This window comes from Pseudomonas sp. LBUM1646 (genome assembly GCF_059716165.1).
The window spans coordinates 6,812,115-6,867,332 of the sequence record NZ_CP166810.1; the positions used below are offsets into that span (position 1 = coordinate 6,812,115).

General features: G+C 59.3%; 61 protein-coding genes and 1 pseudogene (2 of these 62 running past the window's edge). 18 read left to right on the plus strand and 44 right to left on the minus strand.

Going from position 1 to position 55,218, the window contains the following annotated elements:
* The 25 genes and pseudogenes from tssG to ACA071_RS31250 all read right to left on the minus strand — a co-directional run.
* Positions 1-502, minus strand: the 5' end (the start) of a protein-coding gene (tssG, locus tag ACA071_RS31130; protein WP_497642494.1) for a type VI secretion system baseplate subunit TssG. 506 nt of this gene lie to the left of the window's left edge; only the first 502 of its 1,008 coding nucleotides appear in the window; it begins with the start codon at positions 500-502; the stop codon falls past the left edge of the window.
* On the minus strand, positions 466-2,253 hold the full coding sequence (gene tssF, locus ACA071_RS31135; RefSeq protein WP_169372455.1) for a type VI secretion system baseplate subunit TssF: 1,788 nt from the start codon (positions 2,251-2,253) through the stop codon (positions 466-468). Before tssF ends, tssG begins: the two co-directional genes overlap by 37 nt.
* A 24-nt stretch (positions 2,254-2,277) precedes the next feature.
* Positions 2,278-2,703, minus strand: coding sequence for a hypothetical protein (locus ACA071_RS31140; RefSeq protein WP_497642495.1), 426 nt, complete (start codon positions 2,701-2,703; stop codon positions 2,278-2,280).
* Positions 2,703-3,125: a hypothetical protein gene (locus tag ACA071_RS31145; protein WP_497642496.1), complete on the minus strand. Its 423-nt coding sequence runs from the start codon at positions 3,123-3,125 to the stop codon at positions 2,703-2,705. The genes ACA071_RS31140 and ACA071_RS31145 overlap by 1 nt, the downstream gene beginning before the upstream one ends.
* Entirely contained in the window at positions 3,122-3,343 is a 222-nt protein-coding gene (locus tag ACA071_RS31150) for a hypothetical protein (protein WP_497642497.1), read from the minus strand. Before ACA071_RS31150 ends, ACA071_RS31145 begins: the two co-directional genes overlap by 4 nt.
* Positions 3,340-3,744, minus strand: a complete 405-nt coding sequence (locus ACA071_RS31155; protein WP_497642498.1) for a hypothetical protein — start codon at positions 3,742-3,744, stop codon at positions 3,340-3,342. Before ACA071_RS31155 ends, ACA071_RS31150 begins: the two co-directional genes overlap by 4 nt.
* Positions 3,741-4,127 (minus strand): hypothetical protein, encoded by a 387-nt coding sequence (locus tag ACA071_RS31160; RefSeq protein ID WP_497642499.1) that lies wholly within the window; start codon positions 4,125-4,127, stop codon positions 3,741-3,743. The genes ACA071_RS31155 and ACA071_RS31160 overlap by 4 nt, the downstream gene beginning before the upstream one ends.
* A complete protein-coding gene (locus ACA071_RS31165; protein ID WP_497642500.1) occupies positions 4,124-4,414 on the minus strand; it encodes a hypothetical protein in 291 nt (96 codons plus the stop codon). Before ACA071_RS31165 ends, ACA071_RS31160 begins: the two co-directional genes overlap by 4 nt.
* Positions 4,415-4,476: 62 nt before the next feature.
* Positions 4,477-4,869, minus strand: a complete 393-nt coding sequence (locus tag ACA071_RS31170; protein ID WP_497642501.1) for a hypothetical protein — start codon at positions 4,867-4,869, stop codon at positions 4,477-4,479.
* Entirely contained in the window at positions 4,866-5,261 is a 396-nt protein-coding gene (locus ACA071_RS31175; RefSeq protein WP_497642502.1) for a hypothetical protein, read from the minus strand. Before ACA071_RS31175 ends, ACA071_RS31170 begins: the two co-directional genes overlap by 4 nt.
* A gap of 79 nt (positions 5,262-5,340) precedes the next feature.
* Positions 5,341-5,718, minus strand: coding sequence for a hypothetical protein (locus tag ACA071_RS31180; protein ID WP_497642503.1), 378 nt, complete (start codon positions 5,716-5,718; stop codon positions 5,341-5,343).
* Positions 5,715-6,605: a hypothetical protein gene (locus tag ACA071_RS31185; protein ID WP_497642504.1), complete on the minus strand. Its 891-nt coding sequence runs from the start codon at positions 6,603-6,605 to the stop codon at positions 5,715-5,717. The genes ACA071_RS31180 and ACA071_RS31185 overlap by 4 nt, the downstream gene beginning before the upstream one ends.
* Positions 6,605-6,805, minus strand: a complete 201-nt coding sequence (locus ACA071_RS31190) for a hypothetical protein (RefSeq protein ID WP_497642505.1) — start codon at positions 6,803-6,805, stop codon at positions 6,605-6,607. The genes ACA071_RS31185 and ACA071_RS31190 overlap by 1 nt, the downstream gene beginning before the upstream one ends.
* A 2-nt stretch (positions 6,806-6,807) precedes the next feature.
* Positions 6,808-7,350, minus strand: a complete 543-nt coding sequence (locus ACA071_RS31195; RefSeq protein ID WP_497642506.1) for a hypothetical protein — start codon at positions 7,348-7,350, stop codon at positions 6,808-6,810.
* Positions 7,350-7,859: a hypothetical protein gene (locus ACA071_RS31200; protein WP_497642507.1), complete on the minus strand. Its 510-nt coding sequence runs from the start codon at positions 7,857-7,859 to the stop codon at positions 7,350-7,352. Before ACA071_RS31200 ends, ACA071_RS31195 begins: the two co-directional genes overlap by 1 nt.
* Positions 7,850-8,233, minus strand: coding sequence for a hypothetical protein (locus ACA071_RS31205; RefSeq protein ID WP_497642508.1), 384 nt, complete (start codon positions 8,231-8,233; stop codon positions 7,850-7,852). Before ACA071_RS31205 ends, ACA071_RS31200 begins: the two co-directional genes overlap by 10 nt.
* A gap of 79 nt (positions 8,234-8,312) precedes the next feature.
* On the minus strand, positions 8,313-8,696 hold the full coding sequence (locus ACA071_RS31210) for a hypothetical protein (RefSeq protein WP_497642509.1): 384 nt from the start codon (positions 8,694-8,696) through the stop codon (positions 8,313-8,315).
* Between the two features lie 1,144 nt (positions 8,697-9,840).
* Positions 9,841-10,134 (minus strand): annotated as a pseudogene (locus tag ACA071_RS31215) (PAAR domain-containing protein); the annotation flags it as partial.
* 10 nt (positions 10,135-10,144) lie between these two features.
* Positions 10,145-10,552, minus strand: coding sequence for a type VI secretion system baseplate subunit TssE (gene tssE, locus ACA071_RS31220; RefSeq protein WP_133835348.1), 408 nt, complete (start codon positions 10,550-10,552; stop codon positions 10,145-10,147).
* Between the two features lie 13 nt (positions 10,553-10,565).
* Complete coding sequence (tssC, locus tag ACA071_RS31225; RefSeq protein WP_497642510.1) at positions 10,566-12,041, minus strand: type VI secretion system contractile sheath large subunit; 1,476 nt, start codon at positions 12,039-12,041, stop codon at positions 10,566-10,568.
* 28 nt (positions 12,042-12,069) lie between these two features.
* Positions 12,070-12,573 (minus strand): type VI secretion system contractile sheath small subunit, encoded by a 504-nt coding sequence (gene tssB / locus ACA071_RS31230; protein WP_169372441.1) that lies wholly within the window; start codon positions 12,571-12,573, stop codon positions 12,070-12,072.
* 32 nt (positions 12,574-12,605) lie between these two features.
* A complete protein-coding gene (tssA, locus tag ACA071_RS31235; protein WP_497642511.1) occupies positions 12,606-14,162 on the minus strand; it encodes a type VI secretion system protein TssA in 1,557 nt (518 codons plus the stop codon).
* A gap of 651 nt (positions 14,163-14,813) precedes the next feature.
* Complete coding sequence (locus tag ACA071_RS31240; protein ID WP_003213368.1) at positions 14,814-15,089, minus strand: HU family DNA-binding protein; 276 nt, start codon at positions 15,087-15,089, stop codon at positions 14,814-14,816.
* A 192-nt stretch (positions 15,090-15,281) separates the two neighbouring features.
* Complete coding sequence (locus tag ACA071_RS31245; RefSeq protein ID WP_497642512.1) at positions 15,282-16,430, minus strand: NAD(P)/FAD-dependent oxidoreductase; 1,149 nt, start codon at positions 16,428-16,430, stop codon at positions 15,282-15,284.
* Between the two features lie 20 nt (positions 16,431-16,450).
* The gene (locus ACA071_RS31250; RefSeq protein WP_007954349.1) at positions 16,451-16,618 is read right to left on the minus strand and encodes a rubredoxin; all 168 of its coding nucleotides are present in this window, start codon (positions 16,616-16,618) and stop codon (positions 16,451-16,453) included.
* A gap of 200 nt (positions 16,619-16,818) precedes the next feature.
* Here ACA071_RS31250 and ACA071_RS31255 point away from each other — a divergent pair, with 200 nt between their 5' ends.
* Positions 16,819-17,382, plus strand: coding sequence for a chorismate--pyruvate lyase family protein (locus ACA071_RS31255; RefSeq protein WP_497642513.1), 564 nt, complete (start codon positions 16,819-16,821; stop codon positions 17,380-17,382).
* Positions 17,382-18,272, plus strand: coding sequence for a 4-hydroxybenzoate octaprenyltransferase (gene ubiA, locus ACA071_RS31260; protein ID WP_497642514.1), 891 nt, complete (start codon positions 17,382-17,384; stop codon positions 18,270-18,272). Before ACA071_RS31255 ends, ubiA begins: the two co-directional genes overlap by 1 nt.
* A gap of 160 nt (positions 18,273-18,432) precedes the next feature.
* On the opposite strand, the gene ACA071_RS31265 is transcribed toward ubiA, so the two are convergent.
* A complete protein-coding gene (locus tag ACA071_RS31265; RefSeq protein WP_497642515.1) occupies positions 18,433-18,819 on the minus strand; it encodes a COG4315 family predicted lipoprotein in 387 nt (128 codons plus the stop codon).
* A 152-nt stretch (positions 18,820-18,971) separates the two neighbouring features.
* On the opposite strand from ACA071_RS31265, the gene phoB reads away from it, so the two are divergent.
* The 3 genes from phoB to ACA071_RS31280 all read left to right on the plus strand — a co-directional run bounded on the left by phoB (position 18,972) and on the right by ACA071_RS31280 (position 22,549).
* Positions 18,972-19,661, plus strand: coding sequence for a phosphate regulon transcriptional regulator PhoB (gene phoB, locus ACA071_RS31270; protein ID WP_008150066.1), 690 nt, complete (start codon positions 18,972-18,974; stop codon positions 19,659-19,661).
* Positions 19,662-19,797: 136 nt separating this feature from the next.
* Positions 19,798-21,084, plus strand: a complete 1,287-nt coding sequence (gene phoR, locus ACA071_RS31275; protein WP_497645412.1) for a phosphate regulon sensor histidine kinase PhoR — start codon at positions 19,798-19,800, stop codon at positions 21,082-21,084.
* A 124-nt stretch (positions 21,085-21,208) separates the two neighbouring features.
* Positions 21,209-22,549, plus strand: coding sequence for a hemolysin family protein (locus ACA071_RS31280; RefSeq protein WP_497642516.1), 1,341 nt, complete (start codon positions 21,209-21,211; stop codon positions 22,547-22,549).
* 118 nt (positions 22,550-22,667) lie between these two features.
* Here ACA071_RS31280 and ACA071_RS31285 read toward each other — a convergent pair whose 3' ends face one another.
* The 8 genes from ACA071_RS31285 to ACA071_RS31320 form a co-directional block, all read right to left on the minus strand.
* Positions 22,668-23,564 (minus strand): peptidoglycan DD-metalloendopeptidase family protein, encoded by an 897-nt coding sequence (locus tag ACA071_RS31285; protein ID WP_497642517.1) that lies wholly within the window; start codon positions 23,562-23,564, stop codon positions 22,668-22,670.
* Between the two features lie 327 nt (positions 23,565-23,891).
* Positions 23,892-24,848 (minus strand): response regulator, encoded by a 957-nt coding sequence (locus ACA071_RS31290; RefSeq protein ID WP_497642518.1) that lies wholly within the window; start codon positions 24,846-24,848, stop codon positions 23,892-23,894.
* A 167-nt stretch (positions 24,849-25,015) separates the two neighbouring features.
* A complete protein-coding gene (phoU, locus tag ACA071_RS31295; protein WP_008150055.1) occupies positions 25,016-25,777 on the minus strand; it encodes a phosphate signaling complex protein PhoU in 762 nt (253 codons plus the stop codon).
* A 112-nt stretch (positions 25,778-25,889) separates the two neighbouring features.
* Positions 25,890-26,723 carry a phosphate ABC transporter ATP-binding protein PstB gene (gene pstB / locus ACA071_RS31300; protein WP_497642519.1) on the minus strand — a complete coding sequence of 278 codons (834 nt, stop codon included), beginning with the start codon at positions 26,721-26,723 and terminating at the stop codon, positions 25,890-25,892.
* Positions 26,724-26,815: 92 nt separating this feature from the next.
* Positions 26,816-28,486: a phosphate ABC transporter permease PstA gene (gene pstA / locus ACA071_RS31305; protein ID WP_497642520.1), complete on the minus strand. Its 1,671-nt coding sequence runs from the start codon at positions 28,484-28,486 to the stop codon at positions 26,816-26,818.
* Between the two features lie 15 nt (positions 28,487-28,501).
* Positions 28,502-30,535, minus strand: coding sequence for an ABC transporter permease subunit (locus ACA071_RS31310; RefSeq protein WP_497645413.1), 2,034 nt, complete (start codon positions 30,533-30,535; stop codon positions 28,502-28,504).
* Positions 30,536-31,040: 505 nt separating this feature from the next.
* Entirely contained in the window at positions 31,041-32,042 is a 1,002-nt protein-coding gene (locus ACA071_RS31315) for a phosphate ABC transporter substrate-binding protein PstS (RefSeq protein ID WP_497642521.1), read from the minus strand.
* 234 nt (positions 32,043-32,276) lie between these two features.
* The gene (locus ACA071_RS31320; RefSeq protein WP_497642522.1) at positions 32,277-33,575 is read right to left on the minus strand and encodes an MFS transporter; all 1,299 of its coding nucleotides are present in this window, start codon (positions 33,573-33,575) and stop codon (positions 32,277-32,279) included.
* Between the two features lie 363 nt (positions 33,576-33,938).
* On the opposite strand from ACA071_RS31320, the gene ACA071_RS31325 reads away from it, so the two are divergent.
* Positions 33,939-34,343: an acyl-CoA thioesterase gene (locus tag ACA071_RS31325; RefSeq protein ID WP_007896491.1), complete on the plus strand. Its 405-nt coding sequence runs from the start codon at positions 33,939-33,941 to the stop codon at positions 34,341-34,343.
* A 58-nt stretch (positions 34,344-34,401) separates the two neighbouring features.
* Positions 34,402-35,301: a D-hexose-6-phosphate mutarotase gene (locus ACA071_RS31330; protein ID WP_497642523.1), complete on the plus strand. Its 900-nt coding sequence runs from the start codon at positions 34,402-34,404 to the stop codon at positions 35,299-35,301.
* 87 nt (positions 35,302-35,388) lie between these two features.
* Here the strand turns inward: ACA071_RS31330 and ACA071_RS31335 are convergent, their stop codons facing one another.
* From ACA071_RS31335 to ACA071_RS31355, 5 genes are all read right to left on the minus strand, one after another.
* A complete protein-coding gene (locus ACA071_RS31335; RefSeq protein ID WP_123597676.1) occupies positions 35,389-35,925 on the minus strand; it encodes a DUF3299 domain-containing protein in 537 nt (178 codons plus the stop codon).
* Positions 35,926-36,014: 89 nt separating this feature from the next.
* Complete coding sequence (locus ACA071_RS31340) at positions 36,015-36,260, minus strand: GlsB/YeaQ/YmgE family stress response membrane protein (protein WP_497642524.1); 246 nt, start codon at positions 36,258-36,260, stop codon at positions 36,015-36,017.
* A gap of 107 nt (positions 36,261-36,367) precedes the next feature.
* Complete coding sequence (locus ACA071_RS31345) at positions 36,368-37,450, minus strand: 5-(carboxyamino)imidazole ribonucleotide synthase (protein ID WP_497642525.1); 1,083 nt, start codon at positions 37,448-37,450, stop codon at positions 36,368-36,370.
* An 11-nt stretch (positions 37,451-37,461) separates the two neighbouring features.
* Positions 37,462-37,953 (minus strand): 5-(carboxyamino)imidazole ribonucleotide mutase, encoded by a 492-nt coding sequence (gene purE, locus ACA071_RS31350; RefSeq protein WP_019694319.1) that lies wholly within the window; start codon positions 37,951-37,953, stop codon positions 37,462-37,464.
* Between the two features lie 344 nt (positions 37,954-38,297).
* Positions 38,298-39,206 carry a LysR substrate-binding domain-containing protein gene (locus tag ACA071_RS31355; protein WP_007942710.1) on the minus strand — a complete coding sequence of 303 codons (909 nt, stop codon included), beginning with the start codon at positions 39,204-39,206 and terminating at the stop codon, positions 38,298-38,300.
* Between the two features lie 180 nt (positions 39,207-39,386).
* Between ACA071_RS31355 and aspA the strand changes: the two genes are divergently transcribed.
* From aspA to ACA071_RS31370, 3 genes are all read left to right on the plus strand, one after another.
* Positions 39,387-40,811 (plus strand): aspartate ammonia-lyase, encoded by a 1,425-nt coding sequence (gene aspA, locus ACA071_RS31360; RefSeq protein ID WP_133835321.1) that lies wholly within the window; start codon positions 39,387-39,389, stop codon positions 40,809-40,811.
* A 554-nt stretch (positions 40,812-41,365) separates the two neighbouring features.
* The gene (locus tag ACA071_RS31365; RefSeq protein WP_497642526.1) at positions 41,366-42,817 is read left to right on the plus strand and encodes an alanine/glycine:cation symporter family protein; all 1,452 of its coding nucleotides are present in this window, start codon (positions 41,366-41,368) and stop codon (positions 42,815-42,817) included.
* A gap of 99 nt (positions 42,818-42,916) precedes the next feature.
* Entirely contained in the window at positions 42,917-43,921 is a 1,005-nt protein-coding gene (locus ACA071_RS31370) for an asparaginase (protein WP_497642527.1), read from the plus strand.
* Positions 43,922-43,976: 55 nt separating this feature from the next.
* On the opposite strand, the gene ACA071_RS31375 is transcribed toward ACA071_RS31370, so the two are convergent.
* Complete coding sequence (locus tag ACA071_RS31375; RefSeq protein ID WP_497642528.1) at positions 43,977-44,522, minus strand: hypothetical protein; 546 nt, start codon at positions 44,520-44,522, stop codon at positions 43,977-43,979.
* Positions 44,523-44,668: 146 nt separating this feature from the next.
* Here ACA071_RS31375 and ACA071_RS31380 point away from each other — a divergent pair, with 146 nt between their 5' ends.
* The 3 genes from ACA071_RS31380 (at position 44,669) to ACA071_RS31390 (ending at position 48,087) form a co-directional block, all read left to right on the plus strand.
* Positions 44,669-45,661 carry an AraC family transcriptional regulator gene (locus ACA071_RS31380; RefSeq protein WP_497642529.1) on the plus strand — a complete coding sequence of 331 codons (993 nt, stop codon included), beginning with the start codon at positions 44,669-44,671 and terminating at the stop codon, positions 45,659-45,661.
* Between the two features lie 281 nt (positions 45,662-45,942).
* Positions 45,943-46,974: a histone deacetylase family protein gene (locus ACA071_RS31385; protein ID WP_497642530.1), complete on the plus strand. Its 1,032-nt coding sequence runs from the start codon at positions 45,943-45,945 to the stop codon at positions 46,972-46,974.
* Between the two features lie 12 nt (positions 46,975-46,986).
* Positions 46,987-48,087, plus strand: a complete 1,101-nt coding sequence (locus tag ACA071_RS31390) for a polyamine ABC transporter substrate-binding protein (RefSeq protein WP_497642531.1) — start codon at positions 46,987-46,989, stop codon at positions 48,085-48,087.
* 51 nt (positions 48,088-48,138) lie between these two features.
* Here the strand turns inward: ACA071_RS31390 and pdxR are convergent, their stop codons facing one another.
* Positions 48,139-49,689: a MocR-like pyridoxine biosynthesis transcription factor PdxR gene (gene pdxR, locus ACA071_RS31395; RefSeq protein WP_497642532.1), complete on the minus strand. Its 1,551-nt coding sequence runs from the start codon at positions 49,687-49,689 to the stop codon at positions 48,139-48,141.
* Between the two features lie 104 nt (positions 49,690-49,793).
* Here pdxR and ACA071_RS31400 point away from each other — a divergent pair, with 104 nt between their 5' ends.
* Genes ACA071_RS31400 through ACA071_RS31410 form a run of 3 tightly spaced genes read left to right on the plus strand, consistent with a single transcriptional unit; the run spans position 49,794 to position 51,563 of the window.
* Positions 49,794-50,417 (plus strand): FMN-binding negative transcriptional regulator, encoded by a 624-nt coding sequence (locus ACA071_RS31400; protein WP_497642533.1) that lies wholly within the window; start codon positions 49,794-49,796, stop codon positions 50,415-50,417.
* Between the two features lie 9 nt (positions 50,418-50,426).
* Complete coding sequence (locus ACA071_RS31405; protein ID WP_497642534.1) at positions 50,427-50,873, plus strand: GNAT family N-acetyltransferase; 447 nt, start codon at positions 50,427-50,429, stop codon at positions 50,871-50,873.
* Between the two features lie 18 nt (positions 50,874-50,891).
* A complete protein-coding gene (locus ACA071_RS31410) occupies positions 50,892-51,563 on the plus strand; it encodes a GNAT family N-acetyltransferase (RefSeq protein WP_497642535.1) in 672 nt (223 codons plus the stop codon).
* Between the two features lie 108 nt (positions 51,564-51,671).
* On the opposite strand, the gene ACA071_RS31415 is transcribed toward ACA071_RS31410, so the two are convergent.
* Positions 51,672-52,571 carry a homocysteine S-methyltransferase family protein gene (locus tag ACA071_RS31415; protein WP_497642536.1) on the minus strand — a complete coding sequence of 300 codons (900 nt, stop codon included), beginning with the start codon at positions 52,569-52,571 and terminating at the stop codon, positions 51,672-51,674.
* Positions 52,572-52,683: 112 nt separating this feature from the next.
* On the opposite strand from ACA071_RS31415, the gene ACA071_RS31420 reads away from it, so the two are divergent.
* Both ACA071_RS31420 and ACA071_RS31425 read left to right on the plus strand, forming a co-directional pair.
* A complete protein-coding gene (locus tag ACA071_RS31420; RefSeq protein WP_497642537.1) occupies positions 52,684-53,505 on the plus strand; it encodes an ABC transporter substrate-binding protein in 822 nt (273 codons plus the stop codon).
* Positions 53,502-54,338, plus strand: a complete 837-nt coding sequence (locus ACA071_RS31425; RefSeq protein WP_497642538.1) for an amino acid ABC transporter permease — start codon at positions 53,502-53,504, stop codon at positions 54,336-54,338. Before ACA071_RS31420 ends, ACA071_RS31425 begins: the two co-directional genes overlap by 4 nt.
* A gap of 90 nt (positions 54,339-54,428) precedes the next feature.
* On the opposite strand, the gene ACA071_RS31430 is transcribed toward ACA071_RS31425, so the two are convergent.
* Both ACA071_RS31430 and ACA071_RS31435 read right to left on the minus strand, forming a co-directional pair.
* Entirely contained in the window at positions 54,429-54,707 is a 279-nt protein-coding gene (locus tag ACA071_RS31430) for a helix-turn-helix domain-containing protein (protein ID WP_497642539.1), read from the minus strand.
* A protein-coding gene (locus ACA071_RS31435) for a HipA domain-containing protein (RefSeq protein WP_497642540.1) crosses the window boundary here: on the minus strand, positions 54,704-55,218 show its 3' portion. 838 nt of this gene lie beyond the right edge of the window; the window shows 515 of its 1,353 coding nt (coding positions 839-1,353); its start codon lies off the right edge, out of view; it ends in the stop codon at positions 54,704-54,706. Before ACA071_RS31435 ends, ACA071_RS31430 begins: the two co-directional genes overlap by 4 nt.

Here is a 55,218-nt window from a genome sequence, read left to right on the forward strand (position 1 = left end):
CCTTGCGGATCTCTTCGCCGCCCAGGCCAATCAGCGCAAACAGCTGCGCGGAGAACGGGTCGAGGGCGCCGCTCTCGAAGCTGGCGCGGTAGCGGTATTTGCGCCAGATCGGCAGCATCAGCCGTTGCAGGCGATGGTGGAACAGGTCGAGGAAGTTGCGCGTCGGATTGCCGTCTTCGCTGTCGCCCAGGGCTTGTTCGCCGTAAAACGCCGGCAGCGGCGAACCAGAGCCGACCAGGCCGATCAGGTTGAAACGCATACGCGCGCGCAGGTGCCCGTGCTCGGTGAAAAACTCCACGCGATCAACGTCACTGCCAGGGAAACCCAGGCTCGGATTGGCCTGGAATTCCAGCTGGTCGTACAAGTCGTCCTGGCTCAGGTGCGGGTGGGCCTCGCGCAGCCGGTCAACCACCAGCAGCACGGCCTGAAACAGCGAGTACTCGCGTATTCCTCGGGTCAGCCCGTTTAAAGCAACGGCTGAAGGCCCATACGTGGTGTCCATTGGTACACCTCTCCCTGTGTGCTTTTTACGCGCAGCTCGTGGTACGAATTGAGACTGGCGTAAAGCGCGAAAAACTCGTTAAGAACCGAAGCGAAAACGAACAGGTCGCCCTCGCCGATATACCCTTCCGGGTCGATGGTCAGCTCGGTGCGCAACCCGCGTACCGGCAACCCTCGGTGCAATCTGTCAACGTGCTGGTGCTTGATCGACTTGAGCCCGCCCAGCAAGCGTTTGCTGACTTTTTCTGCGTGTTGGTCGTAGTAGCGCGGCAGGTCGTAGGTTTCGAGAATCACCTTCAACGCGTTGACGTCGGCCAGCGACAGGTAGTTAAGCGACATGTTGCTGATCAGCTTCCAGAGGAAGTCACGGTTCAGCGGCGGCGCGTAACTCGGCGTGGCCGGGGTGATGTTGCGGAAACTGAGGAACTCCGGCGTCTCTTCGCAGGCCTGGCTGATGTCGCCGAGCTTGAGCTTGCGCGGCAAGTTCTGGTTGGTGCACATCAGCTCGATCGACAGGGTTTCGTGGGCTTCGGTGTGGCGGATGCCGAAGCTCAGGTAGGTGTCGAGGCCGTCGTGCAACGAGGACGAACGCTGGCGGATGCTGTAGTGCGGACGGCTGTTGGGCACGTCGAAACTCGGGTCGTGCTCGAAGGATTCGAACGGCACGTATTCCTGATAACCGAGGCCGCCCGGCTTCCAGCCCGTTACCGTTTCGACGGAGAACACGCCGCAGCTTTCCAGATCGAATTCGGCCGGCAGCAGCAGGTATTCGTCCTGTTTGCCGTCGAGGCGGATCGGCAACGCATCGTGCTTGAACAGGTTGACGATGGGCGTGCAGTACAGCTTCACGTTGTCCAGGGTCGGACGCAGGCGCTGGATGCCGCTCTTGCGAATGTCGAAGCGCAATTCGAGGCCGCGCACTTGCTTGAGGGTGTCTTCCGGCAGCGCCTTGAGCAGGTCCAGCCCGTTGATATCAACGAACAGGAATTTGTCCTGGAAGGCGAAGTATTCCTGCAAGTAGCGGTAACCGCGGAAGGTGTTCAGCGGATACGGGATCAGCGCTTCCTCTTCGGCAAAACCCACCGGTTGCACACGGTCGCCGGGCATCTTGAACGCCATCGGCGTGCCGTTGACGCCATTGATGGGTTTGCCGGCGCCGTCGAGCGGGATCAGCTCGATGCCTTCGAGGTTGCGCAGCAGGCTCAGGTACAACATCTGGCTGATGTAGCGCTCGCCGGCAAAGTGCAGGCGCAAGCGACTCAGCTCCAGCTCACCGAGGTGACCGTCGGCGCTCATCTCCAGACGCAGGCTCAACAGCGAGCCATCGCCTTTCACCGAGTAATTCAGCGCGGCGAGGTCCAGCGGCAGGACTTCAGTCGGGTAGCAGGTGCGGAAGCGGCAACGCACGTCGTCGATCGGTACGCTTTCCACCGGTGTGTCGCGCTCGACCATCAACGCCGGCCCCGAACGCTTCAGCGGGTCGAACTGCAAAATGCTGAACGCCGGCAGCGGCCGCATGTAGTTGGGCCACAGCAAGTGCATCAGCGAATGGCTGAGTTCCGGCAACTCGTCATCGAGTTTCTGGCGCAGGCGCCCGGTCAGGAAAGCGAAGCCCTCGAGCAACCGCTCCACGTCCGGATCCCGCCCGGCCTGGCCCAGGAAAGGTGCCAACGCCGGGCTACGCTCGGCGAATCGACGACCCAACTGGCGAAGTGCGGTGAGTTCGCTTTGGTAGTAGTGGTTAAAGGACACGGGTTACCTGCCTGGTATGAAATCTCATGAATAAAACGTCCTGTAGAGCGCAACCGTCAGCCCGGAAATGACGTAGCCGACGACCAGCAGGTAGGGCAAAAACCCCACCCACATCACCATCATTCCGAGCCCGGCGAGGTGCCCAAAAAGCAAAAAACCCAGCCCGCTGATCACCCATGGCGCCGCGTAAAAAGGGATGAACATCAGCGGCGCGCACCAGATTTTCTTCACGATCTGTTGTTCGGTTGTCCTGCTCAGCCTTCGGGTTGCCCACGCGGCAAAAACGATATACGCCAGGGCCCCGAACCAGAGGACGTGGATCGTCAGGAACTGCTCCCAGTTGAATGCTGTCGGGAACCACACAGTCGATTCGAGATAAATCAGAACCTCGAACGCGATGATCGGCACCCAGAGGGCGGCGCCCAGGAACAGGCGACGGCTCAGACTCATCACTGGCAAACACCTGCGCTCGGGTTTTGTCCGATGCGGCGATTCCACGCTCTCTGGGCCCAACGCAGTTCGATGACCTGCGTCGTCAGAATCGCCATGAACGTGACGCAACCCTGGGCCACGCCGTAGAACAGCGCCCGCAGCGGATTCTCGGGCATCATCCAGAGCAGGATGAAACCCACCATCACGCTCAGCAACAGCAGCTTGGCCAACAGGTTCGGGATCAACGCGACGATCAGGTTGACGGTCACAAAGATATAAAAGAGTGCGTAGCTGGCCCCGCCAATCGCGACGCCCCGGGTGGTGAACCCACCGTTGAATGCTTTATAGGCATGCACGACCGCGTCATTCAGGATCGCGTAAGCCACACAGCCAAGGCCGTGGATCAACACGCTGATGAGCATACGGGTCGGGGTGTTCATGCCGGGCTCACCGAGGAGTAACAGGTGCCGGCGACTTCGATCGCGACCAGTGAAACCAGGACCATGAACGACAGCGCGCGATGCAGCCGCGACTGGCGCAGCCGTCGGCTGATCGCCGTGACCACCAGAAACAGGCTCAGTATCGCGAGGCCGCCGAACAGATTACTGTCGGCCACGTACATCAGGTAACCACGCATCTCGTCCGATACGTTGATCATGGGCAAAAGACTCCATCCTTGAGTGTCCAGATACGGCGGCTGCCATCGCGCTCACGCTTGATGCCAAGCAGGGCGTAGCGCATGTCATCGGCACTGACGACACGTGTGCGCTCAGCGCCTTTGACGGTCAGTGAATAGCTGCAACTGACTTGTACATCGACGTCTTCGCCATAGGAGATGTAGCTGGCTACGACGATCCGCCCGCCCGGTGCGACGATGCGAGCCGGCAGCGGCACATCCGGCGACAACCAGTTGGTGGCGTGCTGCAGTTCGACCTGCAGCGGCACGCCGCAAGTATTCACCAGGTCAATCTGGTTGTTGTACTGCTTCTGAGCCGTGCAGCCGACCAACAACAGACAACCCGCTGCCAACACAAACGCCACAAAGGAGCGAAGGTTCATGGACGAGCCCCTCCTTTGTTCTGTGTCATGGGCAGATACGAGTCGACATAAAGAAACTCGCCGTCAGAGTTGTTGACCCGCGCCATCGTCAGCGGCTTGCCGTCAGGGGTCTGGAACCGGATCCAGCCCTCGTTGTTGAGACCACCGCTTTCATGCCGCACCTGCACAAAGTAATCCGGCGGATTGGACCGGGTGATCTCGATGAAAAAGCCGCCATCCTGCGCCCCGCGCCAGACCGCATCGGGGTGACCCGGCAGCACGGGCGTTGAAGAGTTGGAGGGGCGCAGCGAGATGAACAGCGTGACCAGCGCGATGATCGTCAACACACCGATGGCGCTCAGCACATGATTGAGCCATTTCCACACCCCCATCCATTTGGTCATGGCGTGCACCAGGTGCGCACATCGCGCTTGTCGAAGCCTGTGCACTGATTGCGCTTGGCGATTGAGCGATAAGGCACGTCGGGGGTGTAAGCGAAGTAGTAATAGCGCTGCGCGTCCTCGCCATACAGCCAGTAGTTGCTCGAGCCCTGGTTGATTTCGTAGGGCTCGAAGCTCCAGATCGACGACTCACGCGGAATGAAATTCGCCCGGTCCATCAGCAACATGAAGGCGTTGGAAAACACTGGCGTCGCCCAGGCCAGGATTACGGCCACAACCGCGACGGCCACAGAGAGTCCTTTGACCAGAGGATGTTTGGCGGACGCACGAGGTGCGGTGGATCGGCTCATCATCAGCGACATTGCGGAACCGTCCAGCTTTCCCAGCCTTGCGCACCGGGGTACAGCACCATTTCGCCTTGGAATTCAGGGGCCACACCGGCGTTGCCTTCGCGCATCCACACGTACCATTCGGATGTTTTGAGTAGCACGCCGTCCTTTGTATACACGCGGTAAAAGGACACGCTGCTGAACAACTCGATCACTTGCCCGAGCTTGCCAAACGCCTCGTAGTCGGGTGCATATCGGGCGATGTAGCACTTGCCCGACTCACTCCAGTATTTCTTCAAGGGCTGTGCGGCCAAGGCACTCACGATCTTCAGGCCAAGGAAAACCACCAGCACGAACAGGCCCATCAGGGCTGGGATCAATACGAGGGGCGAAGTAAATCGACGGTTGCGCATCACGACTTGGCCACTCCCTGCGCTGCGCGCCAGCGGGTAAAAGCTGCATTTAGGGCGCGGGTAAGCAGAATGGCGCAAACCGTCAAACCACCTGCCAGGGCGCAATACGCCATGGCCCGTACGGGATAGCGCGGCAGCAGGTAAACCAGGATCGAGACCATCATGAAAATCGCCACGCCAAACTGGGCAGCCAGGCGAGGGATGAAAACCAAAACAAGATTCAGGAAAACGAAAAAGTAATAAACCAGGTACATGCCCATGCCGATGGCGACGCCACGGGAGGTCAGCCCGCCGACCAGGGTTTTATAGATCGGCACGGCGAAGCCATTCATCACGATATAGAGCACGCAGGCCATCCCATGGACGACCAACCCGATCACTCGTTGGCTATTCATGTTCAAGCGCTGCCACGCGATGCTTCGCCACGATCAATCACCCAAAATCCCTCTTCCCTTTCATCCTGTAAAAAAATCATTAGCACCGCGTCTGTTCAGCCTTGGCCCTGTCGGCACTGAGTACCTTGCATTGCTCGAGATAAATAACGCCCTCCCCGGTGTACACGACCACATCATTCGCGGTGAGCGGCTCGCCGTTTTTCTCGCCAAACTTGAGCCAACCCTCATCCCACAACGAGCCGTTGTCATTGCGAACCTGAACGAAGTAATAAGGCGGTTCGGACCTGGTGACCTCGATGTACTGCCCACCATCAGCACCGCCGCGCCATTTCGCGTTGGGGTACTCACTCAACACCCGAGGCTCAGCCTTTGAAAAATCCATCCGGGACACCACCCACACACCGGCGATGCAGGCCAGCAATCCCACCGTCATGAGGAAGCGTTTTACCCAGATCACTGCGATGCCCCGCTCGGGCAAAACGAACGGTCTTCGATCGTCCAGGCACGTACTGCGCGGTCTTCGACCTTCTCAACCCTCGCCAACGCCGCACGCAACATCTGCGCATCAATGGTTTTAACGGCGCCGGTGCTTTTGATCGACAAGCTGTACCGACCGCTTATCTGCCCCTCAACGTCCTTCCCGGCCGACCTGTAGTTGGCGATGGAACGACGTTCGCCTGGGCCCAACGTAAAGCGGCGAGGCTGATCGTCGTAGTTGGAGTCATGCGCCAAGGACAGCTCCAATGGCACACCACAGGTGTTCAGGAAATACACATCGTTGCGATAGACCTGCTGCGCAGACAACGCAGGCAATGACATGCCGCATGCCAGAAGACCTGTCCAACTCAACATCAACATGTTGGGAACAGTCCCTTTTTTCGGGAGAAATCTTTTGATTATTAGATAAATTGCAATCGTGACAATCGAACAAAAATACCCAGCAACCAGCAAGTAAGGGATATACGCCACCCACTCGACCATTAACCTAAGACCGGCCAAGTGGCCGCTAACCAAATAAATCACGCCGTACAAAAACCACGGCGCGGCATAGAATGGAATAAAAATAACCGGAGCCCAACCCACGAGCCGAACCACTTCACGCTCAGTTTTTTGATCGATGACTCGTGACGCCCAAAATGCAAATATGAAATAGGCACCCACGCCAAAAGCCAATATGAACATATGAAAAAACTGCTTCCACCCTCCGAAGGGTGTTGCAGGAGGTAATAGAGTGTCCGCAATAAATAACAGCGGCAACAAAATTGCGGGCGTCCATACTGCCCACTTGAAATAGCTTAATGCTAGGGGCCGCCCCCTTTTTTGTTCCGTCACCTTCAACGTCATCAAACCTCAGAGTGAGTCAAGTAATAGATTCCCAGCAGGTACATCGCCGGAATCACCATAACGCATACAAAATTAAGAAATTGATAATATTTTTTCACCCTCAAAGCCGGGATCAAAGCTGCAACACCGATAACAAAACAGAAGCACGCCAATAAAAAGAAATAATCGTTATCTACCATCCCAGAAAAATAACCTTCCATGCTCATTTCTTATTACTCAATATTCTGGACCATTCCTTTTTCATTCGTGACAGCACATTTCTCCTGCATTGCTCGTCACTCATAAACGAGATGCTCGGGATAGCCCCATTTTTCGTCCGCGACATCAGTCGATCCGCCATTAAACGCGAGCCCAACGCCAAGAGACTCATACTGCTTGTGAGCCCGCTATAAGCCATTGCTCTTACGGGGTTCTCGGGAAGGAAATACGATAGAACCACGCCTACCATTGCCCCCAACAACACCAGCTTAACTGCAAGATTCGAAACTAAAAAAACGATCACATTAATAAAAATGAAGAAATAAAACGTCAACTCTGCGGTCGCACCGATCCCGACACCTCGCGCAGTAAACCCACCCATATGCGCTTTATAAAAGTCCACACCATAGTCATGAGCAAAGAAATACAGCACACCCACCAGCAAATAAACAACCCAGCCAACAAAGATGCTAGGGACAGCCGATTTTTGCGTCCCTAGCTTTCTCTTCATTGGCTCGCTCAGAGCATCCTGCTTCAGATAAACCATCAGTTATCCATGATTTCATAAGGGGTGTTACTTATTAAGAAATTAGCCCAATGGGCCTTCCAGTCTGGAACTGACAACGTAAAAGTCCGGCGATACTTGTCAAGATCAATCCATGTAATCCCGACGATGTCTTTATCTTCAACTGACTGCATATCCAGAGACGTCTCCGACGTCAGCGGCGTTCGATAAACTCGACTGGAGTTTTTCTTGCCAACAAACCGCAGATACACCATGCCCGACGCCCCCAAAAGCCAGCTGGCTCGAACCGCCTCGATTTGATAGTCACCTGAAGGACTTACAAACGAAACATAAGGAGTACGCGTCAATTCATTATTGACTACAAACAGGCCGGCGCACACAACAACTATCAGAGTGGCAACTGCTTTAATCGATCTCCTGAAGTTATTCATTTGACCAGAATCTCGATCGGCATAGCACAGCTGTATATAGAACATCAGTGCACTGTTCGGGTCTGTCCCCTTGGCTCTAGAAATAGATATCAGCGACATTGTGGAATTATCCAACTTTCCCAACCATCAGAGCCAGGATATACAATCATCTCGCCCCGAAATTCTGGAGCGACACCGGCATTGCCTTCTCTCATCCAGAGATTCCACTCGGATGTCTTCAACATTTCATCATTTTTTGTATAAACACGATAAAAATACGGACTGCTAAAATATTTAAAGATACGCCCAGCGACGACACCCAGCACTTTATATTCAGGCGTATATGTCGCAATGTAACACTTGCCCGAATCATTCCAATCCGTGTGCAAGGGTTCCGCGGTCCATGAGTTCTGCACTTTAAGCCCAAGAGCGACGAATAACGGTAACAGCGCGATCATCAATAATAGGGACGGTCCCATTTTTCGAACATTCATTTATTCCGCGCCCCATATTCATCCATATGCCCTTGCGAAATCGGGTTTACAGAGATACTTGAGACAGCTGCCTTTTTCATCATGGGCAGATCGACGCATCGTTGATCGTCCAGGCACTGACACTGCCCTGTTTCGAAGGTTTTGTGCCTTCAAGGATCGCCCTCAGCGCCGGTGCATGAATGACCTTCGAACCGTCAGCCGTGTTGATCAGCAGTTCGTAGTCATCGTCAATGTGCACCACCGAATCTTTGTCGTACGAGATATAGCTGCCGATGATTTGGCGGGCGCCAACCGGGGCTACATAGTCGCCGACCTCCGGGCCCCAGTTCGAAAAGTGCGAAGCCTTCAGCGTCAGTGGGCTCGCACAGCTGTTTTGCAAATAAATTTCGTCGCGATAGAGCTGCTGCGAGGTGCAGGCCGTCAGCGGGAATAGCAACGCGGCGCAGCCGAGATACTTAATCATCGAATTCGATCCTGGCCAGCCAGAGCAGACTTTTTACGTCTTGTTCGGCAGCAGCAATACGACTGGCGTAGTCCCTCGGGCGGTTATCGCTGTAGTAGTTCATGACATCCATTTCACCAGTCACCGGCGAAGGATGATCAGGTTTGTTACTTTGCAACAGCGTCGAGGAGTCCTTGTGAGTCCAGGAATACATCGGGATCAAGCCACCGCCATACTCGTTCAGAATGAAATGCCCGAATTCATGGGCGGCGGTGTATTTGAAATCATCATGGGCGTCGCGCGTAGCGAAAGCGGAATTGCCAAGCCCGCTCGAGACATCACCGTCGTAGAAATAACCCATGTTGTGATGAATCTTGCGAAAGAACGCCAAGCTGGTAGAGCGACCGTACTCTTTGGACAGATTGTCGACGAGAGGAAAGTCGCGGGCTGAAGGCTGGGCATTGACGTCAGCCGTCACCGTTACCTTGTAGACGCCCTTGCTGGTAGTAACACCGCTTGCAATACCCTGCCCACGACTGCCATCGCGCGACCAGTAACGCTCGATACCCTCTTTAGCGAAACCTTCCAGGGTTGCATATGGCGTCGTTGGTACTCCCTTCATGGAGCCACTGGAACCGCCGTCGGAAAACGTGGGCCGCAGCACCACATCAACAGTCTTCGCGTTCCTATCAATCAGAACATCGACCCATTTCACTTTTGCAGCCGAGCACTCAAGCGGCAGATCGGTGACCTGCTGTTCACCACCTTGAGTTGCGGTCAACCGCACTTTGAGGTTCTTACTTTTCAACACGCGGGTATCGAGAATCCCGGCGGTGTCGTAGCCATCCCACTGCCAAGGATGCTCGCCAGTCGGCAAGAACGGCGCGGTGTTGGCTTCGGTGTAGATCACTTTCTCACCGTCGAGCACTTCCAGCTTCACCGTGTCGGCGGCGGCTTTGCGGTTGTCTATGAGGAAATCGATCAGCTCGAGGTTTTTCGTCGCACCACTTTTGATTTCATCAAAATCCGGAACCTCCAGCGGCGTCAGGATCGAGTTGCCACCGGACTTCAGTTTCAGCCGGTAATCGAGTTTCTTTTCCTCCGCACTGACTTCGGGAATCAACGCCGCGACCACAGCTCCGAGGACGCTCGCAACAATCCCGGAGAACGGCACCGCCGAATGCGAATTCCCAATAATCACCGTCCCGGAACCCGCCGTAACCTTGTTGCCATGTGTTCCGACGGAATCCACAGTCGCCGCCGCTTTGCCGTTAATCAAAACCGTCGTCGCCAACCCACCCGACATCGCACCACCACACGCCGAGGCATCACCTTGGCGGGCGGCCGCGAGGCCGTCGAAGAAGACGTCGCCGGAACCGGCGGCGATCGGATTGGTGCCGTGGCCGGAGACCGGGCAAGCGGTGGGGTCGGTGAGACGTGCTGCGGGTTTGCCGGACATTCGGGGCTCCTTAGCTGACCTTGACTTGACCGCTGCCATCCAGGCGCGCGGCGAAAGTGACCTGGCGCTTGAAACCATCAACTTCCAGCAGGCCTTCGATGCTGAAGGACAGGCGAAGCTGATCGTGATCACGCGGCAGGGAAATGACACGCACATTGCTCAGGCGTGGCTCGTAGGCTTCGATGAAATTTTCGATGGCCAGACGGGCCTGACTCAGGGAGTCGTGCAGGCTCAGACGCATGTCATTGAGATCGGGTAGCCCGTAATCGGACAGCGTTTGCACGCTGCCCGCACGGGTGCTGAGCATCTTGGCCAGATGGGCAGCCACGGACGCCATGGCGGAGACCTCGCGGCTCCAGCCGACGCGTTTGTCCGCGTCGCCACCCAGGCGTTCGAAAAGGCTGCCGTATCCAGTCATGAGTTAGCTCCGCTTACTCTTTGTCCAGCTTGCCAACCAGCGACAGGGTGAAATCGGCACCCATGTACTTGAAGTGCGGACGCACGTTCAGGCTGACGCGGTACCAGCCAGGCTCGCCTTCGACATCGCTGACGATGATCTGGGCAGCGCGCAGTGGACGACGGCCACGGACTTCGGCGCTTGGGTTTTCCTGGTCGGCCACGTACTGGCGGATCCACTTGTTGAGTTCCAGCTCGAGGTCGGTACGTTCTTTCCACGAACCGAGTTGCTCGCGCTGCAGCACTTTCAAGTAGTGAGCCAGGCGGTTGACGATCATCATGTACGGCAGTTGGGTGCCGAGCTTGTAGTTCAGCTCTGCGGCCTTGCCTTCTGCGCTGATGCCGAAGAACTTCGGCTTCTGCACCGAGCTCGCGGAGAAGAACGCCGCGTTGTCGGAGCCTTTGCGCATGGTCAGGGAGATGAAGCCTTCCTCGGCCAGTTCGTATTCACGACGGTCGCTAACCAGAACCTCGGTAGGAATCTTGGTTTCGATTTCGCCCATGCTTTCGAAGTGGTGCAACGGCAGGTCTTCAACCGCGCCACCGCTCTGTGGGCCGATGATGTTCGGGCACCAGCGGAACTTGGCGAAACTGTCGGTCAGCTTGGTGCCGAACGCGTAGGCAGTGTTGCCCCACAGGTAGTGCTCGTGGCTGTTGGCGACGGTTTCTTTGTACACGAACGATTTGACCGGGTTTTCTTCCGGGTCGTACGGGTTACGCAGCAGGAAACGCGGCACGGTCAGGCCAACGTAACGGGAGTCTTCCGACTCACGGAAGCTCTGCCATTTGGCGAATTGCGGGCCTTCGAAGTGATCTTTCAGATCCTTCAGGTCCGGCAGGCCGGTGAAGCTTTCCAGGCCGAAGAATTTCGGGCCGGCAGCCGCGATGAACGGCGCGTGGGACATGCAGGCAACGCTGGACACGTACTGCATCAGCTTCACGTCCGGCGAGCTTGGGGACATGTAGTAGTTAGCGATGATCGCGCCGACTGGCTGACCACCGAACTGACCGTATTCAGCGGTGTAGATGTGCTTGTACAGGCCAGCCTGCATCACTTCCGGCGAATCTTCGAAGTCGTCCAGCAGGTCTTCTTTCGAGACGTTGAGGATTTCAATCTTGATGTTTTCGCGGAAGTTGGTGCGATCGACCAGCAACTGCAGGCCACGCCACGACGATTCCAGGGACTGGAAGGCCGGGTGGTGCAGGATTTCGTCCATCTGGCGGCTGAGCTTGGCATCGATCTCGGCGATCATGCGGTCGACCATGGCCTTTTTGACCGGCTCACCGTTGTTCTGCGGCTTGAGCAGCTCTTCGATGAATGCCGACACACCACGCTTGGCGATGTCGTAGGCTTCGTCGTCCGGCGTCAGGCGGGTTTCGGCGATGATGCTGTCGAGAATGCTGTATTCGCCGCTTTCTTTGCTCTTTTGCTGTGCTGCGCTAGTGCTCATTGTGTTGGCTTCCTTGGCTGATAGAGACTCAGGCGTCCTGGGCGGCGGCGTTCAAGCCCAGCTCACCCAATACGCGACCGCGGGATTCGTCGTCGGCGAGAACGCCTTCGATGGCTTTGCGGAACGCAGGCGCGTTACCCAGCGGGCCCTTGAGGGCCACCAGCGCGTCGCGCAGTTCCATCAGTTTTTTCAGCTCAGGCACTTGCTCGACCAGCGAAGCCGGGTTGAAGTCCTTCATCGAGTTGACGCGCAGTTTCACGGCCAGTTCTTCAGTGTCGCTTTCTTCCTGAAGACGGTTCGGTACGCTCAGTGTCAGCTCCAGCTCTTGCTTGGCCAGCACTTCGTCGAACGTCATTTTGTCGATGCTGATCGGCTTGCGATCTTCGACTTTACGTTCGTCCTTGCGGTGGGTGTAGTCACCGATTGCCAGTAGTTTCAACGGCAGTTCGATCTCTTCCTGTGCACCACCGGTGGCAGGTTTGAAAGTGACGTTGATGCGTTCCTTGGGGGCTACCGAGCCTTCTTTGGCCATGGCTATTCTCCTTGCGGTTGTGGCCCTGGGGCCTATTCGAGTACCACTTCGAGATCGAGGTGGCACAGCCTGCGATAAATCTCTTCCTTGCGTTCACGCACTGCATGGTTCTGCGGTAACAACTCACAGCAGCTATGCAGCAAATGCAGCACTTCCAGCGCAAGATCGGGCTCCCAGGCGTTCAGGCCTGAGTCCTGTAATGTTTGGTCGAGGGTTTCGAGTTGGGTCCTGGCCAATTCGTACTTTTTGGCCGTGAAGCACAGCCGCGCCAGAGCGAACTGCCAGAAAAACCGCGCTCGCCCGCCTTGGGCGCCTTGCAGGCCCTGCTTGAGGATTTGCACGGCGGCCTTGAGGCCGTCCTTGCGCAAAATCGGCAGGACTTCTTCCAGGGCCACTTCCCAGGCCGGCTGGTTGTCGGCGACCTCAACCTTGCGTGGCGCACTGGCGCTTTGCAGGTGCGGCATGACGTGGGCGCTGACCCAGGCGCGGGTGGCCGGATCGGCGAATGGGGCGCCGTCATGGAAACGCAATTCGACGATGCCGGGCAGGCGCTGAATCAAAAGCGCGAAGTGGATTTCCACTTCGCGCATTGCCATCTCGGCGTTCAGCCCCTGGAGGCATTCCCAGACCATTCGCTGGCCATCGAACCAGAACGGCGCCTTCGCCAGGCTCGCCTCCAGTTCCACCAACAGGTCGGCGTATTTGGCCTGGTCGTAACGATCCTGATAGACCTTGAGCTTGTCTGCCGGCAGCCCGCGCAACATGGTGATCTGCTCGGCGTTGCGCTCGGGCACCGCGTCGATGGGCAACCACAGCAGCGTGCGATTGAGGCGCAGGGCGCGCAGGTCGGTGGCTTTCTGCTTGAGCCACCAGGCACACAACGGACGGGCGTTTTCCTGCTGGGCGCGCAGGGCCTTGTGGGCTTCTTTTTCGTTATCGATCGGGGCGCCGGGGGTAAACAGCTGGGTCGCCGCCTGCTTGACCTGGGCGACGGCGGCACCTACCACACCGGGTTCCGGCTGGTTGTCGGCGGCGCGCTGCACCATGTTTTTCAGGCGGCGGGAGATCGGCAACAGCAACGGCGCGTCGTCGCCCAGGTGCTCGGTGCAGGCGGCATCGAGACCTTCCAGGTGCTCCACCATTCGGCGGAACATCGGCAGTTGTTCTTTGATCGCAACGTTTTCGGTCAGCACCTGCTCAAGACGCGGCACCAACCAACTGATGGCCGCGGAGCGGGTGCGAGCCTTGTTCGGGTGAACTTCAGCCCAATGATTTTCCGACAAATGGTGCAGCAAACCGAGGCCTGCCAGCAGCCCCTGAAAGGATTCGCGTTGGTACAAAGCCCACGTCAGCCAGGCGCCGACCCGCAAATCCTTGGACTGGGTGCGCAGCAGATTTTCGCTGTTTTCACGGATTTTCAGCCAGTCAATCTGACCGGCTTCATGCATCGATTGGGCTTTGGCGAGCTCACTTTCCAGGGCCTCATATTCGCTCGAAAAGCGAACATCCTCGCCCGCGAAATTCTCTTTGGAAACAGAGGCTTTTGCGAGTTCAAGGTAATGGGCGGAAAGCTTGCTTGAGTAGGACATCCATGGCCTTTAATTAGGATTACAGTCACACGCCAATTGGAGTTTCAACGGCGGCGGACAGTATCAAAGAGCTGCGATTAGTCTCATCCAATTGAGTTCGTGCTCTTTCAAGTCGGCGCATCGTACTCACGATGATGGCCACTAGCAAGCATCCGATTTAACAACAAGAAGAACTGTTCTCTGTTTCTCGTAGGAGATATCCCTATATCCACCAGGGGCTCCCCTGATGTCCGTTTAATATTTCATCTGCCAGCTCACCGCGCCGGAACCATTGAGCCAGAGCCGTTCCTTGAGCGCCCCACAATCATTGGCGATTCGATCCATCAGGCGGGTGCAAAGCATGACAAGAATAAAAAATGATAAATGTAGGAAATGTCTGAAAGGTTGCATTCATCAATGAACAAAGTGACACGAGACAACAGCCAACTAAAAAAGTGCCATCGCAATGATGGCACTTTTATATAGGGGGTGATTCACGAAACGGCGCCGCGATAACTCCGGCATAGCACTCTGTTTCCAGAGTGTATTAATCAGTCCACAACACTCTGCATATAGACAGAAGACGACGGCCATAAAAAATGGGCCTGCGAATTAATCGGCAGGCCCACTTTTCAATACGGTTCTCCCCGTTATTCAGGGAGTTCGCCGCAATTATGGATTAACGCTGTCTTTCAACGACTTGCCTGGCTTGAAGGCGACGGTGTTGCTGGCCTTGATTTTCACAGGCTCACCGGTTTGCGGGTTTTTGCCGGTGCGGGCTCCGCGGTGGCGTTGCAGGAAGGTACCGAAGCCCACCAGCGTGACGCTGTCCTTGCGGTGCAGAGCGCCGGTGATTTCTTCGAGAACGGCGTTGAGAACGCGGTTGGCCTGCTCTTTGGTGAGGTCTGCTTTTTCAGCGATTGCAGCGGCGAGTTCTGGTTTACGCATTAGTGAAGCCCCTTTGACGGTTTTTTGTTGTTATGTCCGTGCTGTTCTCGTTGGAACAGCGCCCAAGGCGCCGCAGGTGCTCTACTCTGCGGCAGACGGGAGTGAGGATGGCACGCACGGAAGAGCCGCGCCAGTCTCGGCGCGACCTTTGTAAGGGCAAAAGCGGGGTGATTCCGACAGAACGACCAGTATTTACGCCAGCAGGGCCGGAAGCTCTTTGTTCAATGCGAGTTTTTCCATCACCGCCGCGCCTGTCAGGGCATAACCGAGCAATTTGCCCGAGTCATCGCGGCACAAAACCTTTATGTCGGCGCCCTGCCCTTCAACCGTCCAAATGCCCTCGGCGCCCCGTGGCGGCGGCGAAACCACCAGCGGGCAGACCGGGGTTTTGACGGTGATCGGCATTGGGCCATAGCTCACCGCCGTAGGGTTTCCCGCCAGCGTCTGGGCCAGCGCTCTCGCACAGCTCATCAGGGGCATTACGTACAACAGATTCAGCCCATCGACCTCGGCGCAATCGCCCAGGGCGTAAATATTGGCGTGGGAGGTCTTCAGGTGACGATCGACCATCACACCGCGATTGACCTGAACGCCCGCTGCGGCGGCCAGGTCGATGCGCGGACGCAGGCCAATGGCCGAGACCACTACATCGCACGGGATGACTTGACCGTCCGACAGATGCGCTTCCAGCCCGTCAGCCACCCGCTGCAGCCGGTTGAGGACCGGCCCGAGATGGAAACGAGCACCAAGGCTTTCCAACCCGGCCTGAACCGCAGCCGCCGCAGCCGGGTGCAGCAGGGTCGGCATGACTTGTTCACACGGCGCAACCAGTTGCACTTCGTAACCACCAAGGATCAGGTCGTTGGCGAATTCGCAGCCAATCAGGCCGGCGCCCAGCAGCAACACTCGACGTTTGCCGGCCGCGGCCGCGCGAAAGCGTGCGTAGTCTTCCAGATCGTTGATCGGGAACACTGCGTCAGCGCCGTCGCCTTCGATCGGTACCCGCACGGTTTCCGCGCCCCAAGCCAGGATCAGGTCGCGATAGAACACCGCTTCCTCGCCGATCCACAGGCGTTTGTGGCCCGGGTCGATGCCGCTGATGCGGGTGTGGGTGCGCACTTCGGCTTTCAACTGCTCGGCCATGGCGCCCGGTTCGGCCATGCTCAGGCCGTCGGCGTCCTTGTTTTTGCCGAAGCCGGTGGAAAGCATCGGCTTGGAGTAGGAGCGCCCGTCATCGGCGGTAATCAACAGCAGCGGGGTTTCGCCATCGAGTTTGCGAAACTCCCGGGCCAGGTTGTAGCCAGCCAGGCCGGTACCGACGATCACGACAGGTGCGTTCATTCCCTACTCCTCTTTTTGTCTTAGTTGATTTCGATCATTTCGAAATCCATCTTGCCCACGCCGCAGTCCGGGCACAGCCAATCTTCCGGCACGTCCTGCCACAGGGTGCCCGGCGCAATGCCGTCATCCGGCCAGCCGTCGGCTTCGTTATAGATCAGGCCGCAGACCACACATTGCCACTTTTTCATTCAGTTATTTCCTCAGGATTCAGGCTTTTGCCGGCGCGAACGGTCGATGGTTAAAGCGCTGCCGTCCGGCTCAGGGCGTTTTGTACTGATCGAACCCGGCAGATGCAAGCCTGTTCGATGCAAGGTCGGGTCGGCTCAATCAAAATCGCCGGCCGACATGGTAAGCTCGCCGCCTCATTTGCTGCCAATAATGACTCACTGTGCCGCACTCAAAATCCCCCTGCCCGACCCCGCTCTGGCTGCCTCAAAGCCAACTGGCGCCCCACCCCGACACCTCTACCCTCGACTGGCTGTTCGACGAAGGCTCGCTGACCCGACGCCTGATCCGTCTGTCGAATGACCGCTTTAGCGTTACGCCGTTGTTCGAAGGCTGGCAGGCGCTGCGTGCCGACGAATGTGCAGCGCTGGAGTTGGGCGAAGGCAGCGAAGGCTGGGTACGCGAGGTGTATCTGCGCGGCAATGGCGAAGCCTGGGTGTTCGCCCGCAGCGTGGCGGCCCGCAGTGCGTTGCAGGGTGATGGATTGCACATGGACGAACTGGGCAGCCGTTCACTGGGCGAACTGCTGTTTTGTGATCGAGCGTTCCAGCGTCAGGCCATCGAGGTTTGCCACTATCCTCAAGCTTGGCTGCCGCTGGAGTCCCAGACGCCCGAGCTGTGGGGCCGTCGCTCGCGTTTCGACCGTGGCGCCTTGAGCGTGCTGGTGGCCGAGATTTTCCTGCCGACCTTGTGGCTCGCCGCCCGCGCCCATCCGGAGAACTGCTGATGTACACCAGCCTGCTCAAGTCCCTGAACCGCTTGAATCCCCGGGCCTGGGATTTCATTCAGCTAACGCGCATGGACAAGCCGATCGGCATTTACCTGCTGCTGTGGCCGACCCTTTGGGCGCTGTGGATCGCCGGCAAGGGTTCGCCGTCATTGGCCAACATCGTGATTTTCGTTCTTGGCGTGGTGCTGACTCGCGCCGGCGGTTGCGTGATCAATGACTGGGCGGACCGCAAAGTCGACGGCCACGTGAAACGCACCGAACAGCGGCCGCTGGTGAGCGGCAAGATCAGTTCCAAAGAAGCCCTGGTGTTTTTTGCGGTGCTGATGGGCGTGAGTTTTCTGCTGGTGCTGTGCACCAATGCGGCGACTGTCTGGCTATCGTTGGGCGGTCTGGCACTGGCCTTGAGTTACCCGTTCATGAAGCGCTACACCTACTACCCGCAAGTGGTACTGGGCGCTGCGTTCTCTTGGGGCATGCCGATGGCGTTCACCGCCGAGACCGGTTCGCTGCCGGCCGAAGCCTGGCTGCTGTGGATTGCCAACCTGTTATGGACGGTGGGCTACGACACTTATTACGCGATGACCGACCGCGACGACGACTTGAGGATCGGCGTGAAATCCACGGCGATTCTGTTTGGTGATGCGGACCGGGTAATCATTCTGACGTTGCAGGGTCTGGCGCTGGGTTGCCTGCTGCTGGCCGGCTCGAAATTCCAGCTCGGCGGCTGGTTCCACCTCGGGTTGCTGGCGGCGGCGGGCTGTTTTGCCTGGGAGTTCTGGTACACCCGTGGCAAGGATCGGATGCGCTGCTTCAAGGCGTTCTTGCACAACCACTGGGCCGGGTTGGCGATTTTTGTCGGGATTGTGCTGGATTACGCGTTGCGTTGATTTCGACGCTTTTATGTAGCAGCTGCCGAAGGCTGCGTCCGGCTGCGCAGCAGTCGTAAACTCTACCCACACGGTGTTCCAGATAAACCGCGTAAGCAGGATTTACGACTGCTACGCAGCCGGACGCAGGCTTCGCCAGCTGCTACAGGTTTGGGGTCGCTTACTTCTGCGACTCGTGGACGACGTGCCAGACATCCTTCATGCCGTCACCCTTCATTTCTCCAGGTTTTTCATCCTTCACAAACGTGTAGAGCGGCTTACCGTCATAGGCATATTGCATCATGCCGTCATCACGCTTGATGACACTCCATTTGCCATCGGCCTTGGCACCCGCCGGCGCCATCATCGGTGGCCAGTTCTTGGCGCAATCCGCGTTACACATGGACTTGCCACCGGCATCTTTGTCGAACGTATAAACAGTCATTCCCTTGTGATCGACCATCATGCCGCCCTTCATCATGGCCGGGTCGGCAGCGAAGGCCATCGCCGGCAAAGCCAGGGCAGCAGCCAACATCAGAGCCTTAAGGGAGAACGTGAATTGAGTCATGGAAACCTTCTCTTGTGGTTGTCAGGATTCGGAATTAGAGCTTAGTCCAGGTTCGTGACAATCGCCGGTCGACTAAAATACTGTCACACGACTGCAATAATTCCGTTATCTAATGCGGCGCAAGACAGTTAAATGACAAGAGGATTAAAGGCATGGTTGGCAGGAGCATTCTGATCGTCGACGACGAAGCGCCCATTCGCGAAATGATCGCCGTTGCGTTGGAAATGGCCGGCTATGACTGCCTGGAGGCTGAGAACTCCCAGCAGGCCCATGCCATCATCGTCGACCGCAAGCCGGACCTTATTTTGCTGGACTGGATGCTGCCCGGCACCTCCGGCATCGAACTGGCCCGACGCCTCAAGCGCGATGAGCTGACCGGGGATATCCCGATCATCATGCTCACCGCCAAGGGCGAAGAGGACAACAAGATCCAGGGCCTGGAAGTGGGCGCGGACGACTACATCACCAAACCGTTCTCGCCGCGCGAGCTGGTGGCGCGCCTCAAAGCCGTGCTGCGCCGCGCCGGCCCGACCGACGGCGAAACCCCGATCGAGGTCGGTGGCCTGCTGCTGGACCCGATCAGCCACCGCGTGACCATCGATGGCAAACCTGCCGAAATGGGCCCGACCGAATACCGTCTGCTGCAATTCTTCATGACCCACCAGGAACGTGCCTACACCCGTGGCCAGTTGCTGGATCAGGTCTGGGGCGGCAATGTCTATGTTGAAGAACGCACTGTCGACGTGCACATCCGGCGCCTGCGCAAAGCCCTCGGCGATGCCTACGAAAATCTGGTACAAACCGTGCGCGGCACCGGTTACCGGTTTTCCACCAAAGCATAAATACAGCTGCAAGTGTTGAGCTACAAGCGGCAAGGAACAGCCGAGCCGCTCTGACTTGAAGCTTGCAGCTTGAAACTTGAAGCTGCGTTAAGGACGCCCCGTGAACCAAAACTGGCATGGCACCCTGATTCGCCACATGCTGTTGCTGGTCACCGCCTGCCTGGTGATCGGCCTGATTTCCGGCTACTACGGCTGGAGCCTCGCGGCTGGCCTGGGTCTTTACCTGGCCTGGACCCTCAAACAGCTTTTGCGCCTGCACGAATGGCTGCGCCTGCACAAACCCGATGAAGCACCGCCCGATGGCTACGGCCTGTGGGGCGAAGTGTTCGACAGCATCTATCACCTGCAGCGCCGCGATCAACGGGTGCGCGGGCGCCTGCAAGCGGTGATCGACCGGGTCCAGGAATCCACCGCCGCGCTCAAAGACGCAGTGATCATGCTCGACAGCGACGGCAACCTTGAATGGTGGAACCGCGCCGCCGAAACCCTGCTCGGCCTCAAAACCCCGCAAGACAGCGGCCAACCGGTGACCAACCTGGTGCGTCATCCGCGCTTCAAGGAGTACTTCGAGCAGGACAGCTACGCCGAGCCGCTGGAAATCCCCTCGCCGATCAATGATCGTCTGCGCATTCAGCTGTACATCACCCGCTACGGCAACAACGAACACCTGATGCTGGTGCGCGACGTGACGCGCATCCATCAGCTGGAGCAGATGCGCAAAGACTTTATCGCCAACGTCTCCCATGAGCTGCGCACGCCGTTGACGGTGATCTGCGGCTACCTGGAAACCTTGCTCGATAACGTCGAGGAAGTGAACCCGCGCTGGACCCGCGCATTGCAGCAGATGCAGCAACAGGGCGGGCGCATGCAGACCTTGCTCAACGACTTGCTGCTGCTGGCCAAACTGGAAGCCACCGATTACCCGTCGGACAACCAACCGGTGTCCATCGACGGCTTGCTGAAATCGATCAAGAGCGATGCGCAGCAGTTGTCTGCCCAGAGGAACCAGAAGATCACTCTGGAAGCCGACCCGACGATTCTGCTCAAGGGCAGCGAAGCGGAATTGCGCAGCGCGTTCTCCAACCTGGTGTTCAACGCGGTGAAATACACCCCGGCCGAAGGCAATATCCGCATTCGCTGGTGGGGCGACGACCAAGGTGCGCACTTGAGCGTGCAGGATTCCGGGATCGGCATCGACAGCAAACACCTGCCGCGCCTGACCGAGCGTTTCTACCGCGTCGATTCCAGCCGCAACTCCAACACTGGCGGCACGGGCCTTGGGCTGGCGATCGTCAAACATGTATTGCTGCGTCACCGCGCACGGATGGAAATCAGCAGCGTGCCGGGCCACGGCAGTACGTTTACCTGCCACTTCGCACCGGCCCAGGTGAGCAAATCCCACGTCATCAGCACCGCTGACTGATACCGGCCAGCACTCGCCACTAGGCAATCAGCGAGTCAGCCGCTACATTGGCTGACTTGTGCCTGCCCTTCAGGCACCGCATTTCCCCCTTTTTTTGAATACACGGAAACCGCAAAACTCCATCATGGACCCATCCCCTGGCTTGACCCTCGCGACACTCTTCGCCGATTTCGGCATGATTCTTTTTGCTCTGATCCTGGTTGTGCTCAACGGATTTTTCGTTGCGGCCGAATTTGCCATGGTCAAACTGCGCTCGACCCGGGTCGAGGCCATCGCTGAGAAAAACGGCTGGCGCGGACACATCTTGCGCACCGTGCACAGTCAGCTCGATGCGTACCTCTCGGCGTGCCAGTTGGGTATCACCCTCGCCTCCCTGGGTCTGGGCTGGGTCGGTGAGCCGGCGTTCGCACACATCCTCGAGCCACTGCTGGAAGCCGTCGGCGTGCAGTCGGCCGAAGTGATCAAAGGCGTGTCGTTCTTCGCCGCGTTCTTCGTCATTTCGTACCTGCACATCGTGGTCGGTGAGCTGGCGCCCAAGTCTTGGGCGATCCGCAAACCCGAGCTGCTGTCGCTCTGGACCGCTGTGCCGCTGTACCTGTTCTATTGGGCGATGTACCCGGCCATTTACCTGCTTAACGCCAGTGCCAACGCGATTTTGCGGATCGCCGGCCAGGGCGAACCCGGCCCGCATCACGAACACCATTACAGCCGTGAAGAACTGAAACTGATCCTGCACTCCAGCCGTGGCCAGGACCCGAGCGACCAAGGCATGCGTGTGTTGGCCTCTGCAGTGGAAATGGGCGAGCTGGAAGTGGTGGACTGGGCGAACTCCCGGGAAGACCTGGTGACGCTGGAGTTCAACGCGCCACTCAAGCAAATCCTCGCGCTGTTCCGTCGCCACAAATTCAGCCGTTATCCGGTGTACGACAGTGAGCGCCAGGAATTCGTCGGCCTGCTGCACATCAAGGATCTGCTGCTGGAACTGGCGGCCCTGGACCACATTCCCGAGTCGTTCAACCTGGCTGAGCTGACTCGCCCGCTGGAACGCATTTCGCGGCACATGCCGCTGTCGCAATTGCTGGAACAGTTCCGCAAGGGCGGCTCGCACTTCGCCGTGGTCGAAGAAGCCGACGGCAACATCATCGGCTACCTGACCATGGAAGACGTGCTGGAAGTGCTGGTGGGCGATATCCAGGACGAACACCGCAAGGCCGAGCGCGGGATCCTGGCGTACCAGCCGGGCAAGTTGCTGGTGCGGGGCGATACGCCGCTGTTCAAGGTTGAGCGTCTGCTGGGCATCGACCTGGACCACATCGAAGCCGAAACCCTCGCCGGGCTGGTCTATGAAACCCTGAAACGGGTGCCGGAAGAGGAAGAAGTGCTGGAAGTCGAAGGCCTGCGGATCATCATCAAGAAGATGAAAGGGCCGAAGATTATTTTGGCCAAGGTGTTGATGCTGGATTAGGTGCAATGCGGGAAACCGCATTGACCCCAAAAGATCGCAGCTTTCGGCGGCTCCTACATGGGATTGCGATACCCCTGTAGGCGCTGCCGAAGGCTGCGATCTTTTGCTTTTTAGGACCTTATTGCTTGCCCAACGCAAAATTGGGCAATGCGCCCACCGGTTGATTGAACTGGTACGGAATCGACACCAGCCCCAACCCGGTATTACGTTGCACCACGAAATGCAGGTGTGGCCCGCTGCTGTTGCCGGTGTTGCCCGACAGCGCCAACGCGCTGCCCACCGTCACCCGCTGACCTTCGCGCACGCTCACCGAGCCTTGCTTGAGGTGCAGGTACACGCCCATCGTCCCGTCATCGTGCAACACCCGCACGAAATTGCCCGAGGGATCGTTACCGCGACCGCTCTGGCCATTCTCGGTTTTCACCACCATTCCGGCCCGTGCGGCGATGATCGGCGTGCCCTCAGGCATGGCGATGTCCATGGCGAAACGATTCTTGGCGCCGAAGTGGCTGTATTGGCCATTGGCGCCCTGGCTCAGCCGAAACGGACCACCACGCCAGGGGAAGGGATAACGATAGCTCTGAGCGGCGCCTGAAGGGTCGCCCATGGAGTATTGGAAGCTCGGGGTATACACCAGCGGCTTGCCGCCCGTAATCGCCGTGAGCAACGCCAGACGCGAGTTGCTGCGCGCCGGCAAGACCCGACGAATCGGCTGGCTCGGCGCCCCCTTCACATTACTCAACCCGGCAAAGCTCAGCTCGACCTCCACCGGCGCATACAAGTCGTTGCGCACAAACACCACGTCCACGCCCTTCTGCTTCTTGATGTCGAGGTACACCTGGCGCTCCAGGTGCTCGACCATCCGGTCCCGAAAAACAAACACCTGGGAGCCTTTCGTGGGGCGGTCGCTGTAGGAGACCACGCCATTGGCGTCGGTGGACTTGTAAATGGTCATGGCCACAGCCGAGGTGGAGGCCATGAAAAGACCACAGAAAAACAGCAGGCGCGCGAGCATGGGCAAGAGTCTGTCGAGTAAGGCCTGGGGAGGAGCCTAGCAGCTGAGATGGACCAGCGTAGTCGGCAGATGTTTCAAATGATCCTCCCCACGGTCTGCGTGGGAATGCAGCCAGGGACGCTCTGCGTTCCATACGAAGCGGACGCGGAGCGTCCAGAGAGGCATTCCCACGCGGAGCGTGGGAACGATCGGATGTGCGGTGAATTTGATGGCCCCTTCGCGGGCAAGCCTCGCTCCTGCAGGATTTGTGTCGTGCGGTAATGGGCACGACACTAAACCTGTAGGAGCGAGGCTTGCCCGCGAAGACTGACTGTCAGGCGACGAAGATTACGCGCCAGGTACGAAATGCTTCTGCGCAGTACCACGGGCAATCAGGCGGGAGATGTAGTCGAGCTTCTGTGCATCCTTGTCCACAAAGCGGAAGGTCAGCTGCAGCCAGTCGCTGTCGGGTTTTTGCTCGTGGGCGACGATGGCGTGCAGGTAGCCGTTGAGGCGGGCGGTTTCAGCGTTGTCGCCCTGCTCCAAGTCGAGCACGGCGCTTTCGAGCACTTGCGGCAGGATGTCGGTGCGTTTGACCACCAGCAGCGCTTCCTTGAGGCTCAAGGCCTTGATCACGCATTGCTGGGTGCCACTCGACAGGCGCAATTGGCCCTGACCACGACCACCGGTCGGTGCCGCCGAAGCAGCGCCAGGTGCCTTGACCGGCGGGCTGTTGAGCAAACCACGGGACGGCGCGGCGGCGGGAGCCGGGGCGGCAACGGCGACGGGTTTGGCAAACGGGTTGACCGGGGCGGCCGATGGCGCGACCACGGCAGCCTTGCCACCGGTCAATGCGCTCAGGGAATCGTTGCCGAACGCCGAGTTCATCTTGGTCGGCGCGCTGTTCATCAAGGTGTCGAGCTTGCCGACCTTGTTCAGCGCCTGCTTGACCTTGGTCAGCAGTTGTTCGTTGGTGAACGGCTTGCTGACATAACCGGAAACCCCGGCCTGGATCGCCTGGACGACGTTCTCTTTGTCGCCACGGCTGGTCACCATCACAAACGGCATGGTCTTGAGGTTGTCCTGCTCGCGGCACCAGGTCAGCAATTCCAGGCCGGACATTTCCGGCATCTCCCAGTCACACAACACCAGGTCGAACGCTTCACGCGCCAGAATCGCCTGAGCCTTCTTGCCGTTGACCGCGTCTTCAATCCGGATACCCGGGAAGTAGTTGCGCAGGCACTTCTTCACCAGGTCACGAATGAACGACGCATCGTCCACGACCAACACACTGACCTTACTCATCCACAACCCCTTTAAAAAATCCCGGCAAGCATACCGCTTTGCTGATGGCACATTGCCAAAAACCTTCAGTCACGCCGGGACTTTTCGTTCGCGGGTGCTGCTTTCACATTCAAAAACCACAAACAAAAACGCCCGGCCAAAAGGCCGGGCGCTTTTCTCAGGCAATCTTACTTATCGTCAGCTTTGCCCGGAACATTAGCGGTTTCGCCACTTGTGCCTTCAACTTCTTCCTTCATGCGCTTGAGGCCCAGGTGGCGCACGTCGGTGCCGCGCACCAGGTAAATCACCAGTTCCGAGATATTGCGCGCGTGGTCGCCGATGCGCTCCAGCGAACGCAACACCCAAATGATGCTCAGGACCCGCGAAATAGAGCGCGGGTCTTCCATCATGTAGGTGGCCAGCTCACGCAAGGCGGTCTTGTATTCGCGGTCGATGATCTTGTCGTACTGCGCCACCGACAACGCGAGGTCAGCGTCGAAACGAGCGAACGCATCCAGCGCGTCACGCACCATGTTGCGCACCTGGTCGCCGATGTGGCGCACCTCGACGTAACCGCGCGGCGCCTCGCCTTCTTCACACAACTGGATGGCACGGCGGGCGATCTTGGTCGCTTCGTCACCAATGCGCTCCAGGTCGATCACCGATTTGGAGATGCTGATGATCAAACGCAAGTCGGACGCCGCTGGCTGACGACGAGCGAGAATGCGCAGGCACTCTTCGTCGATGTTGCGTTCCATCTGGTTGATCTGGTCGTCGATCTCACGCACTTGCTGGGCCAGGCCGGAGTCGGCCTCGATCAGCGCGGTGACTGCGTCATTGACCTGCTTCTCCACCAGTCCGCCCATGGCCAGGAGGTGGCTGCGCACTTCCTCGAGCTCGGCGTTGAACTGCGCGGAGATGTGATGGGTAAGGCCTTCTTTACTAATCATGCGATTGCTCCGCAAAAGCTGTAAGCCGCAAGCTACAAGCTGCAAGCCAATTTGTGTCGTTACGCTGAACCGCTAACTTGCCGCTTGAAGCTTGCGGCTTGCAGCTGTACGGCTAGCCGTACCGCCCTGTGATGTAGTCTTCGGTCTGCTTCTTCGCCGGATTGGTGAACAGGGTGTCGGTGTCGCCGAATTCCACCAGTTTGCCCATGTACATGAACGCCGTGTAGTCGGAAACCCGCGCGGCCTGTTGCATGTTGTGGGTCACGATGACGATGGTGAACTTCGATTTCAGTTCGTAGATCAGCTCTTCGACTTTCAGCGTGGAAATCGGGTCGAGGGCCGAGCACGGTTCGTCGAGCAGCAGCACTTCCGGCTCCACGGCGATGGTGCGGGCGATCACCAACCGTTGTTGCTGACCACCGGACAAGCCGAGTGCCGACTCGTGCAGACGGTCTTTGACTTCGTCCCACAGCGCCGCGCCTTTCAACGCCCACTCGACGGCTTCGTCGAGGATGCGCTTCTTGTTGATGCCTTGGATGCGCAGGCCGTAGACCACGTTCTCGTAGATGGTTTTCGGGAACGGGTTCGGCTTCTGGAACACCATGCCGACGCGACGACGCAGCTCGGCCACGTCTTCGCCCTTGCGGTAGATGTTGTTGCCGTAGAGGTTGATCGCGCCTTCAACACGGCAGCCATCGACCAGGTCGTTCATGCGGTTGAACGTGCGCAGCAGCGTGGACTTGCCGCAGCCGGACGGGCCAATGAAGGCAGTCACGCGCTGTTTCGGGATGTTCATGCTGACGTCGTACAGCGCTTGTTTGTCGCCGTAGAACAGGCTCAGGCTCGGCACTTCGATGGCCACGGTTTCCTGTGCGAGGCTCAGGCTCTGTTTGTCGCGGCCCAGGGCTGACATGTTGATGCCGTGGGTATGTGTTTCGTGCTGCATGGTCTCACTCCGTTCGTAGCTGCAAGCTTCTAGCTGCAAGCTGCAAGTTTGAGCAAAAGCGGCTTGTAGCTTGCCGCTTGTGGCTAATGGCTTTAGCTATCCAACGCTTTGTATTTCTCGCGCAGGTGGTTGCGGATGTAGACGGCCGAGAGGTTAAGCGTGGCAATCACCAACACCAGCAACAGCGCCGTGGCGTACACCAGCGGCCGTGCGGCTTCGACGTTCGGGCTCTGGAAACCAACGTCATAAATATGGAAGCCCAGGTGCATGATCTTCTGGTCCAGGTGCAAGTACGGGTAGTTGCCGTCTACTGGCAGCGACGGCGCCAGTTTCACCACACCCACCAACATCAGCGGCGCCACTTCACCAGCGGCGCGCGCCACCGCGAGAATCATGCCAGTCATCATCGCCGGGCTGGCCATCGGCAGCACGATCTTCCACAAGGTTTCAGCCTTGGTCGCGCCGAGCGCCAGCGAGCCCTCACGCACGGTGCGAGGAATCCGCGCCAGCCCTTCTTCGGTAGCCACGATCACCACCGGCACCGCCAGCAGCGCCAGGGTCAACGAAGCCCAGAGCAGGCCCGGCGTACCGAAGGTCGGTGCCGGCAGTGCTTCGGGGAAGAACAGCCGGTCGACCGAGCCGCCGAGTACGTAGACGAAGAAGCCCAGGCCAAACACGCCGTAAACGATGGCCGGAACGCCGGCCAGGTTGTTCACGGCGATGCGGATGATCCGCGTCAACGCGTTCTGCTTGGCGTATTCCCGCAGGTACACCGCCGCCAGCACGCCGAACGGGGTCACGATCATCGCCATGATCAACGTCATCATCACGGTGCCGAAGATCGCCGGGAAGATCCCGCCTTCGGTGTTCGCTTCACGCGGATCGTCGCTGAGGAATTCCCAGACCTTGCTGAAGTAAAAGCCAATCTTGGTGACGTAACCCATGGCGTTCGGCTGGTAGGCATGCACCACTTTGCCGATGCCGATTTCGAGCTCTTTGCCGTTGGCGTCGCGAGCCGTCAGGCTGTCACGGTTGAACTGCGCGTGCAGCTCAGCCAGGCGCGCTTCGATGTCCTGATAGCGGGCGTTCAGCTCAGCCTTTTCGGCGTCCATGTCGGCTTGCGCAGTGGCGTCGAGTTTACCCGCCAGTTCGAGCTTGCGGCCATGCAGACGGATGCGTTCGAGACCGGCGTTGATCGCACCAATGTCGGATTTCTCCAGGCTCTTGAGCTGCGCCGCAAGCTTGTTAACGCGATCCACACGCGCCTGCAATTCCGGCCAGGCCGCTTCGCCCTCGGCAATCACCTTGCCGTCCTGTTTGACGTTGACCAGGTAACCGTAGAAGTTGCCCCACTCACGACGCTCGATGGTCATCAGTTCTGGCGGCATGGTCTGGTTGGTCAGCCACTCGCCGACGATCCAGGTGAAGTCGTTGCCGTTCAAGTCACGGTTGCCGACCTTGATCAGCTCGCGGGTCATGAACTCCGGGCCGACATCAGGCACCGGCAGGCCAGCGCTTTTCAGACGCTCACGCGGCACTTCTTCTTTTTGCACCACTTCGCCAATGACCAAGTGATTGGCCTGGCCCGGTACGTCGTAACTGGCGTGGACCAGGTCCGCCGGCCAGAAGTGGCCCAGGCCGCGCACGGCAATCACTGCCAGCAAGCCAATGGTCATGATGACCGCAATGGACACCGCGCCACCGCTGATCCAGACGCCGGGGGCGCCGCTCTTGAACCATCCTTTCAGGGAGTTCTGTTTCACAGACTTCTACCTTTCTTAAAGCGACGAGTATTTCTTGCGCAGACGCTGACGAATCAGTTCCGCGAGGGTGTTCATGACGAAGGTAAACAACAGCAGCACCAGCGCCGAGAGGAACAGCACGCGGTAGTGGCTGCCGCCGACTTCCGACTCCGGCATTTCCACCGCAACGTTGGCCGCCAGGGTGCGCAGGCCTTCGAACAGGTTCATTTCCATGACCGGGGTGTTGCCGGTGGCCATCAGCACGATCATCGTTTCACCGACCGCACGGCCCATGCCGATCATCAGCGCCGAGAAGATCCCCGGGCTGGCGGTGAGGATCACCACGCGGGTCATGGTTTGCCACGGCGTGGCGCCGAGGGCCAGAGAGCCGAGGGTCAGGCCACGCGGTACGCTGAACACGGCATCTTCGGCGATGGAGTAGATGTTCGGGATCACCGCGAAACCCATGGCCAGACCCACCACCAGAGCGTTGCGCTGGTCGTAGGTGATGCCCAGGTCGTGGGAGATCCACATGCGCATGTCGCCGCCGAAGAACCAGGTTTCCATGTACGGGCTCATGTACAGCGACAACCAGCCCACAAACAGGATCACCGGGATCAGAATCGCGCTTTCCCAGCCATCCGGCACTTTCAGGCGGATCGACTCAGGCAGGCGGCTGAAGACGAAACCGGCCACCAGAATGCCGATCGGCAAGAGCATCAGCAGGCTGAAAATGCCCGGCAAATGCCCTTCCACATAAGGCGCGAGGAACAGGCCGGCGAAGAAACCGAGGATCACCGTCGGCATCGCTTCCATGAGCTCGATCACCGGCTTGACCTTGCGACGCAGGCTCGGCGCCATGAAATACGCGGTGTAGATCGCCGCAGCGACGGCCAGAGGTGCGGCCAGCAGCATGGCGTAGAACGCGGCTTTCAGGGTGCCGAAAGTCAGTGGCGCCAAGCTCATTTTGGGTTCGAAATCGGTGTTGGCGGCGGTCGATTGCCAGACGTATTTAGGCTCGTCGTAGTTCTCGTACCAAACCTTGCTCCACAGCGCGCTCCACGACACTTCCGGGTGCGGGTTGTCGAGCAGCAGCGGTTGAATCTTGCCGCCTGCTTCGACGATCAGGCGGTTGGCCCGCGGCGACAGACCGAAGATCCCTTGGCCATCGACCACCTGATCGACCAGCAAGGTGCGGTGCGCGGTGCTGTGGAACACGCCGAGCTTGCCCGAGGCGTCGAGGGCAACAAAACCTTTGCGACGTTCTTCAGCGCTGATTTCAACGATCGGCGTGGTGCCCATCTGGAAATTGCGGATTTGCTTCAGGCGCTGTTCGCCATCCGGGTCGCGGGCCATGAACCACTGAGCCAGGCCACCCTTGGAGTCACCGAGGATCAGCGAGATGCCGCCCACCAGTTGGGTACTGGCGGTAATCTCGGCGTCGCCGTTTTCGAGCAACTTGTAGCGACCGTTGAGGCTCTTGTCGCGCAGGCTGAACACATCGGCCTGGGCGCGACCGTTGATCACGTACAACCACTGCTGACGTGGGTCGACGAAGATGTTCTTCACCGGCTCGGTCATTTGCGGCAGATCAATGCGCTTCTGCTCGTTGGTGACTTCGCCGGTCATCATGTTTTCTTCGCTGGTCAGCGACAGCACATTGAGTTGCGAACCGGTGGAGCCCACCAGCATCAGCGTGGTGTCGGTGGCGTTAAGGCTGACATGCTCCAGGGCACCGCCCGCCTCGTTCAACGCAATCGGGGCTTCGCCGTACGGGAAGTCGATGGCCGGCGAGATAGTCTTTTTGTTGTCCGGGTAGCTGACTTTGTAGGTATGACGGAAGACGAGTGCCTGGCCGTTGGACAGACCCACAGCTACCAGCGGATGACCAGGCTGGTCTTCGCCGATGGAGGTCACGGTGGTGCCGGCCGGAATCGGCAAATCGACGCGCCGGAGTTCGGCGCCACTGTCGATATCGAAGAACAGCGCCTGGCCTTTGTCGGAAACCCGCATGGCAACCTGGTTCTGTTCTTCCAGGGAGATCATCAGCGGCTTGCCGGCGTCTTGCATCCAGGCCGGGGTGAGGGCGTCCTTGGAAGTCAGGCTGGCACCCTGGAACAGCGGCGCAACCACGTAGGCAAGGAAGAAAAAGATCAGCGTGATCGCGCCGAGGACGGCGAGGCCGCCAACGAGGACGTACCAGCGGGTCAGGCGATCTTTAAGCGCGCGGATGCGGCGCTTGCGTTGCAGCTCAGGCGTATTGAAGTCAATTCGCTTGGGGGGATTGTTAGTCATGGTGGAATTGGCCAGATCATTCATGCGCACACCCTAGCGATCCTGTATGACAGAAAGATGACAATGCAGTGACGCAACAAATCCGCCGCCGGTGGGAACTGGCAGAGGACAGAAAATTGGGGAGCGTAGAAAGCCCTGTAGGAGCTGTCGAGTGAAGCGAGGCTGCGATCTTTTGACCTTGCCGCTTAAAAAGCCAGATCAAAAGATCGCAGCCTCGTTTCACTCGACAGCTCCTACACAGCTCCTACACAGGTCCGGGGCGAGCCCCGGACCTAGGGTTTTACTTTTTTGCGACTTCAGCGCCGCCTTCCTGCAGACCCAGGTCAGCCAGTGCTTTTGCAGCAACTTTGGCTGGCAGTGGGATGTAGCCGTCTTTCACTACAACTTCCTGGCCCTGTTTGGACAGAACCAGTTTCACGAACTCGGCTTCCAGCGGGGCCAGAGGCTTGTTCGGGGCTTTGTTGACGTACACGTAGAGGAAACGCGACAGCGGGTATTTGCCGTTCAGGGCGTTTTCTTCGCTGTCTTCGATGAAGTCAGTGCTGCCTTTCTTGGCCAGGGCCACTGTCTTCACGCTAGCGGTCTTGTAGCCGATGCCCGAGTAACCGATACCGTTCAGCGAGGAGCTGATCGACTGCACGACCGAAGCCGAGCCTGGTTGTTCGTTGACGTTTGGCTTGTAGTCACCTTTGCACAGGGCTTCTTCTTTGAAGTAGCCGTAAGTGCCGGATACCGAGTTACGACCAAACAGCTGAACCGGCTTGTTGGCCAGGTCGCCAGTCACGCCCAGGTCGCCCCAGGTTTTGACGTCGGTTTTAGCGCCGCACAGACGAGTAGACGAGAAGATCGCGTCGACTTGTTCCATGGTCAGGTGCTGGATCGGGTTGTCTTTGTGCACGAACACCGCCAGGGCATCCACGGCAACCGGGATAGCGGTTGGCTTGTAGCCGTACTTCTGCTCGAAGGCAGCCAGTTCGGTGTCCTTCATCTTGCGGCTCATCGGGCCCAGGTTAGAGGTGCCTTCAGTCAACGCAGGTGGCGCAGTGGCGGAGCCAGCGGCCTGAATCTGGATGTTTACGTTCGGGTATTCTTTTTTGTAGTTCTCAGCCCACAGGGTCATGAGGTTGGCCAGGGTATCGGAGCCGACGCTGGACAGGTTGCCCGATACACCAGTGGTCTTGGTGTAGCTCGGGATCGCAGGGTCAACAGCGGCGAACGCGTTGGCAGTCGCAACGCCAGCAGCGACAAAAGTCATTGCCGCCATCAAACGCTTCAGTTTCATGCCTTACTCCTAGCAGATAGGGTGTGTTAAGTCGGGGCCAAGTATCAGCAGGCCGTGTGAACACTCTATGGCTGAAATATGACAATTGGATGAAAGGCCAGCATGTAGCCTCAGATTGTTCCCCCGCTCTGCGTGGGAATGCATCTCGGGACGCTCTGCGTCCCATTCGGAAGCGGACGCAGAGCGTCCATGGCGGCATTCCCACGCGGAGCGTGGGAACGATCGGTTATTGGCTCAGCGCCCCTTCTTCCAAAGATACCCGCCCACCAAAATCCCGACCCCACAAATAATCGCCACGTAATAGGCCGGCCCCAACGGGCTTTCCTTGAGCAGCAGGGTGACGATCATTGGCGTCAGGCCGCCGAAGATGGCGTAGGCCAGGTTGTAGGAGAACGACAGGCCGCTGAAGCGCACCACCGCCGGGAAGGCTTTGACCATCACGTAGGGCACGGCGCCGATGGTGCCGACCAGCAGACCGGTCACGGCGTACATCGGGAACAGCCAGTCCGGGTGGTTGAACAGGCTGTGATAGAAGGTCCACGAACTGATCAGCAACGCGGCACTGCCGAACACGAACACCCGGCCGGCGCCGAAACGATCAGCCAGCGCGCCGGAGGCCACGCAGCCCAGGCTCAGGAACACAATCGCCAGGCTGTTGGCCTGTAACGCGATGGTCGGCGAGAAGTGATAAACGGTCTGTAGCACGGTCGGGGTCATCAGGATGACGACGATGATCCCGGCGGACAGCAGCCAGGTCAGCAGCATGGAAATCAGGATCGCCCCGCGATGGTCACGCAGCACCGCGCGCAACGGCACTTCTTCGGCCAAGGCCTTGCGCAGTTGCAGTTCGGCGAATACCGGGGTTTCGTGCAACCAGCGGCGCAGATAGACCGAGAACAGGCCGAACACGCCGCCCAGCAGAAACGGGATCCGCCAGGCGTAATCCGCCACTTCCACCGGGGTGTAGAGGCTATTGATCGCCGTGGCCACCAACGAGCCCAGCAGGATACCGGCCGTCAGGCCGCAGGTCAGGGTGCCGCAGGCGTAGCCGATGTGCCGCTGCGGAACGTGCTCGGAAACGAAGACCCAGGCGCCGGGCACTTCACCGCCAATCGCCGCGCCCTGGATCACCCGCATCAGCAGCAACAGGATCGGCGCCCACATGCCGATCTGCGCGTAAGTCGGCAGCAGGCCCATGATCAGGGTCGGCACCGCCATCATGAAAATGCTCAGGGTGAACATCTTCTTGCGTCCCAACAGGTCACCGAAGTGCGCCATGACGATGCCGCCCAGCGGCCGTGCCAGATAGCCGGCGGCGAAGATGCCGAAGGTCTGCATCAGGCGCAGCCACTCGGGCATGTCGGCCGGGAAGAACAGCTTGCCGACCACCGTGGCGAAAAATACGAAGATGATGAAGTCGTAGAACTCCAACGCGCCGCCCAAAGCGGACAGCGACAAAGTCTTGTAATCGTTGCGGGTCAACGGACGTGCGGATTGCGTCGGCTGCGCAGTGCTCGAGGGCGCTGTGGTCATGGCAAGGGTTTCTCTTATAGTCGGATCTGCAACCCCAACAACGCTGGCGGAGGCTTGGGCAGGTCCGGCACGATAGCAAATTGTTCGAAAAAGCACATAGAGGTGCGTATTTGACGGTCGAAATGAGAACCGGACGGTCGTCTCGGAGTCTACCGACCGATATACTCGCGATCTTGCAACAGTTTGAAAGGGTTGCTGTGCGAAAACGCCTGCCGGGCTCCAAAGGCGATTTCGCAGAGTTTCCCTTTAGGCGCCTTACGAAAAACGTGACGAACGTAGTATGTTCGGGGCTGAATCGTTTTTTCTGAGACGGCTATTTACCTGAAGTACCAATGAGAGTCACGGGTCAGAGGCACCCCCGGCATGATAGAGCTCGAACAAGAAGATCCAATCCCGCAAGGCGACCTGGCCCTGCAAATCACCGCACTCCCGCGCGAAACCAACGGCTTTGGCGATATTTTCGGCGGCTGGCTGGTGGCGCAGATGGATTTGGCTGGCACCGCAATGGCCAGCAAAGTCGCCGGTGGCCGCGTCGCGACCGTTGCGATCGACCGCATGGCGTTCCTGGTTCCGGTGGCGGTGGGCGCACAGCTCTCCTTCTATACCCAGGCGCTGGAAATCGGCCGCAGCTCGATCCAGATGATGGTCGAGGTCTGGAGCGACGATCCGTTGTCCAGTGAGTGGCGTAAGGTGACTGAAGCGGTGTTCGTGTTCGTCGCCATCGACGGCAGCGGCCGCACCCGTTCGGTTCCGCCACGCGCGCGTTAAACACTGCGCGGGTTTTGCGGTCCATTGCAGTCATTGATCCTGATTGAGAGTTGTCCCCATGAGCACGCCCAACGTTGAAGCCGTGAAACTGGATGAACTGAACTGCTGGCGTATTCGCCACGGTCAGGCTGAATTGCTGGTGGCCCAGCAAGGCGCGCACATCCTCAGTTATCAATTGGCCGGGCAACCGCCGCTGATCTGGCTCAACGACGAAGCCGTATTCAAGACCGGCAAAAGCATCCGCGCCGGTGTGCCGGTGTGCTGGCCGTGGTTCGGCAACTTCCCGCGCAACCCGCAGAGCGTCCAGGCGATGCGCGTCAGCAATGAACCACCGACCGCCCACGGTTTTGTCCGGGCGACGGATTGGGAATTGGGCGGCATCGAAACCGAGGGTGAAAGCCTGAAGGTGGAATTTGTCCTGCCCTACCCCGAAGGCGGATTCCCGGGTTGGCCGCATCAGGTGGATTTGAAGCTGAGCATCCGTCTGGACGAGCAACTGCACATCAGCCTGACCAGCCATAACCGTGGCGCCGAAACCGTGTCCATCAGCCAGGCGCTGCACAGCTACTTCGCGGTAAGCGATGTGCGCAACGTGCAGGTCGAAGGGCTGGATGGCTTGAGTTACATCGATACGACGAAGGACTGGAGCACCGCCACTCAGGCCGGCGATTTAGCGTTTACCGGCGAGACTGACCGTATCTACCTCAATACCCCGCCGAAGCTGAGCATTGTCGACCCGGCCTGGGAACGGCGCATCGAGCTGACCAGCAGTGGTTCGCGCTCGGCAGTGATCTGGAACCCGTGGATCGATCGCGCGGCGGCATTCAGCGACATGGCCGACGATGGCTGGCAGCGCATGCTGTGCATTGAGACGGCGAATGTGATGGATGACGTGGTGAACCTCGCGGCGGGCACCAGTCATACCCTCGGCGTCAGCATCGGCAGCAAACCGCTTTAAGATCAAAAGATCGCAGCCTTCAGCAGCTCCTACACCGATCTATGTAGGCGCTGCCGAAGACTGCGATCTTTTTTGCGTTATACGCGACTACAAATCCGACTCTTTGACCACTCGCACCTTCGCCGCATCCAGCGCGTACGCCGCGTCAGCCAGGTCGTTGTTGACCTTCTCGATCTTCAGCGTGCCCGTGACCCACAGCGGTGTGTAGATATCGTCCAGCTTCAAGCCTTTCGGATAGCGCACCAACACCAACTGGTTAGGCGGCGGTGGCGGCACGTGGATGCAAGCGCCCGGGTACGGCACCAGAAAAAACAGTGTGCTGCGGCCCTTGGCGTCGGACTCCAGCGGCACCGGATAACCGCCAATGCGGATGTTCTTGTCGTTCATCGACGGCACGGTTTTGGTCGAATACATCACCGCCGGCAAGCCTTTGCTCTGCTTCATGCCACCCTTTGAGGTAAAAGTGCCATCGCCTTCGGGGGTGTTGTGGTCGATTTCGGGCATGGCCTCGAGGGCTTTCTGGTCCGACTTTGGCATCAGTTCCAGCCAGTCGGTTTCCGGCAGCTCGCCGGCATGGGCAAGGCCCGAACCCAGTAATAGGAAAGTCAGTAAAAGACGGCGCATGGAAGTGCTCGACAAAGAAAAGGACGGTGCAACGGCGAGCATTCTAGCCCCCTCGGCCTGCGCTGCAGAGAGGGCTTTGTCGCTTTGAATCAGTTCTTTTTGATCAAACCGTAGAGCACCAGCAACACCACGGCGCCCACTAGCGCACCAAGGAAGCCTGCGCCTTCGCCCGCATGGTAGATGCCCAGAGCCTGGCCGCCGTAAGTGGCCGCCAGCGAACCGCCGATACCGAGCAGGATGGTCATGATCCAACCCATGCTGTCATCGCCCGGTTTCAGGAAGCGTGCCAGCAGGCCGACGATCAAGCCGATAAAGATGGTTCCGATAATTCCCATGGCATTTCCCTCTGAATGATTTGGATATGCCCAAAGCCTAGACAGACTTTGGCATCCTGCCATCAGAGAACGGCGGACACTGAAGGTTCCGCCGCTGCCACATGAAACTATTCGGCGATGAGCGCTTCAACCTTGAGGATCTGCGCTGCCAGCGTCTCACGGTCTGCACAACGCAGATTGGCGTGACCGACCTTGCGACCGACCTTGAACGCCTTGCCGTAGTGATGCAGATGGCAATCGTCAATCGCGATCACTTTTTCCACCGGAGGAACTACACCGATGAAGTTGAGCATCGCGCTCTCACCGATCTTGGCCGTCGAACCCAGCGGCAGACCGGCAACGGCCCGCAGGTGGTTTTCGAACTGACTGCACTCGGCGCCTTCAGTAGTCCAGTGCCCTGAGTTGTGTACGCGCGGGGCGATTTCGTTGGCCTTGAGGCCACCGTCGACTTCGAAGAACTCGAACGCCATCACGCCGACGTATTCCAGCTGCTTGAGCACACGGCTGGAGTAGTCTTCAGCCAGGGCTTGCAGCGGGTGATCGGTGCTGGCCACGGACAGCTTGAGGATGCCGTTGTCGTGGGTGTTGTGCACCAGTGGGTAGAACTTGGTTTCGCCATCGCGGGCACGCACGGCGATCAGCGAGACTTCGCCAGTGAACGGCACGAAGCCTTCCAGCAGGCAGGCCACGCTGCCCAGCTCGGCGAAGGTGCCAACCACATCTTCCGGCTTGCGCAGGACTTTCTGACCCTTGCCGTCGTAACCCAGGGTGCGGGTTTTCAGCACGGCCGGCAGACCGATGGAAGCAACAGCCGCGTCCAGGTCAGCTTGCGACTGGATGTCGGCGAACGCCGGGGTGGGAATCCCCAGGTCCTTGAACATGCTCTTCTCGAACCAGCGATCACGGGCGATGCGCAGGGCTTCGGCGCTCGGGTAGACCGGGACGAACTGCGACAGAAAGGCCACGGTTTCGGCCGGGACGCTTTCGAATTCGAAGGTCACCAGATCGACTTCATCGGCCAGCTGGCGCAAGTGATCCTGATCGCCGTAATCGGCCCGCAGGTGTTCGCCCAACGCGGCTGCGCAAGCATCCGGTGCCGGGTCGAGGAAAGCGAAGTTCATGCCCAGCGGAGTGCCCGCCAGCGCCAACATGCGACCCAACTGGCCGCCACCGATTACACCGATCTTCATCGTCAACAACCTCAGGCGATGCGTGGGTCTGGATTGTCCAGGACGCTGTCTGTCTGCTCAGCACGGAAAGTTTTCAGCACCGCGTGGAACTGCGGGTGCTTGGCGCCGAGGATACTCGCCGACAGCAACGCGGCGTTGATCGCGCCAGCCTTGCCGATGGCCAGGGTGGCAACCGGAATGCCCGCGGGCATCTGCACGATAGACAGCAGCGAATCGACGCCGGACAGCATCGACGACTGCACTGGAACGCCCAGCACCGGCAGGTGGGTCTTGGCCGCACACATGCCTGGCAGGTGGGCCGCGCCACCGGCACCGGCGATGATCACCTCGATGCCACGCGCTTCGGCCTCTTCGGCGTACTGGAACAGCAGGTCCGGGGTGCGGTGGGCAGAGACCACTTTCACCTCGTAAGGAATGCCGAGCTTTTCCAGCATATCGGCGGTGTGGCTAAGGGTGGACCAATCGGACTTGGAGCCCATGATCACGCCAACCAGTGCACTCATCGTCGTGCCTCTTCTCTCTGGGCGCCCGCAGGCGCGTCAAAAACAACAAGCCACGCAGAAATGCGTGGCTTGATTGTACGAAAAATGGCCGGACGAACCGGCCGAAGGCCGCGCAGTATACCTCAATGAAGCAGATAAACAGCCCCCGAGACGACCATCTGTCATACGGCGCAAAGTGCCGGTTTTATTGACTCGAAGGTCAGCGAAAACCTGTCGCGGAAGTTGATCGTTCCCACGCTCTGCGTGGGAATGCAGCCCGGGACGCTCCGCGTCCCAAAAAGCGTGACGCAGAGCGTCACAGGAGGCGTTACCACGCAGAGCGTGGGAACGATCAAAGCGATCAATTAAGTGCCTTGCGCCGCGCCGCCCTCAAGCTTGCGCCACAACAACCGCACATTCGCCTTGCGCACCAGCGCACAGCGGTACAGGCGAATCTCCAGCGGCACATGCCATTGTGGGCCGCCGCACACTACCAACTCACCGCGCGCCAGCTCGGCGCGAACGCTCAGTTGCGGCACCCAGGCGATGCCCAGGCCTTCGAGCGCCATGCTTTTCAGGCTGTCGGCCATGGCGGTCTCATAAATGGTGGTGAATCGCAGCGCACGCTGGCGCAGCAACATGTTGACCGAGCGTCCAAGAAACGCGCCTGCGCTGTAGGCAAGCAGCGGCACACTGGCTTCGCCTTCCAGGTCGAACAACGGTTTACCGTCGGCATCAGCGGCGCACACCGGCAACATCTCGGTATGGCCCAAGTGCAATGACGGGAAAATTTCCGGGTCCATCTGCAACGCCGCGTCCGGGTCGTAGAACGCCAGCATTAAATCGCAGCCCCCTTCGCGCAAGGCATGCACCGCGTCGCCGACGTTGGTCGCCACCAGCCGCGTGGCGATGTTCAGGCCTTCATTACGCAACTGCGCAATCCAGCGCGGGAAGAACCCCAACGCCAGCGAGTGAGCGGCCGCGACCTGCATCACTTCGCCCTGCCCGCCTTCCAGGTGATGGAGGTGGCGCAGCACTTCGCCGAGCTGTTCAACCACCGTCCGCGCCGTCACCAGAAACAACTGTCCCGCCGCCGTCAGCTCGACGGGCGTACGCGAACGGTTGACCAATTGCAGCCCGAGAGCAGCCTCAAGGCTGCGGATCCGCCGGCTAAACGCCGGCTGAGTCACGAAGCGCCGTTCCGCAGCCTGGGAGAAGCTGCGGGTGGCGGCCAGGGCACTAAAGTCCTCCAGCCATTTGCTTTCCAGATTCATCACGCCCTCCCGGACACGCACCAATTTAGGTCACACGCTCGCCGCACACGCGACGTCACATGGGCATTATGCCGAATGTGCATAGGCTAGTGCTTAACAGCATTGGCCCAAAATTGTTCACAAGCCTAGCATTTGCAGCGTTCCGGCACAGCCCGGGTCCCTATCGAGATGATTTCTATCATGTCCTCCGCTGCATCTTTCCGCACAGAAAAAGACCTGCTTGGCGTACTCGAAGTACCCGCTCAAGCGTATTACGGCATCCAGACCCTGCGAGCGGTGAATAACTTCCGTCTCTCCGGCGTCCCGATTTCGCATTACCCGAAGCTGGTTGTCGGGCTGGCAATGGTTAAACAAGCCGCCGCTGACGCCAACCGCGAGCTGGGTCACCTGAGCGAAGCCAAGCACGCTGCCATCAGCGAAGCCTGTGCACGTTTGATCCGCGGCGATTTCCACGAAGAGTTCGTGGTCGACATGATTCAAGGCGGCGCTGGCACTTCGACCAACATGAATGCCAACGAAGTCATCGCCAACATCGCGCTGGAGGCCATGGGTCACCAGAAGGGCGAATACCAATACCTGCACCCGAACAACGACGTGAACATGGCGCAGTCGACCAACGACGCCTACCCGACCGCGATTCGTCTGGGTCTGCTGTTGGGTCACGACGCCCTGCTGGCCAGCCTCGACAGCCTGATCCAGGCGTTCGCTGCCAAGGGTGTTGAGTTCAGCCACGTATTGAAGATGGGCCGTACCCAGCTGCAAGACGCCGTGCCGATGACCCTTGGCCAGGAATTCCGCGCTTTCGCCACTACGCTGGGCGAAGACCTGGCCCGTCTGAAGACGCTGGCCCCGGAACTGCTGACCGAAGTGAACCTGGGCGGCACCGCGATCGGCACCGGCATCAACGCCGACCCGCGTTACCAGCACCTGGCCGTGCAGCGCCTGGCCCTGATCAGCGGTCAACCGCTGGTGCCAGCCGCCGACCTGATCGAAGCCACCTCCGACATGGGCGCCTTCGTGCTGTTCTCCGGCATGCTCAAGCGCACCGCGGTCAAGTTATCGAAGATCTGCAACGACCTGCGCCTGTTGTCCAGCGGTCCACGCACCGGCATCAACGAAATCAACCTGCCGGCGCGTCAGCCAGGCAGCTCGATCATGCCCGGCAAGGTCAACCCGGTGATCCCGGAAGCGGTTAACCAAGTGGCGTTCCAGATCATCGGCAACGACCTGGCCCTGACCATCGCAGCCGAAGGCGGCCAACTGCAACTGAACGTGATGGAGCCGCTGATCGCGTTCAAGATCTTCGACTCGATCCGCCTGCTGCAACGCGCCATGGACATGCTGCGCGAACACTGCATCGTCGGCATCACCGCCAACGAAGAGCGCTGCCGCGAACTGGTCGAGCACTCGATCGGCCTGGTCACTGCGCTGAACCCGTACATCGGCTATGAAAACGCCACCCGCATCGCCCGTATCGCCCTTGAAAGCGGCCGCGGCGTGCTGGAACTGGTGCGCGAAGAAGGCTTGCTCGACGACGAAATGCTCGCCGACATCCTGCGCCCGGAAAACATGATTGCTCCGCGTCTGGTCCCGCTCAAGGCTTGATCAACGCCCGGCTCTTGCTCTCTTAACGAAGAGCATGGAGCCACGCTCACCAGGTCGAGGGACTAGACACCTCTCACCTTTTGAGGGCTTGGGGATTTATTCCCCAAGCCCTTTTTTTTAACTATTTGCAGGCCACAAACAGAATGTCTGGAAGCTGAAGAATGTGGGAGCGGGCTTGCTGGCGAAGGCAGTGTGTCAATCACCAGAAATGGTGGATGTAAGACCGCATTCGCAAGCAAGCCTGCTCCCACATGAAACAGCTTTCACATAAGCCCGACGCCGGTAACGTCGGGTGTTTCAAAGCTTCGTTTCGTCGCTTGCACCACAACCGTGCAGACGGACGGCACACTCATAGGTATAGTGCCGCCCCTCTTCGCGTGAGCGGTCGTCGGTAACGAGGCCCAAACCCATGCGAAACCCGAACTAATAACAAACCCGCGATATGGAACCGGGACGAACCTCGCCTCACCTGTCATGCCTTGCGCACACCGGTGTAACGCGATGTTTCTGCCTCTCCAGCATTTGCTTAAACAAAAAACAGCGAGGAATAATCCATGCTCGAAGTCATCAACGACTTCCTCTCAGGGAAAGTACTGATCGTGCTCATTGTCGGGCTCGGTAGCTACTTCACGATCCGCTCGCGTTTCGTTCAATTGCGCCACTTCTTCCACATGTTCGCGGTGTTCCGTGACAGCCTCAAAAGCAGCGCCGGGCAACTCAGTTCGTTCCAGGCCCTGATGCTCAGCCTCGCCGGCCGCGTCGGTGCAGGCAACATTGCTGGTGTCGGCATCGCCGTGACCCTCGGTGGGCCAGGTGCGGTGTTCTGGATGTGGGTGACCGCGCTGGTCGGCATGTCCAGCAGCTTCTTCGAATGTTCCCTCGGCCAGCTCTACAAGCGCTGCGACTCCGACGGCACTTACCGTGGCGGCCCGTCCTACTACATCCAGCACGGCCTGCAGAAACGCTGGTTGGGGATGATCATGGCGTTCCTGCTGCTGATCACCTTCGGCTTCGCCTTCAACGGCCTGCAATCCCATGCCGTGACCCACTCGCTGAAAAACGCCTTCGACCTTGACCCGACGTACACCGGCGCGGCGCTGGCCGTGTTGCTGGGCCTGGTGTTCATCGGTGGTATCAAGCGGATCGCCAAGGTCGCTGACCTGCTGGTCCCGGTGAAAACCCTGGTGTACATCGGCGTGACCATTTACGTGATCGTGCTGCAATTCGACCACGTTCCAGCGATGCTGATGACCATCGTCAAAAGCGCCTTCGGTCTGGACCAGGCCTTCGGTGGCCTGATCGGTAGCGCCATCGTCATGGGCGTGAAGCGTGGCGTGTTCGCCAACGAAGCGGGCCTTGGCAGTGCGCCAAACGTGGCCGCAGTGGCTTCGGTCGAGCACCCGGTGGCACAAGGCGTGGTTCAGGCATTCAGCGTGTTCCTCGACACCTTCGTGATCTGCACCTGCACCGCGTTGCTGATCCTGCTCTCGGGCTTCTACACCCCGGGCTTCGAAGGCGACGGCATTGCCCTGACCCAGAACTCCCTGGCCGCCGTGGTCGGTGACTGGGGCCGCAGTTTCATCTCCGTGGCCCTGTCGTTGTTCGTGTTCACCTCGATCCTCTACAACTACTACCTGGGCGAGAGCAACCTGCGCTTCATGATCGGTGAAAACCGCGCGGCGCTGATCGGCTACCGCGCTCTGGTACTGGTGTTGATCTTCTGGGGTGCCATCGAAAACCTCGGCACCGTGTTCGCCTTCGCCGACATCACCATGACCATGCTGGCGTTCGTGAACCTGATCGCGCTGTTCCTGCTGTTCAAGGTCGGCATGCGCATCCTGCGTGACTACGATGACCAGCGTGCTGCCGGCATCAAGACCCCAGTGTTCGATTCGAGCAAATTCCCGGATCTGGACCTGGACCTGCAAGCCTGGCCCGCCAACCCACCAGCCGCTGCGCCAAAAGCAGCCGTTGAACCGCAAGGCGTGACCGCAGCGCAACGCTGATCGGTAAAAAACCGGGCGCATCCCCTGCGCCCGACGTGACACAACGTACGGCCGGCGTCATGCTCGGTCGTATGTTGTTTTCGCTTTCGGAGAACCTCCATGAATTCCTCGACCTACCCTGCCGCCCAGCACGTCATGGTGCTCTACACCGGCGGCACCATCGGCATGCAAGCCAGCGCCCATGGCCTGGCCCCGGCGTCCGGTTTCGAAGCGCGGATGCGCGACTACCTGCACAGCCAACCTGAACTCGTGGTGCCACAGTGGCGCTTTCGCGAGATGAGCCCGCTGATCGACAGCGCCAACATGACCCCGGCCTACTGGCAGCAACTGCGTGAAGCGGTGGTCGATGCCGTGGATGTCCAGGGCTGCGACAGCGTGCTAATCCTGCACGGCACCGACACCCTGGCCTACAGCGCGGCGGCCATGAGCTTTCAATTGCTTGGCCTGCATGCCCGCGTGGTGTTTACCGGTTCGATGCTGCCGGCCGGCGTGACCGACAGCGATGCCTGGGAAAACCTCAGTGGTGCGCTGGTCGCGCTGGGCCACGGCCTGGCACCGGGCGTGCATCTGTACTTCCACGGCGAACTGCTGGACCCGACTCGTTGCGCGAAGGTGCGCAGTTTCGGTCGTCATCCGTTCAAGCGGCTTGAGCGTCAGGGTGGCGGCGTAAAGGCGTCCTCAATTCCGGCACCGCTGAACTACAACCAACCCAAGCAATTGGCGAACGTCGCGGTACTGCCGCTGTTCCCGGGCATTGGCGCTGAAGTGCTGAATGGCCTGCTCGACAGCGGCATTCACGGTCTGGTGTTGGAGTGCTACGGCAGCGGTACCGGGCCGAGCGACAACCCCGAGTTTCTCGCCAGCCTTGAGCGGGCGCGGGACAACGGCGTGGTGGTGGTTGCAGTTACGCAATGCCATGAAGGCGGTGTCGAGCTGGATGTCTATGAGGCGGGCAGTCGCCTGCGGGGTGTCGGCGTGCTTTCGGGCGGCGGCATGACCCGTGAAGCGGCGTTCGGCAAACTCAATGCGCTGCTCGGTGCCGGCCTGGATAACGCCGACGTGCGACGCCTGGTCGAACTGGATCTGTGCGGTGAGTTGAGCTGATCCACCGCGATTTGCCGGCGCCCACGATTTTGCAGGCGCCGGCTAACCGCGAGGCTTACTTCTTGACCTGATAATCCTGGCCCCACACACGCACCGTGGTGGATGTCTCGATCGGCCCTTCAAAGGTGAATTTCTGCCGAACTGCCGCTTTGGGCGGAACAGTGACTTCATCGGGGTTTTCCAGGCTGGCCGTCAGCCCGTTGGCATAACCGTCCTGATCGATCGCCAGCAAGGCGCCAGTCTGCTTGAGGTTGATCAAGCGCAATTGGCTGTCGCTGCTGTTTTTGAAGCCCAGGGTGACAATGAACGTGTCGCCGACGGCCTCGGTCTTCAGCACCTGAACATCGACGCGGTCCTTCATTTGTTCGCGAGAGGACACGATCGAAGCACCGTCAACGCCCTGTGCCGACTGACGCCCGTCGAGCACGCCTTCATTGACCCCGCCCAACAGATTTTTGCCGGCAGAAATAGCCGACGAGACCGCCGCCTTGGCCGAATCCTTGATGCTGCTGCCGTCGGCCGGCTCGCCCTCGGCAAAGCACAGCGAGCTGAGCAACAGGCTGGAGGCCAGGAGCATGGAGCGCGATGGAGTGAATGTCATACCTAGTCCCTTATGGTTGTTTGCCACGCCACCCGAGGGTGAATGGCAGGCAGGTTGCACCAATCGGCTATCGGCGGCAAGCAGGCGCCCTCCGGGGCGGCATGCAACTTGCTCCCTTCTGGCAGACCTCATGGACGGAAGCGAGCATGCTCCACTCCCACCTCACCACCCTCAACGCCGTCTCCCTGGTGCTCAGCACCTTCAAGGCCGAAGGCCTGTCCAGCGAGGCATTACTCGCGGGAAGCGGCATCAGCGCGGCGGATCTAAGCCGGGCAGACACGCGCATCACCACTAATCAGGAGATGCAGGTCTGCGCCAATGCGGTCGCGCTCAAGCGTGACATTGGCCTGGAGCTGGGCCGGCGGATGCACGTGTCGTCCTACGGCATGCTCGGTTATGCGCTGCTCACCAGTGCCACCTTCGGTGACGCTTTGCGTTTGGCGATGCGCTATCCGGCGCTGTTGGGAACACTTTTCGAACTGAGCCTGGAAGACGATGGCGAGCGCATCTGGTTCGTCGCTGCCGATTACCGGGAGAACCCGGCGCTCGCTGTGTTCAATGCCGAGTTCTGCCTGGTGTCGCTGAAAGTCATCTGCGACGACCTGCTCGGCCACCCGCTGCCGCTGCTCGCTGCGCGCTTCGAACACACCGCGCCGGATTATCAGGCGACCTATGCCGAACACTTCAATTGCTCGCTGAGCTTCGAAGCGCGGGACAACGCGTTTGCCTTCGACCGCAATTGGCTCGACCAACCCCTGCCGCTGGCCGATGTCATCACCCATCAGGCGATGGCCGAACGCTGCCGCAAGCAAAATACCGAGTTCACCGGACGCCAGGCGTGGCTGGGGCGGATTCGCCAGTTACTCGCCACACAGTTGAGCGCGGCGCCGGGCCTCGAGGGCTTGGCGGAACAGATGAACTGCTCGGCGCGCACCTTGCGGCGGCATCTCAAGGACCTGGGCTGCAGCTATCAGGAAATGCTCGATGAGCTGCGGTTTGAGCAGGCCAAGCAAATGCTCTGCGAGGATCAGCTGCCGATCTATCGGATTGCCGAGGCGTTGGGGTTCAGCGAGACCGCGAGTTTTCGGCATGCGTTTGTGCGCTGGAGTGGTGTGGCGCCGAGCCAATTCCGGCCATAGCGCTGATCGTACACTGATCGTTCCCACGCTCCCGCGTGGGAATGCCTCTTGGGACGCTCCGCGTCCCGGTGACGCGGAGGCATCACGGGCTGCATTCCCACGCAGAGCGTGGGAACGATCAGCTCACGCCCAACGCTGGGGCGTTGTCGCGCCAATAAGGGGCGAATTTCGGTCAGATCTTTTGGCCATATCGATCCCCTTTTGGCCTTTCCTGCCGTTCTCCCAAACGCCCCGCCCCGCAAGACTGTGTTCAACCGAATCAGCCTGCGGAGAACAAGAAAATGCTGACGATCTACTCGGACGATCACCACCTGCACCACGGCCGCTGTGAATTGATGGACGGGCAATTGATGCCCTGCTTCGAAATGCCTTCCCGTGCCGACCACGTGCTGCAACGGGTGCAGGACCGCAACCTCGGCCCGGTAGACGCGCCGCAGGATTTCGGTCTCGTGCCGATCGCGCGCATCCACAGCCGCGACTACCTCGATTTCTTCAAAGGGGCCTGGGCACGCTGGACCGAATTCAATACCGATGGCGACTTGCTGCCCTACACCTGGCCGGCCCGCACGCTGCGGCGGATTATGCCCACCAGCCTGCACGGCCAGCTCGGCTATTACAGCTTCGACGGCGGTGCCCCGATCACCGCCGGCACCTGGCAAGCGGCGTATAGCGCAGCCCAAGTGGCATTGACCGCCCAAGCCGCGATCCAGCGCGGCGCCCGCAGTGCTTTCGCGTTGTGCCGTCCACCGGGACACCACGCCGCCAGCGACTTGATGGGCGGTTATTGCTACCTCAACAACGCCGCGATCGCCGCCCAGGCGTTCCTCGACCAGGGCCATAAAAAGGTTGCGATCCTCGACGTCGACTACCACCACGGCAACGGCACCCAATCGATTTTCTACGAACGCAGCGACGTGCTGTTCACCTCGATCCACGGCCATCCGGAAGCCGAATTCCCGTTCTTCCTCGGCTACGAAGACGAACTCGGTGAAGGCGCCGGTGAAGGCTTCAACTTCAATTACCCGTTGCCCGCAGGTTCCGGCTGGGACACCTGGAGCGCAGCACTGGAGCAAGCCTGTAAAGAGATCGAGAAGTACGGCGCCGACATCGTCGTCGTGTCCCTGGGCGTCGACACCTTCAAGGACGATCCGATCTCCCAATTCAAGCTCGACAGCCCCGATTACCTGGCGATGGGCGAGCGCATCGCCAAGCTCGGCAAGCCGACGCTGTTCGTGATGGAAGGCGGTTACGCGGTAGAAGAAATTGGCATCAACGCCGTGAACGTTCTCGAAGGTTTTGAAAGCGCCCAATGAGGAATTAGAACAATGAACAGACTCAAGCGTTTTATCGCTCCAGCGCTGTGCGCGACGGTACTTAGCGGTGCCGTTCACGCCGAAGAACGAACGTTGCGCGTCTATAACTGGTTCGACTACATCACCCCCAAAGCCCTGGAAGACTTCAAGGCGCAGAACACCCAGACCAAACTGGTCTACGACATCTTCGACACCAACGAAGCGCTGGAAGCCAAGCTGCTGACCGGCAACTCCGGCTATGACGTGGTGGTGCCGTCCAACGTGTTTCTTGCCAAGCAGATCGAAGCCGGGGTGTTCCAGCCGCTGGACCGCAGCAAGCTGCCGAACTGGAACCACCTCGATCCCAAGTTGATGAAGCTGATCGAAGCCAACGACCCGGGCAACAAATTCGCCGTGCCGTACATGTACGGCACCATCCTGATCGGCTTCAACCCGGACAAGGTCAAGGCTGCACTGGGCGCCAATGCACCGGTGGACAGCTGGGACCTGATCTTCAAGGAAGAGAACATCAGCAAGCTCAAGCAGTGCGGCGTCGCCCTGCTCGACTCGCCGTCGGAGATCCTGCCGCTGGCCCTGCAACACCTCGGCTTGGACCCGAACAGCAAAAAGCCTGCGGACTACGCCAAGGCTGAAGCGCTGTTGATGAAGATCCGGCCGTACATCACCTACTTCCACTCCTCCAAATACATGGCCGACATCGCCAACGGTGACATCTGCGTCGCGGTCGGTTATTCCGGCAGCTTCTCCCAAGCCGCCAACCGCGCCAAGGAAGCCAAGAACGGCGTCATCGTTGATATGCGCCTGCCCAAAGAAGGCGCGCCGATCTGGTTCGACATGCTCGCGATTCCTAAAGGGGCGAAGAACACGGAAGACGCCTACACCTTCATTAACTACCTGCTGCAACCTCAGGTGATTGCGCCGGTCAGCGATTTCGTCGGCTACCCGAACCCGAACAAGGACGCCACGGAACTGGTCGACCCGGCGATCCGCAACAACCCGAACCTGTACCCGACCGAGTCGGCGATGAGCACGCTCTACACCCTGCAACCGCTGCCCCGCGATGCCGAGCGCGCGCGGACCCGGGCCTGGACCAAGATCAAGTCCGGGACCTGATGGCCGGCTCTGCTGCATAAAAGACCCGCCACCGTGCGGGTCTTGTTTTGATCAGTGGCGCCAGGCAGAACGCAATCGCATCAGCGCCGATTCGATGTCAGCTTCCGGCACGGCAGCGAACCCCAGCACCAGCCCGGCTCGCTGATCTTCTGGTCGGGTGGAATCGGGCAGCCAATAGCTGCTCAAGGCGTTGATCTCGACGCCCACCGCCTCGGCTTGCGCCACCAGTTCACGCTCCCGGGCGACGCTCTCGACCGAGACCGTCAAATGGAGCCCTGCCGCCACACTGGGCAAGCTGCCCACGCCGGGGATGTCTTTCGGCCAACCGGCCAGTAGCGTATTGCGCCGACTCAGGGCGGCACGGCGCATCCGCCGAATGTGTCGCTGGAAATGCCCGGCGGCCATGAACTCGGCCATCACTGCCTGAGTGCTGACTTCCGAATGCCGCACATCCACCGCACGGCGACGGGAAAACGCATCCACCAGGCCGGGCGGCAATACCAGATAGCCCAATCGCAGCGCAGGAAAAGCGACCTTGCCGAAAGTCCCGACATACAACACCCGCCCCTGCCGATCCAGTGCGGCCAGCGGAGACAACGGCGCGCCGCTGTAACGGTACTCGCCGTCGTAGTCGTCTTCGACGATCCAGCCTTGGGTTCGCTCGGCCCACGCCAGCAACTCAAGGCGCCGCGCCAGGCTCATGACCACCCCGGTCGGGTACTGATGCGACGGGGTCACGTAAGCCAGTCGGCAATCGTTGAGCCCTTCCAGTTCGGTGCAATTGATCCCCTCGCTGTCCACCGACACCCCGTGCAATCGCCCGCCGGCCACGGCGAACGCATGACCCGCCGCCCGATACCCCGGATTTTCAATCGCCACCCCATCGCCCGGCTCCACCAGCAGCTGTGCACAAAGGCTAATTCCCTGCTGCGCGCCGCTGGTGATCACAATTTGCTCAGCCGTGCACTGCATGCCCCGGGAACTGCGCAAATACGCGGCAATCATCCCACGCAACCGGGCATCGCCCGCCGGATCGCCGTAACACAGTTGCTGTAAATCCGGTTTGCGCCAGAAAGCCGCATTCAGCTTGGCCCACACCTCGAACGGAAACAGATCGAAGGCCGGCACTCCGACCCGAAAAGCCTTGGGTGGGCCACTTGGCGGCAGGGCCAAATGGTTGTTTTCGACCCGTTGTAAAGCTCCGCTGTGGATAACTTTACTGGATGAAATCACAGGTAAATCGAGCCAATTTGTGGATAAGGTTGTGGGTAACCCTGTTGACAACCCTGTGGATACTTTTGTGGATAGTTTTTTTGCCGGCAACGCGGTTTGCGGCAATTGTGCGACGTAAGTTCCATCGCCGACCCGGCCTTCGATAAACCCCTCGGCGTAGAGCTGATCGTAGGCGCGGACCACGCTGTTGCGGGAAATCGATAACGCCGCCGCCAAGTCGCGACTGGCCGGCAATCGCGTGCCACTGGCCAGTCGTCCATCGAGCACCCGCACGCGTAAAGCCTGATAGAGCTGGCGGCTCAACCCCTGGCGACGATCGAGTTCGATGCCGGCCGGGTTGAAGGACAAGGACAGCGGCGCATCAGTCATGGCCTGAACCTGTAAAGAATGGACCTATGAAATTGGCCAGTAATGGCTCTTACAACAGACCAATAGCCTGCCTAGGATGAAACCATTCGCCAAGGGAAATTTCCATGTACACGCCAAGCAGCTTTGCCATCGACGATTTGCAGGACCTGCATCAGCAAATACTCGCTACCCGCCTCGCCGTGCTGGTCACCCATGGCGAGCTAGGCTTGCAAGCCAGCCATATCCCGTTGTTGCTTGATGCCGAGCAAGGCCCCAATGGCACCCTTTACGGACACCTGGCCAAGGCCAATCCGCAATGGAAGGAATTGCAAAACGGTGCCGAGGCGTTGGTGATCTTTGCTGGCGCCGACGCTTACGTCAGCCCCGGGTTCTACCCGGCCAAAGCCGAGCACGGCAAAGTCGTGCCGACCTGGAACTACGTCGCCGTGCATGCTTACGGCGTGGCTGAAGTCTTTACCGACGCCGATCGCCTGCTCAACCTGGTCAGCGCCCTGACTGATCGTCACGAAGCGAGTCGCGCCCAGCCGTGGAAAGTGGCTGACGCCCCCGCCGACTACATCGACGGTATGCTCAAGGCCATCGTCGGTTTCGCCCTGCCGATCCAGCGCCTGGAAGGCAAACGCAAACTGAGCCAGAACCGTAGTGCCGCAGACATCACCGGTGTGCGCGAAGGATTGGCCGCCAGCCCAGACGTGCAAGACCAGGCCCTCGCCCACTTAATGCGTTAAGGAATGAACATGAGTCAGATCGAGATCCGCCAAGTCACCGCCGACGACCATGCCGCGTGGTTGCCGTTGTGGCAGGCCTACTTGAGCTTCTACAACACAGAGTTGCCTGACGCCGTCAGCCAAAGCACCTGGCAGCGCCTGCTCGATCCGAGCGAAACCACGCACTCCGCCTTGGCCTGGGCCGACGGCAAAGCGGTGGGCATGGTGAACTTCATCTACCATCGCTCGAACTGGAGCATCGAAAACTCCTGCTACCTGCAAGATTTGCTGGTCGTGCCCGAAACCCGTGGCACCGGCGTCGGTCGGCAGTTGATCGAGTTCGTCTACGCCAGCGCCAAGGCGGATGGTTGCTGCAAGGTTCACTGGTTGACCCACGAAACCAACGCCACCGCGATCCAGCTCTACGAGCGCATCGCCGAACGCCCCGGTCTCATCCAGTTTCGCAAAGCCCTTTAAGGTTCAAGGAGAGCAACAATGTCGACCTCACTCGCGGACTGGAAAGGCGTCCCGGCCCCCACGGTTCAACTGCTCGAAGGGCGCTTCATCCGCCTGGAAAAACTCGACCCGGCACGTCACGCCGACGGTTTGTGGAACGCCCTGGAAGGTCCGGGCGCCGATCCAAAGCTCTGGGATTACTTGCCTTACGGTCCTTTCCCGGAGCGCAGCGCCTTTAACGATTGGCTGAACAACCACGCGGCCAACAGCGACCCGTACTTCTTTACCGTGATTGATCGTGCGAGCGGCGATGTGCAAGGCATCCTCAGCCTGATGTCGATTGTCCCGGCCCAGGGCCGAATAGAAATCGGCCACGTCACTTTTGGTGCATCGATGCAGCGTTCGCCAAAAAGCACCGAAGCGGTTTACCTGCTGGCCAAAGAATCGTTCGCCTTGGGCTACCGACGCCTGGAGTGGAAGTGCAACAACGGCAACGCCCGCTCCAAATATGCGGCCGAACGCTTGGGCTTCAGTTTTGAAGGCGTGTTCCGCCAGCACATGGTCGTGAAGGGACAGAACCGCGATACCGCGTGGTATTCGATCCTGGATTCGGAATGGCCGGCGATTGGGGCGGGGTTTGAACAGTGGCTTTCAGATGAAAACCAGACGGATTCGGGGCAGGTGAAAACCCTGGCTGAGTGCCGCACCTGATGATCGTTCCCACGCTCTGCGTGGGAATGCAGCCCGGGACGCTCCGCGTCCCATCGAACGCAGAGCGTCCGTAGAGGCATTCCCACGCAGAGCGTGGGAACGATCTTCTCAGACGAGTTTCTGGGCAAGCACCGCAATATGCTCCGGCCCGATCCCGCAGCACCCACCCAAATGGCTAGCTCCACGCTTCTGCCAATCCGCTGCCCACTGCAGGTAACCCGGCGGATCCAGATCGTCGCGCAAAGGGTCCAATCCGTCGTTGGCCGTGGCCTCTTTCGGTTGCGGCGGGAAGGCATTGGCGTACGCGCCGATGTGAATATTCACCCCCAACCGCTCGAAGGTTTCCCGCGCCGCATCAATCGCCGCGCCGATCACTTCTGGTTGGCTGCAGTTGAACAGCAATGTCTCAACACCCAGCTCAGCCGCCACTGCCGCCGCTTCGGCCACCGGCTCGCCGGAACGCAAGCGCGGCACGTCGTCGGTGTCTTCATCCTTCAAGGTAAACGACAGCCAGAACGGTTTGCCATCCTTCGGCAACCCGGCGTGGATCGCCCGCGCCTCGACGATCGAGCTCTGGGTTTCCGCCAGCCACAGGTCAACGTGTGGCGCGAGCCCCTTCACCAGGGGCGTCAGCAACTCCGTCACCCGAGCAGCGTCGAACAAGTCTGGACGGTAGGAACCAAACAGCGGCGGCAACGAGCCGGCCACGCGCACCGGTTTGCCTGATGCCTCTACCGCACGCCGCGCCAGTTCGCCTGCCAACGCCGCAAGCGCCTGACCTTCAGCAGCAAAACGCTCTTCGCCGATATGGAACGGCACCACCGCATAACTGTTGCTGGTGATGACGTTGGCACCGCTTTCGATATAAGCCGCGTGCACCGCCTCCACCGCTTGCGGCGCTTCGCTCAACGCCAGCGCCGACCACTCGGGCTGCCTGAACGGCGCCCCTGCGCGTTGCAGTTCACGGCCCATGCCGCCGTCCAGAATCACTGTGCTTCCTGCGCCCATATGCTTTTCACTCATAAGCTTATGAAAATAACTCACTATCAGAGTCGTTCTTATAACTATTTAATACGCACCATTCGGTTAATAACAACCATTTTTTTATCAGGGATCGACTGTGAAATTCCAACCGCTACTGGCCTTGGGCCTGACGATTCTGGCTGCCTCCACCCAAGCCTTTGCCGGCGCCACGCTGGATCGCGTCGAGCAAAAGAAAGAACTGGTCGGCGTGCTGATGGAAAGTTATCCACCGTTCTCATTCCTCAATGACCAGAACCAGCTCGACGGTTTCGACGTCGATGTGGCCAAAGCCGTGGCCGAGAAACTGGGGGTGAAACTGCGTCTCGAAACCCCGTCCTGGGACGTGATCGCCGCCGGCCGCTGGAGCGGTCGCTACGACATCTGCATCTGCTCCATGACCCCGAGCAAGGCCCGCGCCGAAGTCTTCGATTTCCCGGTCGAGTACTACGCCTCGCCAGCCGTGATCGTGGTCAACGCCAAGGACGATCGCATCCACAACGCCAAGGACCTGAGCGGCAAGAAAGTCGGCCTCACCAGCGCTTCCAGCTACGAAAGCTACCTGAATAAAAACCTGGTGATCGAAGGCGCCGAAGACACGCAGTTGCAGTACCCGTTCGAGGACGTGCAGATCGCCCCGTATGACACCGACAACGTGGCCTTCCAGGACCTGGGCCTGGGCGCCGGGGTTCGACTGGACGCGATCCTCACCAACCTGGTGACCGCGCAACCGCGCCTGAACGAAGACAAACGCTTCAAACTCGCGGGCGATCCGCTGTACTCGGAGCCGAACTCGGTGGCCATCGAAAAGGGTGACGCCCAGTGGGACGGCAAGGTGCGTGAAGTCTTCGCCCAGCTGAAACAGGACGGCACGTTGAGCAAGCTTTCGCAAAAATGGATCGGCGCCGATATCAGCAAATGACTTCTTTCCCGACACCTCCCCAGCCACCGCAACCGGTGGCTGAGTCGCGACTGCAACGGGTCTTCGGATTCCGCACGCGGCTGTACCTGACCTGGGCGGCGATGCTCGGGCTGTTCGCCAGTTTCTTCCTGAGCTTCGACCTGAAGTTCTCGATCATCCTCGACAAACTGCCCAACCTCGTCGGCCTGCACCTGGCGCCCAACGGCTTCCTGCAAGGCGCGGCGCTGACGTTGTTTCTCTGCGCCTGCTCGATCGTCGCCTCTTCACTGCTGGGTTTCATTACCGCCCTGGGGCGGCTATCGAAAAGCGCCGTGGCGTTCGGCATTGCGAGCTTCTACGCCTCGTTCTTTCGCGGCACGCCGCTGCTGATCCAGATCCTGCTGATCTACCTCGGTCTGCCGCAACTGGGCATCGTGCCAGGCGCCGTCGCCGCCGGGATCATCGCCCTGTCACTGAACTATGGCGCCTACCTCAGCGAAATTTTCCGCGCTGGCATCCTCGGCGTACCCCACGGTCAACGCGAAGCCTCCCTGGCCCTGGGCATGCGCGAAACCGTGATCTTCTGGCGCGTCACCCTGCCCCAGGCCATGCGCACCATCATCCCGCCGACCACCAATCAATTCATCTCCATGCTCAAGGACTCGTCGTTGATCTCGGTGATGGGGGTGTGGGAGGTGATGTTTCTGGCGCAGTCGTATGGACGGTCGAGTTATCGCTATATCGAGATGCTGACGACCGCGGCGGTGATTTATTGGGTGATGTCGATTGGGTTGGAGCTGATTCAGGCGCGGATGGAGCGGCATTATGGGAGGGCGTATTTGAGTCGTAGCTAGGTTCAAATACGACTCCCTGTAGGATCTGCCGAAGGCTGCGATCTTTTGATCTTGAACACATTCAGCCTTCGGTAATGTGTTGCTGCCGACTTAGCTGAAATCCCGTCGAATCCGCACCACGCCCATCTTCAATCCAAACGGTTTGAACACAGAGTTGAGCGATTTCAGTGTCTGATTCCCCTCCCCGTGCTCGATATGCACCAGTGTGCGCAATGAAATTTTGCACATCTTCGCGAATTGGGTTTGGTGCAAGCCGGTGACCTCTACCCGTAATCGACGGACCGCTTCGCCTATTTCAAGAGTGCCTTGGGCAAGCGCCTCTTGAATGTTTTCTATGAGCGCAGTGCGCTCAGCAACGGTCATGCTCATTTCAAATCCCACTCTTTCAGACGCTGCTCCAGATTTTTCAAAGCAATTTGCGGGTGATTCATTGTTGTGTCGGGCAAGCCACTGGCAGTCAAAATATCCGGGAGTGCCAGCAAGTGTTTGGCATCTTCACGCAGACGTTCAAAAGAGCCCGGCCAGTCACCCAATGCTGCAAGCGGATCATTTGGATCAGCGAGACCAGCCAATGCCTGGCACACACCACGCCAATTTACGTCCCCCGCCCTCTCCAACTCTTTTGGCCACTTGGTGGTTCTTGTAACGCCTTCGTCGTCCATTACCATCGGTGCCAAATCATAGATGGGTGCCAAACGAAACGAGGCCGTGTCGCGAATGATTGCGGTATTTCGACCGTGGTTATCTGAATTGCCGAGAATTTTATTGATCAGATCCCGTCGCAAATAGTCAGCAACAAGATCCGGGATTTGGTCTGCCTGCCCAGCATCACGCCAGAGTCCCGCAAGCAGCCGGATAACTTCCATGTGATCCATCGAGC

What these genes read in the sequence shown, in the direction of transcription:
- ACA071_RS31140 (WP_497642495.1), bottom strand. Translation starts at nt 2,703, where the DNA reads ATGAGTCTGAGCCGTCGCCTGTTCCTGGGCGCCGCCCTCTGGGTGCCG.
- ACA071_RS31145 (WP_497642496.1), bottom strand. Translation starts at nt 3,125, where the DNA reads ATGAACACCCCGACCCGTATGCTCATCAGCGTGTTGATCCACGGCCTT.
- ACA071_RS31150 (WP_497642497.1), bottom strand. Translation starts at nt 3,343, where the DNA reads ATGATCAACGTATCGGACGAGATGCGTGGTTACCTGATGTACGTGGCC.
- ACA071_RS31155 (WP_497642498.1), bottom strand. Translation starts at nt 3,744, where the DNA reads ATGAACCTTCGCTCCTTTGTGGCGTTTGTGTTGGCAGCGGGTTGTCTG.
- ACA071_RS31160 (WP_497642499.1), bottom strand. Translation starts at nt 4,127, where the DNA reads ATGACCAAATGGATGGGGGTGTGGAAATGGCTCAATCATGTGCTGAGC.
- ACA071_RS31175 (WP_497642502.1), bottom strand. Translation starts at nt 5,261, where the DNA reads ATGAATAGCCAACGAGTGATCGGGTTGGTCGTCCATGGGATGGCCTGC.
- ACA071_RS31185 (WP_497642504.1), bottom strand. Translation starts at nt 6,605, where the DNA reads ATGACGTTGAAGGTGACGGAACAAAAAAGGGGGCGGCCCCTAGCATTA.
- ACA071_RS31190 (WP_497642505.1), bottom strand. Translation starts at nt 6,805, where the DNA reads ATGGAAGGTTATTTTTCTGGGATGGTAGATAACGATTATTTCTTTTTA.
- ACA071_RS31195 (WP_497642506.1), bottom strand. Translation starts at nt 7,350, where the DNA reads ATGGTTTATCTGAAGCAGGATGCTCTGAGCGAGCCAATGAAGAGAAAG.
- ACA071_RS31200 (WP_497642507.1), bottom strand. Translation starts at nt 7,859, where the DNA reads ATGTCGCTGATATCTATTTCTAGAGCCAAGGGGACAGACCCGAACAGT.
- ACA071_RS31205 (WP_497642508.1), bottom strand. Translation starts at nt 8,233, where the DNA reads ATGAATGTTCGAAAAATGGGACCGTCCCTATTATTGATGATCGCGCTG.
- ACA071_RS31210 (WP_497642509.1), bottom strand. Translation starts at nt 8,696, where the DNA reads ATGATTAAGTATCTCGGCTGCGCCGCGTTGCTATTCCCGCTGACGGCC.
- tssE (WP_133835348.1), bottom strand. Translation starts at nt 10,552, where the DNA reads ATGACTGGATACGGCAGCCTTTTCGAACGCCTGGGTGGCGACGCGGAC.
- tssC (WP_497642510.1), bottom strand. Translation starts at nt 12,041, where the DNA reads ATGAGCACTAGCGCAGCACAGCAAAAGAGCAAAGAAAGCGGCGAATAC.
- tssB (WP_169372441.1), bottom strand. Translation starts at nt 12,573, where the DNA reads ATGGCCAAAGAAGGCTCGGTAGCCCCCAAGGAACGCATCAACGTCACT.
- tssA (WP_497642511.1), bottom strand. Translation starts at nt 14,162, where the DNA reads ATGTCCTACTCAAGCAAGCTTTCCGCCCATTACCTTGAACTCGCAAAA.
- ACA071_RS31240 (WP_003213368.1), bottom strand. Translation starts at nt 15,089, where the DNA reads ATGCGTAAACCAGAACTCGCCGCTGCAATCGCTGAAAAAGCAGACCTC.
- ACA071_RS31245 (WP_497642512.1), bottom strand. Translation starts at nt 16,430, where the DNA reads ATGAACGCACCTGTCGTGATCGTCGGTACCGGCCTGGCTGGCTACAAC.
- ACA071_RS31250 (WP_007954349.1), bottom strand. Translation starts at nt 16,618, where the DNA reads ATGAAAAAGTGGCAATGTGTGGTCTGCGGCCTGATCTATAACGAAGCC.
- ubiA (WP_497642514.1), top strand. Translation starts at nt 17,382, where the DNA reads ATGTACACCAGCCTGCTCAAGTCCCTGAACCGCTTGAATCCCCGGGCC.
- ACA071_RS31265 (WP_497642515.1), bottom strand. Translation starts at nt 18,819, where the DNA reads ATGACTCAATTCACGTTCTCCCTTAAGGCTCTGATGTTGGCTGCTGCC.
- phoB (WP_008150066.1), top strand. Translation starts at nt 18,972, where the DNA reads ATGGTTGGCAGGAGCATTCTGATCGTCGACGACGAAGCGCCCATTCGC.
- phoR (WP_497645412.1), top strand. Translation starts at nt 19,798, where the DNA reads ATGCTGTTGCTGGTCACCGCCTGCCTGGTGATCGGCCTGATTTCCGGC.
- ACA071_RS31280 (WP_497642516.1), top strand. Translation starts at nt 21,209, where the DNA reads ATGGACCCATCCCCTGGCTTGACCCTCGCGACACTCTTCGCCGATTTC.
- ACA071_RS31285 (WP_497642517.1), bottom strand. Translation starts at nt 23,564, where the DNA reads ATGCTCGCGCGCCTGCTGTTTTTCTGTGGTCTTTTCATGGCCTCCACC.
- ACA071_RS31290 (WP_497642518.1), bottom strand. Translation starts at nt 24,848, where the DNA reads ATGAGTAAGGTCAGTGTGTTGGTCGTGGACGATGCGTCGTTCATTCGT.
- phoU (WP_008150055.1), bottom strand. Translation starts at nt 25,777, where the DNA reads ATGATTAGTAAAGAAGGCCTTACCCATCACATCTCCGCGCAGTTCAAC.
- pstB (WP_497642519.1), bottom strand. Translation starts at nt 26,723, where the DNA reads ATGCAGCACGAAACACATACCCACGGCATCAACATGTCAGCCCTGGGC.
- ACA071_RS31310 (WP_497645413.1), bottom strand. Translation starts at nt 30,535, where the DNA reads ATGCAAGACGCCGGCAAGCCGCTGATGATCTCCCTGGAAGAACAGAAC.
- ACA071_RS31315 (WP_497642521.1), bottom strand. Translation starts at nt 32,042, where the DNA reads ATGAAACTGAAGCGTTTGATGGCGGCAATGACTTTTGTCGCTGCTGGC.
- ACA071_RS31320 (WP_497642522.1), bottom strand. Translation starts at nt 33,575, where the DNA reads ATGACCACAGCGCCCTCGAGCACTGCGCAGCCGACGCAATCCGCACGT.
- ACA071_RS31325 (WP_007896491.1), top strand. Translation starts at nt 33,939, where the DNA reads ATGATAGAGCTCGAACAAGAAGATCCAATCCCGCAAGGCGACCTGGCC.
- ACA071_RS31330 (WP_497642523.1), top strand. Translation starts at nt 34,402, where the DNA reads ATGAGCACGCCCAACGTTGAAGCCGTGAAACTGGATGAACTGAACTGC.
- ACA071_RS31335 (WP_123597676.1), bottom strand. Translation starts at nt 35,925, where the DNA reads ATGCGCCGTCTTTTACTGACTTTCCTATTACTGGGTTCGGGCCTTGCC.
- ACA071_RS31340 (WP_497642524.1), bottom strand. Translation starts at nt 36,260, where the DNA reads ATGGGAATTATCGGAACCATCTTTATCGGCTTGATCGTCGGCCTGCTG.
- ACA071_RS31345 (WP_497642525.1), bottom strand. Translation starts at nt 37,450, where the DNA reads ATGAAGATCGGTGTAATCGGTGGCGGCCAGTTGGGTCGCATGTTGGCG.
- purE (WP_019694319.1), bottom strand. Translation starts at nt 37,953, where the DNA reads ATGAGTGCACTGGTTGGCGTGATCATGGGCTCCAAGTCCGATTGGTCC.
- ACA071_RS31355 (WP_007942710.1), bottom strand. Translation starts at nt 39,206, where the DNA reads ATGAATCTGGAAAGCAAATGGCTGGAGGACTTTAGTGCCCTGGCCGCC.
- aspA (WP_133835321.1), top strand. Translation starts at nt 39,387, where the DNA reads ATGTCCTCCGCTGCATCTTTCCGCACAGAAAAAGACCTGCTTGGCGTA.
- ACA071_RS31365 (WP_497642526.1), top strand. Translation starts at nt 41,366, where the DNA reads ATGCTCGAAGTCATCAACGACTTCCTCTCAGGGAAAGTACTGATCGTG.
- ACA071_RS31370 (WP_497642527.1), top strand. Translation starts at nt 42,917, where the DNA reads ATGAATTCCTCGACCTACCCTGCCGCCCAGCACGTCATGGTGCTCTAC.
- ACA071_RS31375 (WP_497642528.1), bottom strand. Translation starts at nt 44,522, where the DNA reads ATGACATTCACTCCATCGCGCTCCATGCTCCTGGCCTCCAGCCTGTTG.
- ACA071_RS31380 (WP_497642529.1), top strand. Translation starts at nt 44,669, where the DNA reads ATGCTCCACTCCCACCTCACCACCCTCAACGCCGTCTCCCTGGTGCTC.
- ACA071_RS31385 (WP_497642530.1), top strand. Translation starts at nt 45,943, where the DNA reads ATGCTGACGATCTACTCGGACGATCACCACCTGCACCACGGCCGCTGT.
- ACA071_RS31390 (WP_497642531.1), top strand. Translation starts at nt 46,987, where the DNA reads ATGAACAGACTCAAGCGTTTTATCGCTCCAGCGCTGTGCGCGACGGTA.
- pdxR (WP_497642532.1), bottom strand. Translation starts at nt 49,689, where the DNA reads ATGACTGATGCGCCGCTGTCCTTGTCCTTCAACCCGGCCGGCATCGAA.
- ACA071_RS31400 (WP_497642533.1), top strand. Translation starts at nt 49,794, where the DNA reads ATGTACACGCCAAGCAGCTTTGCCATCGACGATTTGCAGGACCTGCAT.
- ACA071_RS31405 (WP_497642534.1), top strand. Translation starts at nt 50,427, where the DNA reads ATGAGTCAGATCGAGATCCGCCAAGTCACCGCCGACGACCATGCCGCG.
- ACA071_RS31410 (WP_497642535.1), top strand. Translation starts at nt 50,892, where the DNA reads ATGTCGACCTCACTCGCGGACTGGAAAGGCGTCCCGGCCCCCACGGTT.
- ACA071_RS31415 (WP_497642536.1), bottom strand. Translation starts at nt 52,571, where the DNA reads ATGGGCGCAGGAAGCACAGTGATTCTGGACGGCGGCATGGGCCGTGAA.
- ACA071_RS31425 (WP_497642538.1), top strand. Translation starts at nt 53,502, where the DNA reads ATGACTTCTTTCCCGACACCTCCCCAGCCACCGCAACCGGTGGCTGAG.
- ACA071_RS31430 (WP_497642539.1), bottom strand. Translation starts at nt 54,707, where the DNA reads ATGAGCATGACCGTTGCTGAGCGCACTGCGCTCATAGAAAACATTCAA.